At 55.3% G+C, this 57671-nt stretch carries 45 protein-coding genes and 1 other RNA gene (1 of these 46 running past the window's edge); 30 read left to right on the forward strand and 16 right to left on the reverse strand.

Features of this window, described 5'->3' with window-relative positions:
- The 4 genes from CMO10_RS09335 to CMO10_RS09350 form a co-directional block, all read right to left on the reverse strand.
- Positions 1-1485, reverse strand: a 1485-nt coding sequence (locus tag CMO10_RS09335) for a peptidoglycan D,D-transpeptidase FtsI family protein (RefSeq protein ID WP_297021090.1), incomplete at its 3' end; no start/stop codon positions are given.
- Positions 1482-1913, reverse strand: a complete 432-nt coding sequence (gene ftsL, locus CMO10_RS09340; protein ID WP_297021093.1) for a cell division protein FtsL — start codon at positions 1911-1913, stop codon at positions 1482-1484. The genes CMO10_RS09335 and ftsL, both read right to left, overlap by 4 nt.
- Complete coding sequence (gene rsmH / locus CMO10_RS09345) at positions 1910-2896, reverse strand: 16S rRNA (cytosine(1402)-N(4))-methyltransferase RsmH (RefSeq protein WP_297021096.1); 987 nt, start codon at positions 2894-2896, stop codon at positions 1910-1912. The genes ftsL and rsmH overlap by 4 nt, the downstream gene beginning before the upstream one ends.
- The gene (locus CMO10_RS09350; RefSeq protein WP_297021098.1) at positions 2893-3396 is read right to left on the reverse strand and encodes a division/cell wall cluster transcriptional repressor MraZ; all 504 of its coding nucleotides are present in this window, start codon (positions 3394-3396) and stop codon (positions 2893-2895) included. The genes rsmH and CMO10_RS09350 overlap by 4 nt, the downstream gene beginning before the upstream one ends.
- A gap of 550 nt (positions 3397-3946) precedes the next feature.
- Here CMO10_RS09350 and CMO10_RS09355 point away from each other — a divergent pair.
- The 3 genes from CMO10_RS09355 to CMO10_RS09365 all read left to right on the forward strand — a co-directional run bounded on the left by CMO10_RS09355 (position 3947) and on the right by CMO10_RS09365 (position 7206).
- Complete coding sequence (locus CMO10_RS09355) at positions 3947-4717, forward strand: EF-hand domain-containing protein (protein ID WP_297021101.1); 771 nt, start codon at positions 3947-3949, stop codon at positions 4715-4717.
- A 94-nt stretch (positions 4718-4811) separates the two neighbouring features.
- Positions 4812-5873 (forward strand): magnesium/cobalt transporter CorA, encoded by a 1062-nt coding sequence (gene corA / locus CMO10_RS09360; protein ID WP_297021103.1) that lies wholly within the window; start codon positions 4812-4814, stop codon positions 5871-5873.
- 94 nt (positions 5874-5967) lie between these two features.
- On the forward strand, positions 5968-7206 hold the full coding sequence (locus tag CMO10_RS09365) for an MSMEG_1061 family FMN-dependent PPOX-type flavoprotein (protein WP_297021105.1): 1239 nt from the start codon (positions 5968-5970) through the stop codon (positions 7204-7206).
- Between the two features lie 78 nt (positions 7207-7284).
- On the opposite strand, the gene rnpB is transcribed toward CMO10_RS09365, so the two are convergent.
- From rnpB to CMO10_RS09390, 5 genes are all read right to left on the reverse strand, one after another.
- Positions 7285-7680, reverse strand: an RNA gene (gene rnpB / locus CMO10_RS09370) — RNase P RNA component class A.
- Between the two features lie 52 nt (positions 7681-7732).
- On the reverse strand, positions 7733-8473 hold the full coding sequence (locus CMO10_RS09375) for an N-acetylmuramoyl-L-alanine amidase (RefSeq protein ID WP_297021106.1): 741 nt from the start codon (positions 8471-8473) through the stop codon (positions 7733-7735).
- Between the two features lie 17 nt (positions 8474-8490).
- Positions 8491-9363, reverse strand: a complete 873-nt coding sequence (locus CMO10_RS09380) for a DMT family transporter (RefSeq protein WP_297021110.1) — start codon at positions 9361-9363, stop codon at positions 8491-8493.
- A 187-nt stretch (positions 9364-9550) separates the two neighbouring features.
- Positions 9551-11374 carry an ATP-binding cassette domain-containing protein gene (locus tag CMO10_RS09385; protein WP_297021113.1) on the reverse strand — a complete coding sequence of 608 codons (1824 nt, stop codon included), beginning with the start codon at positions 11372-11374 and terminating at the stop codon, positions 9551-9553.
- Between the two features lie 137 nt (positions 11375-11511).
- A complete protein-coding gene (locus tag CMO10_RS09390; RefSeq protein ID WP_297021116.1) occupies positions 11512-12249 on the reverse strand; it encodes a TerB family tellurite resistance protein in 738 nt (245 codons plus the stop codon).
- Positions 12250-12497: 248 nt separating this feature from the next.
- Between CMO10_RS09390 and CMO10_RS09395 the strand changes: the two genes are divergently transcribed.
- From CMO10_RS09395 to CMO10_RS09430, 8 genes are all read left to right on the forward strand, one after another.
- Entirely contained in the window at positions 12498-14495 is a 1998-nt protein-coding gene (locus CMO10_RS09395; RefSeq protein WP_297021119.1) for a methyl-accepting chemotaxis protein, read from the forward strand.
- Between the two features lie 361 nt (positions 14496-14856).
- Positions 14857-16764 (forward strand): methyl-accepting chemotaxis protein, encoded by a 1908-nt coding sequence (locus CMO10_RS09400; RefSeq protein ID WP_297021122.1) that lies wholly within the window; start codon positions 14857-14859, stop codon positions 16762-16764.
- Positions 16765-16903: 139 nt separating this feature from the next.
- A complete protein-coding gene (locus tag CMO10_RS09405) occupies positions 16904-17413 on the forward strand; it encodes a winged helix DNA-binding protein (RefSeq protein ID WP_297021125.1) in 510 nt (169 codons plus the stop codon).
- Between the two features lie 284 nt (positions 17414-17697).
- Positions 17698-18672, forward strand: a complete 975-nt coding sequence (locus CMO10_RS09410; protein ID WP_297021127.1) for a TRAP transporter substrate-binding protein — start codon at positions 17698-17700, stop codon at positions 18670-18672.
- A 141-nt stretch (positions 18673-18813) separates the two neighbouring features.
- Positions 18814-19326 (forward strand): TRAP transporter small permease, encoded by a 513-nt coding sequence (locus tag CMO10_RS09415; RefSeq protein ID WP_297021131.1) that lies wholly within the window; start codon positions 18814-18816, stop codon positions 19324-19326.
- Between the two features lie 9 nt (positions 19327-19335).
- Complete coding sequence (locus CMO10_RS09420) at positions 19336-20637, forward strand: TRAP transporter large permease (RefSeq protein WP_297021133.1); 1302 nt, start codon at positions 19336-19338, stop codon at positions 20635-20637.
- 68 nt (positions 20638-20705) lie between these two features.
- A complete protein-coding gene (locus CMO10_RS09425; protein ID WP_297021135.1) occupies positions 20706-24347 on the forward strand; it encodes a hydantoinase B/oxoprolinase family protein in 3642 nt (1213 codons plus the stop codon).
- Positions 24348-24661: 314 nt separating this feature from the next.
- Positions 24662-26338: an FMN-binding glutamate synthase family protein gene (locus tag CMO10_RS09430; RefSeq protein ID WP_297021139.1), complete on the forward strand. Its 1677-nt coding sequence runs from the start codon at positions 24662-24664 to the stop codon at positions 26336-26338.
- A 63-nt stretch (positions 26339-26401) separates the two neighbouring features.
- Here CMO10_RS09430 and CMO10_RS09435 read toward each other — a convergent pair whose 3' ends face one another.
- On the reverse strand, positions 26402-26659 hold the full coding sequence (locus CMO10_RS09435) for a YjhX family toxin (protein WP_297021142.1): 258 nt from the start codon (positions 26657-26659) through the stop codon (positions 26402-26404).
- Between the two features lie 636 nt (positions 26660-27295).
- Here CMO10_RS09435 and CMO10_RS09440 point away from each other — a divergent pair.
- Positions 27296-27784, forward strand: a complete 489-nt coding sequence (locus CMO10_RS09440; protein ID WP_297021145.1) for a hypothetical protein — start codon at positions 27296-27298, stop codon at positions 27782-27784.
- Positions 27785-28025: 241 nt separating this feature from the next.
- On the opposite strand, the gene CMO10_RS09445 is transcribed toward CMO10_RS09440, so the two are convergent.
- Together CMO10_RS09445 and CMO10_RS09450 are read right to left on the reverse strand one after the other, a co-directional pair.
- Positions 28026-28502 carry a GNAT family N-acetyltransferase gene (locus CMO10_RS09445; RefSeq protein ID WP_297021147.1) on the reverse strand — a complete coding sequence of 159 codons (477 nt, stop codon included), beginning with the start codon at positions 28500-28502 and terminating at the stop codon, positions 28026-28028.
- 154 nt (positions 28503-28656) lie between these two features.
- A complete protein-coding gene (locus CMO10_RS09450) occupies positions 28657-29658 on the reverse strand; it encodes a sensor domain-containing diguanylate cyclase (RefSeq protein WP_297021150.1) in 1002 nt (333 codons plus the stop codon).
- 285 nt (positions 29659-29943) lie between these two features.
- Here CMO10_RS09450 and CMO10_RS09455 point away from each other — a divergent pair, with 285 nt between their 5' ends.
- The gene (locus CMO10_RS09455) at positions 29944-30651 is read left to right on the forward strand and encodes a TIGR00266 family protein (protein ID WP_297021153.1); all 708 of its coding nucleotides are present in this window, start codon (positions 29944-29946) and stop codon (positions 30649-30651) included.
- 252 nt (positions 30652-30903) lie between these two features.
- Complete coding sequence (locus CMO10_RS09460; protein WP_044828022.1) at positions 30904-32307, forward strand: FAD-binding oxidoreductase; 1404 nt, start codon at positions 30904-30906, stop codon at positions 32305-32307.
- Positions 32308-32373: 66 nt separating this feature from the next.
- On the opposite strand, the gene CMO10_RS09465 is transcribed toward CMO10_RS09460, so the two are convergent.
- Together CMO10_RS09465 and CMO10_RS09470 are read right to left on the reverse strand one after the other, a co-directional pair.
- Positions 32374-33462 (reverse strand): lipid A deacylase LpxR family protein, encoded by a 1089-nt coding sequence (locus tag CMO10_RS09465; protein ID WP_297021159.1) that lies wholly within the window; start codon positions 33460-33462, stop codon positions 32374-32376.
- Positions 33463-33734: 272 nt separating this feature from the next.
- Positions 33735-34571 (reverse strand): DUF2189 domain-containing protein, encoded by an 837-nt coding sequence (locus CMO10_RS09470; protein ID WP_297021162.1) that lies wholly within the window; start codon positions 34569-34571, stop codon positions 33735-33737.
- Between the two features lie 460 nt (positions 34572-35031).
- Between CMO10_RS09470 and CMO10_RS09475 the strand changes: the two genes are divergently transcribed.
- The 10 genes from CMO10_RS09475 to queG all read left to right on the forward strand — a co-directional run bounded on the left by CMO10_RS09475 (position 35032) and on the right by queG (position 49686).
- Positions 35032-38589 (forward strand): AsmA family protein, encoded by a 3558-nt coding sequence (locus tag CMO10_RS09475; RefSeq protein WP_297021165.1) that lies wholly within the window; start codon positions 35032-35034, stop codon positions 38587-38589.
- A gap of 171 nt (positions 38590-38760) precedes the next feature.
- Positions 38761-40287: an inorganic phosphate transporter gene (locus tag CMO10_RS09480; RefSeq protein ID WP_044828026.1), complete on the forward strand. Its 1527-nt coding sequence runs from the start codon at positions 38761-38763 to the stop codon at positions 40285-40287.
- 232 nt (positions 40288-40519) lie between these two features.
- Positions 40520-41065, forward strand: a complete 546-nt coding sequence (locus CMO10_RS09485; protein WP_297021168.1) for a VUT family protein — start codon at positions 40520-40522, stop codon at positions 41063-41065.
- A gap of 126 nt (positions 41066-41191) precedes the next feature.
- Positions 41192-42244, forward strand: a complete 1053-nt coding sequence (queA, locus tag CMO10_RS09490) for a tRNA preQ1(34) S-adenosylmethionine ribosyltransferase-isomerase QueA (RefSeq protein WP_297021171.1) — start codon at positions 41192-41194, stop codon at positions 42242-42244.
- Positions 42245-42250: 6 nt separating this feature from the next.
- Positions 42251-43393 carry a tRNA guanosine(34) transglycosylase Tgt gene (gene tgt, locus CMO10_RS09495; RefSeq protein WP_297021174.1) on the forward strand — a complete coding sequence of 381 codons (1143 nt, stop codon included), beginning with the start codon at positions 42251-42253 and terminating at the stop codon, positions 43391-43393.
- Between the two features lie 3 nt (positions 43394-43396).
- Positions 43397-43864 carry a preQ(1) synthase gene (gene queF / locus CMO10_RS09500; protein ID WP_044828030.1) on the forward strand — a complete coding sequence of 156 codons (468 nt, stop codon included), beginning with the start codon at positions 43397-43399 and terminating at the stop codon, positions 43862-43864.
- Positions 43865-44068: 204 nt separating this feature from the next.
- A complete protein-coding gene (locus CMO10_RS09505) occupies positions 44069-44593 on the forward strand; it encodes an RNA polymerase sigma factor (protein ID WP_297021178.1) in 525 nt (174 codons plus the stop codon).
- A 97-nt stretch (positions 44594-44690) separates the two neighbouring features.
- On the forward strand, positions 44691-45743 hold the full coding sequence (locus tag CMO10_RS09510) for a FecR family protein (protein WP_297021183.1): 1053 nt from the start codon (positions 44691-44693) through the stop codon (positions 45741-45743).
- Between the two features lie 176 nt (positions 45744-45919).
- Positions 45920-48412, forward strand: coding sequence for a TonB-dependent siderophore receptor (locus CMO10_RS09515; RefSeq protein ID WP_297021186.1), 2493 nt, complete (start codon positions 45920-45922; stop codon positions 48410-48412).
- Between the two features lie 119 nt (positions 48413-48531).
- Entirely contained in the window at positions 48532-49686 is a 1155-nt protein-coding gene (gene queG / locus CMO10_RS09520; protein WP_297021188.1) for a tRNA epoxyqueuosine(34) reductase QueG, read from the forward strand.
- On the opposite strand, the gene CMO10_RS09525 is transcribed toward queG, so the two are convergent.
- Positions 49687-50472, reverse strand: a complete 786-nt coding sequence (locus CMO10_RS09525; RefSeq protein WP_297021191.1) for a phosphodiesterase — start codon at positions 50470-50472, stop codon at positions 49687-49689.
- 74 nt (positions 50473-50546) lie between these two features.
- On the opposite strand from CMO10_RS09525, the gene CMO10_RS09530 reads away from it, so the two are divergent.
- Positions 50547-50819, forward strand: a complete 273-nt coding sequence (locus CMO10_RS09530) for a ribbon-helix-helix domain-containing protein (protein ID WP_297021194.1) — start codon at positions 50547-50549, stop codon at positions 50817-50819.
- A gap of 11 nt (positions 50820-50830) precedes the next feature.
- Complete coding sequence (gene asnB / locus CMO10_RS09535; protein ID WP_297021197.1) at positions 50831-52693, forward strand: asparagine synthase (glutamine-hydrolyzing); 1863 nt, start codon at positions 50831-50833, stop codon at positions 52691-52693.
- On the opposite strand, the gene CMO10_RS09540 is transcribed toward asnB, so the two are convergent.
- Positions 52661-53740, reverse strand: a complete 1080-nt coding sequence (locus CMO10_RS09540) for a response regulator (protein ID WP_297021199.1) — start codon at positions 53738-53740, stop codon at positions 52661-52663. The genes asnB and CMO10_RS09540 overlap by 33 nt on opposite strands.
- 278 nt (positions 53741-54018) lie before the next feature.
- Between CMO10_RS09540 and CMO10_RS09545 the strand changes: the two genes are divergently transcribed.
- From CMO10_RS09545 to CMO10_RS09560, 4 genes are all read left to right on the forward strand, one after another.
- Positions 54019-54894, forward strand: a complete 876-nt coding sequence (locus CMO10_RS09545) for a MurR/RpiR family transcriptional regulator (protein WP_297021202.1) — start codon at positions 54019-54021, stop codon at positions 54892-54894.
- Positions 54895-54916: 22 nt separating this feature from the next.
- Positions 54917-56305 carry an aspartate aminotransferase family protein gene (locus tag CMO10_RS09550; RefSeq protein ID WP_297021205.1) on the forward strand — a complete coding sequence of 463 codons (1389 nt, stop codon included), beginning with the start codon at positions 54917-54919 and terminating at the stop codon, positions 56303-56305.
- The gene (locus tag CMO10_RS09555) at positions 56305-57135 is read left to right on the forward strand and encodes a beta-keto acid cleavage family enzyme (protein WP_297021208.1); all 831 of its coding nucleotides are present in this window, start codon (positions 56305-56307) and stop codon (positions 57133-57135) included. The genes CMO10_RS09550 and CMO10_RS09555 overlap by 1 nt, the downstream gene beginning before the upstream one ends.
- Before the next feature lie 206 nt (positions 57136-57341).
- Positions 57342-57671, forward strand: the 5' end (the start) of a protein-coding gene (locus CMO10_RS09560) for a TAXI family TRAP transporter solute-binding subunit (protein ID WP_044828039.1). 648 nt of this gene lie beyond the right edge of the window; 330 of the gene's 978 nt are visible here — the first part of the coding sequence; the start codon lies at positions 57342-57344; its stop codon lies beyond the right edge, outside the window.

Below are 57671 nucleotides of genomic sequence, written 5' to 3' on the forward strand. Positions count from 1 at the left end.
GAAGGCGGCGACAAAGGTCGACATGCGGGCGTTCTTGACGTAGCGCCCGTTCACGAGTTTTTCCGAGGTGCCGGTCTTCCCGCCAAGGAAGTAACCCGCCACTTCGGCCTTCTTGCCAGAACCTTCGGTGACGACCAGTCGCATCAGGCGACGAAGTTGTTCCGAGGTTTTCTGGGAAAACACACGTTCGCCTGCCGGTGCACCATCCTGCTTAAGGATGGTCGCCGGGCGACGAATGCCACCGTTGACGATGGTGGAAATGCCACTGACAACCTGAAGCGGGGTGACAGCCAGACCATGACCGAAGGAAATCGTCATGGTGTTGATCTCGCGCCAAGGATTGGGCACAAGCGGTCCGCCGACTTCAGGGAGCTCGATCTGCGGTTTGTCGAGCATGCCAAGCTTTTTAAGGTATTTGCGCTGGTTCTCGCCGCCAAAGGCCATCGCCATGCGGGCCGACCCAATGTTCGAGCTGTGAACAAGGATCTCCGGCAGGGTCAGCCAGCGGTTTTCGGCGTGATAATCGCGAATGCGGAAACCGCCAATCGCCAGCGGTTCCGTCGCGTCATAGACCGAGTTCAGCGTGGAAGTGCCGGTTTCAAGGGCGATTGCGGTGTTAAACAGCTTGAACACCGAGCCCATTTCATAAACGCCAAGCGTGGACCGGTTAAAGCGCGCATCGGCCGGTGCCTGACCCGGACGGTGCGGATCAAAGTTCGGAAGCGACGTCATAGCGATGACTTCGCCGGTATAGACATCCATCACAAGGCCTGCAGCACCAACCGCGCTATAGGTTTCCATCGCGGTTTCGACTTCTTCCTCAAGCGCGTATTGCACCCGGGTATCAAGCGAAAGCTGCAACGGACCGTTATTGATGCGCAGCTCGTTATCAAACTCGCGCTCGGCCCCGGCGATGCCGTTATTGTCGATATCGGTAAAGCCCAGCGCGTGCGACAGCAACCGACCATGCGGGTAAACGCGACGTTCTTCACGCTGGAAGTTCAGGCCGGGAATGCCCAGCGAGTTGACTTCATATTGCTGTTCCGGCGTCAGGTTGCGGCGCAGCCAGACAAACGCCTTGCGCGAACTCAGATGACGGATCAGCGTATCGCGATCAAGGTCCGGAAGAACGGTCAGAAGAAGGTCGGCTGATTCAACCGGGTCCTTGACGACACGGGCATCGGCATAAAGCGAATTGGTCGGAAGATCGGTTGCCAGCAACATGCCGTTGCGATCAACGATATCGGCGCGTTCGGTCTTGAGCTCGCGGGTATCGGTACCAGACGCGACAGCCGGTTCGTTGCCCTGACGCAGGACCGATGCATCAACCAGACCATAGGTGATCCAGCAAAAACCGATGATGAACATCGCGCCGGTAATGAAGATGCGGTTGCGCGCGGTTTCAAGCGCCAGGCGCTCTCGCTGATCCGGGCCCAGTTCTGGACGATCGCCGCGCAGCCAGTATGAGAAACGGGTCAGGCTCATTGTGCGCCCCCCGTGTCTGCGGCAACGGACGGTGCATCAATGATCATGCTGTCGGCAGCTTCGTCATACATCAGATCACCCGGACGGGCACGCGGGACCGGCATGAAGGCAACCGCTTCGCCGAACTTGTCGATGCGATACTGATGCAGATCGGCGTCTTCGGGCAGATCGTTGATGCTTGCCATCTGCAGTACTTCAATCTGCGCAAGGCTCAGATACTGCTTGGACAGGCGCTCAATCCGCTCCGGATTGTTCAGGTAGCTCCATTCGGCCTGAAGCACATGGATGCTTTCCTGCTCGGCCAGAATGTCGGACTGGATGTCGGCGTAGCGCTTTTCAAGGCGTTCGACCTGATGGCTGACCCAGTAGGTGCCAGTGCCGATCAGGATGGTCATCAATAGGCCAATGATGGTTACCGCACGGGTCATTTGCGACCTCCCTGCGGTGTGGCGGGTTGCTCGTTACGGGCAACAGCGCGCAGCTTGGCCGAACGCGCACGCGGATTGGCGCGAATTTCGTCTTTCTGACCGGTCACGGCCTTGCGGGTGATGGTCGAAAACGTCGGAATGGCGACTTCCGGTTCGCCGGGCAGGCGGCGCGACATCTTGTTCGGATCGCCGGAGCGTTCCTTCATGAATGTTTTGACCTGGCGGTCTTCCAGCGAATGGAAGGTCACGACCACAAGACGGCCGCCCGGTTTCAGTAGGTTTTCGGCGGCATCCATGGCGCGGTCAAGTTCGCCAAGCTCGTCATTGACGTAAATGCGAAGTGCCTGGAATGTGCGGGTCGCCGGATCAATCCCGTCCTTGGATTTGCGCACGACAGAACGCACCGCACGGGCAAGCTGGGATGTCGTCGTGAAGGGTTCTTCAGAACGAAGTTCGACAATCTTGCGTGCGACCTTGCGCGATGCGCGTTCCTCGCCATAGCGGTAAACGACATTGGCAATGTCTTCTTCTTCGGCGGTGTTGACGAAATCGGCCGCGGTCGGGCCGGACATCGACATGCGCATATCAAGCGGGCCGTCTTCACGGAACGAGAACCCGCGATCCGCCTGATCAAGCTGCATGGATGAAACGCCGATATCAAGGACGATGCCGTCAACCTGCGACGCACCGGCTTCGGGGATCAGGCGGCCCATGTCACCAAAGCAACCCTCGACCATATGGAAACGACCGTCATATTCGCTCTCAAGCTTTTTGCCGGTGGCGACCGCAGTCGGATCGCGGTCGATGCCATAAAGTTCGCAATTGGCGGAATCAAGAATGGCGCGGGAGTAACCGCCTGCGCCAAAGGTGCCGTCAACCATGATCTCGCCGTCACGTGGTGCTAGGGCTTCCAGGACCTCGCGCAGCAGGACCGGCTTGTGTGGACGGTCTTCGGTGGCAAAGCTCAGATCATTGTTGCTCATGATGCGTCCTCCTCATTCGCGGTGCCGGGACGTGCACCTTTGGGGAGTTCGGTCATCGGTTTGAGCTTCAATGTCGCACCACGATTGAGCGTGCGGGTCCGGCTGGCTTCTTGCAGGGGCTTGAAGATGTCAGGGTTCCACAGGCGGAAGGTGCGACCACGGCCGACAAAGGCGACCTGATCTTCGATACGGGCAAATTCGATCAGTTCTGCGGGCAGAATGATGCGGCCTTCGCCGTCGTAAGGAAGCATATGCGAGGAGCCAAGGATGGTGTCTGCCAGATCGTCGGCCTCGTCAGAGAACATGTCGAGTTCATCAAGCGATGCGGCAATGCGCTCCATATGGCTGTGGCTACAGCCTTCAAGCGCGCTTTCCTTGTGGGATTGATACAGGTAGATGCCGGCGAATTCTTCGTTGTCAAGGGCCGCACGGAACCGCTTGGGGACGGATACGCGTCCCTTCCGGTCCAGCTTGTGAATGTGCGTCCCTGTGAACAGCACTTCGCCATTCCCCTGATCAAAAACCCGATCTCAGAACACAGGACCCGGTTGGGCTGTCTTGCGACGGTGATGTGTCTGAAATGGATATGCCCCGCATGGCACGGAATTTGTGCCTCTTTATGGGGTACCATGGGAAATGATGGGGGTCAATGGGATTTGATGGGCTGAATTATGACGTTTTGGCGCTTCCCGAGGGTTTCTGCGGTATATGCAAAAAGGCTGAATTCGGCCAAAAATCCCGGAAAACCGGTGCTGCTCCATCTTCTGCCCATGAAATCCCAAACCCGTTCCATGGGTACCCATGGGAAGACCATCGAAAAACCGGAATTTGGGTTTTGATGGACCTGTTGCGAAATCGGATTTGGATGGGGTGTCGAAGACAATTTGCGATTTGATGGCCAATCGGGTTTGATGCGCGGGCAAACTCCTGCAAAATGTCAAAACGATCCTGCATGGTTTTTTTGATCTACCACCAGGATTGAAATATGGCCCCGAACGGGGCGCGATCATCTGGCGCGGGGCAGCGTCAGTGAAACGAAGGAAGCGATTGTTGCGGATAAAAGCTGCCATTCTATTAATGGGTTGCGCATTCTCCTGTGCCGTTCTGGTTTCCGGGCTGACTCCGATCAGTGGCGGGGTGGCGTCTGCGCAGGGGCTTGGTCTTGACCCGGCCGGCGGCGGATCAAATTCGCCGGAAGTTTCATCGCCACAGATGCGTGAATTGCTGCCGCTCATCATGCAGCAGATGCAAAACAATCCAGAACTGATGTCGCAGTTCGGTCTGGGCGGGTTTTCGGGGTTAAACGGTCTTGATGGGGCCGGTTCGGGCACTGGAGTGCCTGGCATGACTGGCGATGGCGTTGGCAATATCCCCGGTCTGAGCGAAGCAATTGCCAAGGCGCTTGCCCAGCAAAATGGTGGAGCGGGTGTTGCACCGTCCGGCATTCCCGAACAGGTCAAGGTGTACCGGGAACAATATCATCCAATCGATATCGATCAGGATGGGCGGATCAGCGCGGACGAGGCCGCTGCCTATGCCAGCTGGATGTTCCGCCGGCGTGATATCAGCGGGGATAATGTTCTGGTCGCACGAGAATTCGCCGCGGTTGAAAAGCTGCCCGGTTCTGCAGAGGTCAATCGTCAACGGCTGCGGACGGAAAGCCGCCGCCTTGATCTGCTGTTCCCCGAATATGATGCGGATGGCGACAAGATGATCACCAAGGATGAGTTCATGGCAAAGGTTCGCGCGACATATAATGAAAAACGCGGATCGGACGCCGATATTGATCCGTTTTCCTTCCAGACGGTGCTGCCGTTTTAGCGGCGCGTTGATCCGAAACGCATTCATCACATGACAAGCAACAGATAAACTGGCATCGGTATTGATCGGTAAGCCGGAAGAGACGGAGAGGCTCATGGACACCAACGAATTCTTTGCCCCGGTGCGCGCAAGCGCCGATGACGGCAATACAGCAGGTCCGGCGACCTCCGAAGGTGCTGTGAGTGCTAACAGTGGTGAAACTGCTGCAACCAATGTGGTGAGCGAGCAATCAGTGGCCAAACCGACGGCACCCAAGGCCGAACGCCTTCCGGTCTGGGTGGATTTGCATGCGCCGACCTCTGAGGAAATTCACGAGATCGAAGAGCGCTTTGGTATCGAGATGCCAACCCGCGAAGAAATGCAGGAAATTGAGCTGTCCTCGCGTCTTTATGACGAAGACGGCGCGCTTTTCATGACGGTTTCGGTTCTGACCAAGGCAACCACCGATGCACCGCAAACGACGGCGGTGACCTTTATTCTTGTCAAAAAGACCCTGATCACGGTGCGTTATGCCGATCCGGTTCCGTTCAAGACCTTTATCCGGCGCGTCAAACGCAGCCCGTCACTTGCCAACAGTGCCGAGGCCGTTCTGTTTGGCCTGCTTGAACAGATTGTTGATCGACTTGCCGATTTGATGGAGCAAACCGCGACCGACCTTGAAAACTTGTCCAATCAGGTCTTTATCAGCCCCGAAGAACAGGGATCAGATCGCGATCATCGTGAAACCCTGCGTCAGATCGGGCGTACCGGCAACCTGTCGGGCAAGGCCAAGGACAGTCTTTTGAACCTGCATCGTTTGGGCTTGTTCCTTTCGACCCAGGCGCGACTTAAAAAGGACGCCAAGGCGCGGCTCAAGATCCTGTCGCGCGATATTGTCTCGATCACCGAGCACGCCAATTTCATCGCCAACAAGGTGACCTTCCTGCTTGATGCGACACTGGGCATGATCAGTCTTGAGCAGAACAACATCATCAAGATCTTCTCGGTCGCGGCCGCTGCCTTCCTGCCGCCGACCCTGATTGCCAGCATCTACGGCATGAACTTCGAATTCATGCCGGAACTTGAATGGCAGTTCGGATACCCGGTAGCGATTGCGCTGATGGTGCTGTCTGCTGTCCTGCCGCTTTTGTATTTCAAGCGTAAAGGCTGGCTTTAAGTCATCTGGCAATATTGGTGGGGCTTCTGTCCTTTCAGACATTCTTCGTGCTGCTAGATTGACGAGAGTATTTCCCTGACTTTGGAGCCCCGCAATGAGCCATCCCGCCCTGATCCTGATTGACTGGCAGCAAGGATTTGATGACCTGAATTATTGGGGTAATCGCAATAACCCCAATGCAGAAGCCAATGGGGAGAAGCTGTTGGCATATTGGCGGGCACGAGGGTGGCCGGTTTTCCATGCAAAGCATGATTCAAAGGAGCCGCAATCGCGGCTTCATCCTGATCACCCCGGTAATGCCTTCAAGCCGGGGTTTGAACCCCAGGGGGATGAGCCGGTCTATGGCAAGAACGTCAATTCGGCCCTGATCGGAACGGAACTTGAGGCGGATTTGCGCGCACAGAGCATTTCAAAGCTGGTTCTTTGCGGGATCACGACGGATCATTGCGTTAATACGACGACGCGCATGGCGGCCAATCTTGGCTTTGACGCGACCATTGCCGCAGATGCCTGCGCGACCTTTGATCGCAGCCTGCCGGATGGGCGTGTTTTCCCGGCGGATCTGGTGCATGACGTGGCCCTGGCCAGCCTGAATGGCGAGTTTGCGGTGGTCAAAACAGTGAACGAAATTATGGCTGGGGAATCAGCAATTGACTTGCGTTCGCAACTCAAGCAGTTTCTGCCTCCAATCCCCGCGAAAGGTGTGCCTGCCATGACGAAAATTGATACCCAGGAAAAACTCCGCGCCATCTATGGAGAGCCGCTTGGGCTTGCCGCAGCTAAATGCTTGCCAGCACTTGATCCGCACTGCAAACACTTCATCTCGCTTGCGCCGTTTGCCGTGATTTCGTCTGCAGATTCTGATGGCAATGCCGATGTCAGCCCACGCGGCGATGGCCCGGGCTTTATCAAGGTACTTGATGACAAGACGCTGGTCATGCCGGACCGTCCGGGCAACAACCGGGTCGATAGCCTGTCTAACATCATCGACAACCCGAAAGTCGGAATGCTGTTTTTCGTGCCGGGCGTGAATGAGACGCTGCGCATTAACGGTATTGCTGAAATCAGCACCGACCCGGAACTGCTTGGCCTGTTTGCCGATACGCCAAAGGCACCTATCACCGCGATCAAGATCACGGTCGATGAAGCCTTCCTGCACTGTGCCAAGGCCCTGATGCGCTCCAAACTTTGGGATCCGGAAACCCGCATTGAGCGCAAGACGCTGCCGACCCTGGCCAAAATGATCAAGGACCAGACATCGAGCGATTTCGCCGAAGGTACGCAGGAAGAAGCGGATAAATATTTCGCGCAGTCGATTGCCGAGCGCGGCTGATCCGGCCAACGCAATCCAGCGCATTCTATCCGGGCGATGACGGGAAACTGTCATCGCCTTTTTTGTGTCTGAAAAGATAAGGCCAGATGGCCTGTAAGCCGGGTTCTGTCCATGCGGCGAACCGCACTGGATGACTATTCATCTGGGACGTCCGTCGCCGAACGCCTCCTGCAACCAACCCGAATGGTGGTGCGAAAACCCACCTGCCGACAATGCCGAAGCACCCGGCCGACCATTCCTATTAGGTTTTGCTCCCGGTGGGGTTTACCATGCGTCCCGCATTGCTGAAGGACCGGTGCGCTCTTACCGCACCCTTTCACCCTTACCGGATGGCTTGCGCGATCCGGCGGTATCCTTTCTGTGGCACTTTCCCTAGGGTCGCCCCCGCCAGACGTTATCTGGCACCGTGTTTCCGTGGAGCCCGGACTTTCCTCCCCGATTGCAAGCAATCAGGGCAGCCATCCGGCCATCTGGTGACCGGGATTTAGGTCACATATCAGGTGGCGTCAAGAAAAAGCGATGTGCTCTAACTGGCAATCGCGCTGGCCAGCACCTTGGCAATGGCATGGCATTCGTTATCAACTTGGCCGGAAATGTCATTCTGGCGCCAGTGACGCTGGAAGGCGATGGTGCGTTTGGTTCCGTCTTCTTCGTTGGTTGCCGGGCCATAGCCGATGGCAGCCAGCAAAGCATGAAAGTCATCCGGGGTAGCCGGCGCGTCGATCACGTTCGAAGGGATGGCCGGAACGCCGTTGCATCCGGGCCAGAGCCCGATGCCGTTTTCAGCCAGCAGTTGCCAAGGGAAGAGTTCGCCCGGATCTTCCTTGCGATCCGGTGCCATATCGGAATGCGCGATGATGCGGTCTGCCGGGATAGCGTGACGGGTCAGGATATCTTGGGTCAGGTCGATAACCGACTGGATCTGAATGTCGGGGAAGGGGCGATAACCGAACTCATGACCCGGATTGACGATTTCAATGCCGATGGAGTGCGAATTGACGTCCCGGCTTTCCTGCCAGCACCCCACACCTGCATGCCAGGCGCGTTTGTCTTCGTCGACCAGTTGAAAGATACGGCCATCTTCCTCGATCAGGTAATGGCTAGAGACCGAACTTGCCGGATCACAGAGCCGATCAAGTGCGGCCGCGCCCGATTGCATGCCGGTATAATGCAGGATCAGGATATCAATGGGGCAACCATCCGGACGATTGCCAACATTCGGGGAAGGGTGGGAAATAATACGTTCCTGCAAGCGCTTACTGTGCACGTCGTCCCCCATGCCGATCAGTCCATCCCCTGTACTTTGCGCTGAACCGGCTTGCGCAACATGATCACAGCGACACCGCATAGTACAATGATGCTGCCGATGATCTTAAGCAGAGAGAACGTCTCGTCAAACACGATGAACGATCCGATCACACTGATCACGGGTGACAGCAACATCCATGGCACGACAACGTTCACATCCTGTGTTTTCAGCAGGTGATACCAGAAGCCATAAGCAACGATGGAAGACATCACCACGGTGAATGCCAGATTGGCCCAGGCCACCCAGCTTGCTGCGGCAATCGCCTGAAAGGCATGTGGTTCAAAAATCAGGGACAAGACAAACAATTGCGGGGCTGCCATCAACGCCATCCAGCCATTGAGCTGGAAGGTATCAATATCACCAAGCTTCTTGATCATGACATTGGCAACCGCCCACATGAAGGAGGCAAACACCACGAGTAACAGCGGCAACTGCAACTCGGTCATGGTCGGGTCCCAGAACATGACGGTAACGCCGATAAAGGCCAGTGCCATCCCCGAAAGGCGCTTCCAGCCCAGCCGATCATTAAAAAAATAGGTTGCAAGCATCGATGAGAACGGCACACCCAGAAGAATGATGATCGCCACCGGCCCGGCATCAATCATCGAGAGGGCATAAAACAGAACCCCGAAATGCAGGCCGCCAAACGTCACCGAAATCAGTGCTAGTTTGCCAAAGCGTCCACGCGGGGCTCTGGTAAACGGGATCAAAAGCACTGCTACCGCTGCAAAGCGCATCGCAGTCAGGATAAAAGGCGGGATTTCACCAACCGCCCCTTTGACGGTCAGCATGTTCACGCCCCAGATGACAGCGACGGAAAAGGCCATAAGCAAGGCTTTGATCGGCATGACGAGGCCTTTCGGTAAAAGGGCGGTATTTGCACCAATGATATCAGATGGATGATCAAGCCCGTCGATATTTTTAGACGGGTTATAAATCCTGACCTGCGCCCTTGATCCGATGTTTTGGCGCCAAGCACAAATGAGTTGTTCTCAACTCAGGGCTCAACTGTCGCGCGATGGCATGGGGAAGTGGTCAGGACTGACCCAGTTCCTCACGCAGCATTTCAAGTTCAAGCCAGCGTTCCTCGGAGGATTCAAGTTCTGCGCGCGCCGCATCCAGACGGTCGACCTTTTTCTGGAAGCCATCCGGGTCCTTGGTAAACAGGCTGCTGTCCGAGAGTGCATCTTCAAGGGTTGCGATTTCGCTTTCCAGCTTGGCCATGGCACCCGGCAGGTTGTCATATTCGCGCTGATCCTTATAGCTCAGCTTGCCGGATGGTTTTGACTTGGGTGCGGATGCCTGTGCTGTCTTTTTGACCTGTTTGGCGGCAGCCTTTTCTTCCTTGGCCGCTTCGGCGCGTGAAAGTTTGCGCTGGGCAATATAATCGGAATAGCCGCCGGCATATTCGATGGCGGTGCCATCACCTTCCATCACGATGGAGGATGTGACCACGCGATCAAGGAAATCACGATCGTGGCTGACCAGAAGAAGTGTGCCTTCATAGTCGCTCAGCATCTCCTGCAGCAGATCCAACGTATCCATATCCAGATCGTTGGTCGGCTCATCCATGATCAGAAGGTTGGTCGGCTTGGCGAGCTGCTTGGCCAGCAAAAGACGGTTGCGCTCGCCACCGGACAGCGCACCAACCGGGCTTCTGGCCTGTTTTTCATCAAACAGGAAATCACGCAGGTAACTTACGACATGGCGCGGATTGCCGCGCACCATGACCTGATCGCCGCCAACATCACACAGCGTATCCCAAAGGGTCTTGGTGTCATCAAGGGCCACGCGTTTCTGATCGAAGTAACTCGGGTTCAGGTTGGTTCCGATCTTGATCGTGCCGCTATCGGGTTCCAGCTTCCCGGTCAGCATTTTCAGAAGTGTGGTTTTACCAGCCCCGTTCGGGCCGATAATACCAACCTTGTCACCGCGCATGATACGGGTGGAAAAGTCCGAGATGATCGGACGGGCGCCAAATGATTTGGCGATGTCGGTGGCCTCAATAACGACCTTGCCCGATGTTTCACCGGCATCCGCCGAGAGCGAGACATTGCCAATGCGATCAACCTGTTTGGAACGCTGTTCGCGCATGTCGTAAAGTCTGCGCAGGCGGCCCTGGTTACGTTTGCGACGGGCGGAAATGCCCTGTACCGACCAGACGGTTTCCTGTGCGATCAGTTTATCAAGCTTGGCGCGTTCCTCGGCTTCCTTGCGATAGATTTCCTCGGACCATTCCTCGAACTGGGAAAAGTTGATCGCACCTTGGTGCATGACACCGCGATCCAGCCACAGCACGCCGTTTGATACGGCATTCAGGAAGGCACGGTCGTGCGAGATCACGACAACGGCACCCCGGAAATTCTTGATCTCGCCTTCAAGCCATTCAATGGTCGGCAGATCAAGGTGGTTGGTCGGCTCATCAAGCAACAATACTTGCGGGTCGGCAATCAGGGCGCGCGCAATTGCGGCCCGGCGGCCTTCACCACCGGAAAGCTGTTTGGGATCGGATTTCGGATCGATATCGACCGATGCCAGCAACATGTCGGCGCGATAGGCATATTCCTGTTCATGGTCATCAAGTGCGGCAAGAACGAAATCCTCGACCGTGTCATACCCGTCGAATTTCGGTTCCTGATTAAGATAGGCAACCTTGCAGCCCGGTTGAACAAACCGTTCGCCACCATCGGGCTCGATTTCACCGGCGATGATTTTCAAAAGCGTCGACTTGCCGCCACCATTGCGCCCGACAAGGCACAGACGGTCGCGATCGCCAATGGCAAATGACACATCGGAAAACAGATCATTCCCGCCAAAGGTCAGGTGAATGTCATTTATATTGATCAGCGGTGGCGCCATGGAAAAACCGATAAGCTTGAGAATGTAAATCCGGTCACGATGACCGGTCCCCTGCAAACAGCAAATCGGGCGCTGTTGCAAGGGAAATCATATCAGGGCGGGATGCCATAAGATGGCGGGTGATGCCGTTCAGTGGTTTACCGAATGCCGCGTTCCTTGCGGATTTGATCCCAGGCGGCATTGATCCGCGCCATCTTGTCATTGGCCTGCTCGATGAATTCGGGCGGCATCCCCTTGGCGATCAGGGTGTCGGGATGGTTTTCGCGCGACAATTTGCGGTGTGCTGATTTCAATTCATCATCACTGGCACCGCGTGTCAGTCCAAGCTGTTCGTAGGGATCAGGGCCATTTGATGCGGTAAAGGCATGATGCACCCGGTCAAAGTCGACATCGGCAAAACCAAAGATATGGGCGACCTTTTTCAGGTAATCCTGTTCAGCCGGGTGCAATTCGCCGTCGGCCATGGCGATCTGATAAAGGGCCTCTAGCACGCCTTCAAGGATGGCGCGCTCACCCCGGAACATTGTTGCCATCTGGCGGGCATAAATTTCAAACCCGTCAGAAGACGTTCGCGCCATGTCAAAGATGCGCCCGACATTCTTTTCTTCGCCGGGCGGAATGTGAAACACGCGCTTGAAGGTGTTGATCTCATCGCGCGAGACATGGCCATCCACCTTGGCCATCTTGGCAGCAAGGACGATCACGCCGGTGGCAAAGGCAATCTGACGGTGATCATGGCCGCCAATTTGTGGCCCGCGCATGCCGCCCTTGATCTTGTCGACCACATGGCCTGCGGCCGCACCCAGGATTGCACCCAATGGTCCGCCCAAGGCGAAACCTGCGGTCCCGCCAATAATTTTGCCCCAGATGCTCATGGGTGATCTTAATCCTGTTTGTTGTCGCGTGGCACGGGAAGAAAGTTTCGCCCGGTGCCCAAGGCACAAACATAGTGCGCAAGCCGCGAAAAGAAATGGGCAAATTCACGGGTGGTATTGCTAAAGGTAGTGCTAATTAACAATTAGTCTATACTTTAGTGTTTATATATCTACTGATGGTAGAATGTTTTATGATGTTGAAATAACGAACAAAAAGAACACGAACATCAGGAATGTGGGGTGGAAACATGTCTTTCTTGTCGCGTATGAAACTGGTTTACCAGATTTCGTTGCTTAGTATCGTCGCATTGGTGATTTTCGCCATTGTCGGAATTACCCAATTTGTTGCCGATCAACAGCGCCAGGCGGCGCAGGAGATCGCAAAGGCCGCAAGCGTGGATTCCCGGACTGTTGGTCTTGTCTCGCGGGCGTTTCTGGATGCCCGACGTCATGAGAAGGATTTTGTCCTTCGACGGAGAGAGGAATATGTCACCGCGCACGCGGAGTCAGCTGCAGAAATCCGGACCGGGCTGGAAAAACTGGCCGGGCGTGAAGAGCTTGGCGGTCTTCTTGAACAGGTCGGTCTGGCCCAAACAGCTGTCGACAATTATGTCGCCGAGTTTGCCACCGTTGTCGATCTTCAGCGCAAGGTCGGCCTTGATCCAAGTTCCGGATTGCTGGGTGAAATGCGAAATGCCGCATCGGAAGTCGAAACCGCTTTGGGGGAAGTGGCGAAGCTTGAGGCGATGCTGGGGCTAAGCGGTACCAAAGATCTTTCGATTGCCGTCTTACAGATGCGCCGCGACGAAAAGGATTTCCTTGCCCGTCTTGATCCGGCCTATGTCGAAAGTGTCGAGGCAACCGGCAAGCAGTTTGCGACGGCCCTTGCACAGGCGGGCAGCATTCAGGATGAAAAGAAACAGCAGCTTGGCAAGCTGATGGATTCCTATCTGGCGAACTTTAAAACGCTGGCGGACGCGGTTCTCGAACGTGAATCATCGCTTGAACGTCTGAGTGGCTATTACGCGGCGGTCGAGCCCGTTTTGGCAACACTGGATAATGAAGTTCGAACGGTCGCAGAAAACATGCAGCGCCGGGCAGAGGAAATCGCCCATACCGGTGTCCGTGTGACCTTTGGGATATTTATCGCCGGTGCGATCATTATGATCTTGATGTCGACGGTTCTGGCGCGCGCCATTGTTCGGGCGATCACAGGCCTTACCACCAAGATGGCGCGACTGGCGAAAAACGACTTTGACGTCAAGCTCGACGAGGCGGACCGCAAAGACGAGATCGGCGAAATGGGCCGGTCGGTGGTTGTCTTCCGCGAAAACGGGTTGGAGCGGCAAAAACTTGAAGCCCAGCAGCGCGAACTTGATGAAAAGCAGCGCCAGCGTATCGAGCAGCAGGAACAGCATATTCGCGAATTTGACGACGATGTCGTCGCGATGATGAGCGAAGTGGGCACGGCCGTGCAGCAGCTCCATTCCGTGTCCGAGCTATTGCGCAAAAGTGCCGATACAGCCAATCAGCAATCGACAACTGTTTCTGCCGGCAGTGAAGAGGCCTCTTCGAACGTGCAATTGGTTGCAACGGCTGCGACCGAACTTTCGGCCTCCATCCACGAGATCGCCGGTCAGATCAGCGATACCTCGAAAATGGCAGCGACGGCCAGTGACCGTGCCCAGACCACCAATGACGACATTCAGGGTCTGAATGCCGCAGCGGTGCGGATCGGCGAGGTCATCAACCTGATCAGCGATATCGCAGAACAGACCAACCTTCTGGCGCTGAACGCAACGATCGAGGCCGCGCGTGCCGGTGATGCCGGCAAGGGTTTTGCGGTTGTCGCAAGCGAGGTCAAGAACCTTGCCAATCAGACCGCCAAGGCGACCGAGGATATCTCAAGCCAGATCAACGATATCCAGCAGGCAACGCAATCGGCGGTCGATGCGATTGATGCCATCGTTCAAATGATCACCGATATCAGTGAACGGGCATCTTCGGTCGCGGCGGCGGTGGAACAACAGACCGTTGCGACCAGCGAGATTTCAGAAAATGTCGAACAGGCCGCATCGGCAACCAGCGAAATCTCAAACGCCATGCAGGGTGTCTCGTCTGCGGTTGCCGAAACCAGCGAGGCGGCCAATGATGTGCGTGGATCGGCCGACAATCTGGGCCGCCAAAGCGACGGACTCAGCGAGCGTATCGATACGTTCCTTGCGAAGATGCGCTCCATCTCATAGGGCGATTTAGCGAGACTTCATTTCAGGATTGAAATTGGAACAAGGGGAAAGAGTGATCTTTCCCCTTGTTTTGTTGTGTCTGAGTTCAAATGTGAATCACTTGAGTAAAAGCAGGCACCGGGCAGACATCATGAATGTCTTGCCATGGCTTTGAAGCCGAAATGTTTTCCCGGCAATTGGGGATGAGGTCCCCGAACTTGGGCTGGCGGGTGCGTGAGGTGTCTTCATTTCGTTGTTGAATAGAACCTGTGCATTTGCCGGAGGGCGAAAAGCCGTGGCAGATGCGACGTAACTGCTGGGGGCCAGTATGAACTTTCTTTCCAGAATGAAGCTTCTCTACCAAATATCGCTGATAGGTGGGGTGGCGCTGCTTATTTTCGTTGTTGTCGGCGTCGTGCAATTCGTTGCCGAGCAGCAAAGACAATCGGCCGAGGCGGTAGCCGAGACTGCGCTTGAGAACAAAATAATCGCCGATGGGATTTCAAAGGATTTCCTCAATGCCCGGCGGCGTGAAAAGGACTTCCTGCTGCGCATGGACGAAAAATACGTCGAACAGCATGCTGACGTTGTCGCAGATGTAAATACTGGCTTGGGGCGGCTTGAGGACGCGCCAACTCTGGAAGCTTATGACGCTGAACTTGCTGAAATCATCTCGTCCTTTGCCAATTATTCAGCGAAGTTCGCAACCGTTGTCGAACTTCAGCGCGAGATTGGCCTGAACGAGGAGGATGGCCTTCTGGGGCGGTTGCGCAGTTCGGTGCATAACGTCGAAGAGGCATTGGGTAAATACAATGCTGACAATCTGACTGTCATCATGTTGATGATGCGCCGTCACGAGAAGGACTTTCTGGCGCGTCTTGACCCGAAATATGTAGGTCGCATAGATGACCGCCTTGCCGAGTTTGGACCTGCTCTGGCAGCCTCAAGTATCCCTGCCAGTGAAAAGGCGGAGATCACCAATCTGATGAAGTCGTATGTATCGGACTTCAAGGCACTGTCGGAGAAGATCCTTCAGCGTGAGGCAGAATTGGGTTTCCTGTCTGACTTTTATGCCGAGGCAGAGCCACTTCTTGATCAGATCAGTGTTGCCATTGGTGCAGCCGCCCAAGCCGAGAAGGAGCGCGCAGATCAGATCGCAGCCACCAGTCTGACCGTCACGGTCATCATGTATGTCATCGGTGTTCTGGCATTGATGGGGCTGTCATTCCTGCTGTCGCGCGCGATTGCCCGTGCCATTGCCGGGCTGACGGGCAAGATGACCCGCTTGGCGGAAAACGACTTTGATGTTGATATCAATGAAGTTAATCGGGCAGACGAAATCGGTGAAATGGGACGTGCGGTTCTGGTGTTCCGTGAAAACGGTATCGAGCGCATCAAGCTTGAAGCCGCCCAGAAAGCCGAAGACGAAAAACGTCGCAAGCGCATGGAAACGCAGGAACGCTATATCAAGGAGTTTGATCAGGCCGTCGTGGCCGTCATGGCAGATGTCGGAACCGCGGTTGAGCAACTCCATCAGGTGTCCAAGGTACTACGCAGCAGTGCAGAAACGGCGACAAATCAGTCAATGGTCGTTTCATCCGGTGCCGAAGAGGCATCTTCGAATGTTCAACTGGTTGCAACGGCTGCGACCGAGCTGTCCGCGTCAATCAGCGAGATTTCCGGTCAGGTGACGGAAACATCGAGCATGGCTCAATCTGCCACTGAACGTGCCCGCCATACCAACGATAACATTCAAGGGCTAAATGAATCGGCGATCAAGATTGGCGAGGTCATCAGTCTGATCAGCGACATTGCCGAGCAAACCAACCTTCTGGCCCTGAACGCGACAATCGAGGCGGCCCGCGCCGGTGATGCAGGCAAGGGCTTTGCGGTGGTTGCAAGCGAGGTGAAAAACCTTGCCAATCAGACCGGCAAGGCGACAGAGGAAATCACTTCCCAGATCAATGATATTCAGCAGGCAACGGGCCTTGCGGTTGATGCGATTGATGAGATCGTCAAAATGATCTCGGATATCAGCGAAAGGGCCGCTGCGGTTGCCGCTGCAGTAGAACAGCAAACAGTTGCCACGGCGGAGATTTCGCAAAACGTCGAACAGGCCGCCGCCGGGACTGAGGAAATTTCGTCGGCGATGCAAGGGGTGTCGGAAGCTGTGAGTGACACCAATGCAGCAGCTGGCGATGTTAACGACTCTGCGGACAATCTCGGTCGGCAAAGTGGCGATCTGCGATCCCAGATTGACGGGTTCCTGGAACGAATGCGCACACTTTAATGACGAATTGTCGATAAGTATAAGGCGGCGAGGGGTTTACCTTGCCGCCTTTATCGCGATAAAATTCCGACAAATTTCCAACAACGCTGGTCATCTTTGCCGTGCATGACCAGAAGAACCGGATAACAGGAAACGTCGGATGGCTGATAAAACGCGCATTGTCTCTTCTTCTCATCTTGTCTCGGAACGCGCAGCCGAGCTCTCAGAACTTGAATTCGCCCTGATCCTGTCGGGCAACGCGTTTAACCGCTGGATGGTGCGTTGCATGCGTGCGGCCGGTATGCCTGATGTGTCGGTTCTTGATATTCTGGTTCTGCACAACGTCAATTCGCGTGAACGTGAAAAAAGCCTGTCCGAGGTTTGCTTTGTGCTCAATGTCGAAGACAGCCATCTTGTGAACTATTCCCTTAAAAAGCTCCGCAAGCTTGGTCTGGTTGACGGGGTCAAGCGCGGCAAGGAAGTGCATTACGCAACGACCGCCGCGGGCCGTGAGATGTGCGAGAAATATCGCCAGGTCCGCGAAGACTGCCTTGTCGAAACCTTCCAGCGTCTCGGCGTGAATGCTGAGGAAGTTGGCGATGTTGCCAAGACGCTCCGCGCAATTTCCGGCGTTTACGATCAAGCATCCCGCGCGGCGAGCTCGATCTAGGGGGCAGCCCGCAGCAATTTGTACATTTTTCTTGGTATCATCCTAAAAAATTTACGGGCGGCAGTTCAGATGGACTGTCGCCCGTTTTCTGTTGTGGGACAAGGGATTGGGGTTGGGCTGGAAATTCGCGGGGTACTTTCCGGGTTGCAGTTTTTGCATGGTAGTTATGAAACAACATTGACAATTTATCGGCAAAATGTGATCAATGTGTCGGGAGGCTACTTTGGAGTCTCGATACACCAAACCGTGTATCGGCTTGCATCACACACAGGGAGACTTGAAAAATGTTGAAAAAAGCACTTTCAACCGTCGCAGTTGCAGCGATCACCATGTCCGCCGGTTTCGCATCCGCTGAAGAAACCTGGGATATGGCGACACCGTATCCGGACGCGACGTTCCACACCCAGAACATCATCGAATTTGCCAAGGACGTGAATGAAGCATCCGGCGGCGAACTCAACATCACCGTTCATTCCGGTGGTTCGCTGTTCAAGCATGCTGACATCAAACGTTCCGTTCAGCGCGGCCTGATCCCGATCGGCGAAACCCTGATTTCGCTGCTGGCGAACGAAAACCCGATCTACACCGTTGACGCGATCCCGTTCCTGGCGACTTCCTATGAAGACGCAGAGAAACTTTGGGAAGTATCGCGCGCAGGCATCGAAGCAGCCCTTGCTGAAGACGGCCTTAAAGTTCTTTATGCTGTTCCGTGGCCGGCACAGGGCCTTTACACCGCAAACGAAGTCAACACCGTTGCTGACCTCGAAGGTGTCAAGTTCCGTGCTTATAACGCCACCACCTCTGAACTGGCGTCCCTGACCGGCATGGTTGCGACCCAGGTTGAAGTTCCGGAAATCCCGACCGCCTTTGCCACCGGCATTGTCGAAGCGATGATCACCTCGCCGTCGACCGGCGCGAACTCCAAGGCTTGGGACTTCGTTTCGAATTTCTATGACGTTCAGGCATGGCTTCCGAAAAACATGGTTGTCGTGAGTGCAGCCGCATTCGATGGCCTTTCTGCTGACGTTCAGGCTGCCGTTCTTGAAGCAGCTGCCAAAGCCGAGACCCGCGGTTGGGAAATGAGCATGGCAGAAGCCGAAGAGAAAAAGAAAATTCTCTCTGACAACGGCATGAACGTTGCTGCACCGAGTGCAGAACTCAAAGACGGTCTGGCAGAAGCTGGCGACAAGATGGTTGCTGGTTGGCTGGAAAAAACCGGCGATGAAGGCAAAGCCATCATCGACGCGTTCAAGAACTAATAGCTGGTTCTTGCCAATTGCCGGGGCCGGGCGGTTGTCGTCCTCCGTTCGGTCCCGGACAATCCGCACATTTTAATGTTACTGTCCGTTCATTACGATAAGTCGCTTTGGGGATAATCGTTGGCGGAAAGGGGGACTGCTGTGCGCAGACTGCTAGATTATTTATTCAAATTCAGTGCCGTTCTGGCGGCCGCATTCCTGGTAATCATCGCGCTGCTGATCCTGACTCAGTCCTTGGGGCGCCTTGTCGGGATCGCCGTTCACGATGCCAACGAATTGGCCGGGTTCTCGCTTGCTGCTGGTACGTTCCTTGCCCTTGGTCCTGCACTTCGTGCCGGCACCCATATCCGGGTAATGATCGTTCTTTCCCACCTTAAAGGCGGTGTCCGCCGTTTGGTCGAAGCGATCACCCTTTTGGCTGCGATCTATCTTGCCGGTTACTTCGCCTGGTGGATGGCGGTTCTGGCCCAGGAAAGCTTTTCGTATGGCGATACGTCGCCGGGCGTTCTTGCCTTCCCGCTGTGGATCCCGCAAACCGCCATGGCGTTTGGACTTGTTGTCTTTACCATCGCACTGCTCGAAGCATTTGTTGATCTTCTGGCTGGCCGCGAACCCGCTTTCGTCAGCGGCGAAGCAAACGAACTGAACGAGTAGGGGGCGGTCATGGACGTACTTCAAATCGGTCTTATCCTGATGGGCCTGCTGTTCCTGTTTCTGGGCGCTGGTCTGTGGGTTGCACTTGCACTTTTTGCCATTGGCGTTTTTGCCATTGATGTTTTCACAAGCGGCCAAACCGGTCCGATCATCGCGACCACAGCATGGTCAAGCCTTGCGACTTGGTCCCTGGCACCGCTGCCGCTGTTTATCTGGATGGGTGAAATCCTGTTCCGGTCTCGCCTTTCAGAAGACATGTTCACCGGGCTTGCCCCGTGGCTGAACAAGCTTCCGGGCCGGTTGTTGCATGTGAACATTCTGGGGTGTGGTATCTTTGCGGCTGTGTCTGGTTCGTCCGCGGCGACTGCTGCGACCATCGGACGCATGTCGATCCCCGAACTTCGTAAACAGGGCTATGCCGATAGCCTGATCCTTGGCACGCTTGCCGGGTCCGGTACGCTGGGTCTTCTGATCCCACCATCGATCATCCTGATTGTTTATGGTGTCTCGGCCGAACTTTCCATCGCCCGTCTTTTCATTGCCGGCGTCATTCCCGGTGCCATGCTGATCGTCATGTTCATGAGCTTCGTTGGCATCTGGGCCACGATCAACAAGGACAAGATGCCAGCAGCTGAACCGAGCATCCCGTTTGCAGAGAAAATCCGTGCATCGGGTCGTCTGATCCCGGTCATCCTTTTGATCTCTGCTGTGATCGGTTCTATCTATGGCGGGGTTGCGACCCCGACCGAGGCCGCGGCATTCGGTGTGGTTGGTGCATTGATCCTCTCAGGCCTTAGCGGTTCGCTTTCCAAGGAAAGCCTGCTGGATGGCATCATGGGCGCAACCCGCACATCCTGCATGATCTGCTTTATCCTTGCAGGGGCGGCGGTGCTGACGGTTGCCATGGGCTTTACCGGTGTGCCGCGCGAACTGGCCGCATGGATCGCCCATATGGAATTGTCGCCTTATGCGCTGCTTGGCGCATTGACCATTTTCTTCATCGTCCTTGGCTGTTTCCTTGACGGGATTTCGGTGGTGGTTCTGACCACTTCGGTGATCCTGCCGATGGTACAGGCCGCGGGCATCGACCTTCTGTGGTTTGGCATCTATGTGGTGCTGGTGGTCGAAATGTCACAGATCACGCCACCGGTCGGCTTTAACCTTTTCGTGCTGCAAGGCCTGACAGGCAAGAACCTGTTCAAGATTGCAGTTGCTGCCTTGCCATTCTTCTTCCTGCTGTTGTTTGCCGCCCTTCTGATCACAGTCTTCCCGGGGATCGTGACCTGGCTGCCAACGCAGATGAGTGGCTAACGGCGATCGACTGAACTGACTTAAATATTCGAATTTTCTGACTACAGATGCCTTAAGGAGTGCGCATCATGGCACCGCTCGACCAAAATTCGCCCACCTCGCAGACGACCGGACAGCCGAAATGGCAGTTCTGGATTGATCGCGGCGGCACCTTTACCGATATCGTTGCCCGCAAGCCCAATGGCACGCTTGTCACCCACAAGCTGCTTTCGGAAAACCCCGAACGCTACAAGGACGCCGCCATTCAGGGCATCCGCGAGTTGCTTGAGGTTGCCGAGGGTGAAAAAATCCCGGCAGAAAAGATCGAAGCCGTCAAGATGGGCACCACGGTTGCGACCAACGCCCTGCTGGAGCGTAAGGGTGACCGCACCGTTCTGGTCACCACCAAGGGCTTCCGCGACGCGCTGCGTCTGGCCTATCAGAACCGCCCGCGTCTGTTTGATCGCAACATCATTCTGCCCGAAACGCTTTATGAAACCGTGATCGAGACTGCGGGCCGCTTTAACGCGCAGGGTCACGAGCTTGAAGGCATGGACCTTGATGCGCTGCGTGCTGATCTGCAGAAAGTTTATGACAGCGGCATTCGTGCCTGTGCCATCGTCTTCATGCATGGTTATCGCTATACCGCCCATGAACTGGCGGCCGAAAAGGTTGCCCGTGACATCGGCTTTACCCAGGTTTCGACCAGTCACCAGGTCAGCCCGCTGATGAAGCTGGTATCGCGCGGCGATACCACCGTGGTTGATGCCTACCTGTCGCCGATCCTGCGTCGTTATGTCGAACAGGTCGCCGGTGAGTTGGGTGGCGTAAAGCTGATGTTCATGCAGTCCAACGGTGGTCTGACCGATGCGGCCAAGTTCCAGGGCAAGGACGCAATCCTGTCCGGTCCGGCTGGTGGCGTGGTCGGCATGGTCCGTACTGCAGAAATGGATGGCTATAAGCAGGTCATCGGTTTCGACATGGGCGGTACTTCGACCGACGTTTCGCATTATGACGGCGAATACGAACGCGATTTCGAAACCCAGGTTGCCGGTGTGCGCATGCGTGCGCCGATGATGAAAATCCACACGGTCGCCGCCGGTGGCGGGTCGATCCTGCACTTTGACGGCGCGCGTTTCCGCGTTGGCCCGGACAGTGCCGGCGCAAACCCAGGCCCGGCGGCCTATCGCCGTGGTGGTCCGCTTGCCGTTACCGACATCAACGTCATGCTGGGCAAGGTCCAGCCGGACTTCTTCCCGAATGTCTTTGGCCCCGAAGGTGACGAGCCGCTTAATGCCGAAGCCGTCCGCAAGGGCTTCGAGGAAATGGCGGCCGATATCGAAAAGAACACCGGCCAGATCCGCACCCCCGAAGAAGTCGCAGAAGGCTTCCTGCGTATTGCTGTTGAAAACATGGCAAACGCGATCAAACAGATCTCGGTGCAGCGCGGCTATGACGTCAGCGACTATATCCTGCAGTGCTTCGGTGGTGCCGGTGGTCAGCATGCCTGTCAGGTGGCTGATACCCTTGGCATGACCAAGGTCTTTGTTCATCCGTTCGCGGGCGTTCTGTCGGCCTATGGTATGGGCCTTGCCGATATCCGCGCCATGCGTGAACAGGCCGTCGAAGGTCAACTGGCAGCCGAAGGACTTGCCGATCTTGATAAGCAGCTTGATGCGTTGGCAGTTGATGCCCTGGCTGAGCTGAAAGAGCAGGGCATTTCTGATGACAAGATCAGCCTGCTGAAACGCCTGCATCTGCGGTATGACGGTACCGACACCCCGCTGATCGTTGATTTCGGCGATGTCGATGCCATCAAGGCCCAGTTCGAAGAGCAGCACAAACAGCGCTACGGCTTTGTCATGAGCGAGAAGCCGCTGGTCGTCGAGGCCGTCGCGGTCGAAGCCATTGGCGAAACCCAGAGCCTGCCGTCAGCGATGGCAGAACTGGGTGGCGCGGAAGTCATGCTCAAGCCGCTGGCGACCCGTCCGGTCGTGTTCGATGGCAAAACCGAGCAAACCCCGTTCTACAAACGTGAAAACCTCAAACCGGGTGCGACCGTCCGTGGTCCGGCCGTTATCGTGGAACCTGTCGGCACCACCGTGATCGATCCGGGTTGGGAAGCCAAGGTCAACGGCCTTGATCATCTGATCCTGAACCGTGTTGTGCCGATGAAACGGACCGAGGCCATCGGGACCCAGGCCGATCCGGTGATGCTTGAAGTGTTCAACAACCTGTTCATGAACATTGCCGAGCAGATGGGTGTCACCCTTGCCAACACGTCCTACTCGGTCAACATCAAGGAACGTCTGGACTTCTCCTGTGCGGTGTTTGATCAGGAAGGTCTTCTGATCGCCAACGCCCCGCATATGCCTGTCCACCTTGGTTCGATGGGTGAGTCTGTTCAGGCCGTGATCAATAATAACGCCGGGAAAATGAAACCGGGCGATGTTTATATGCTCAATGACCCGTATAACGGCGGCACCCACCTGCCCGACATCACCCTGATCACGCCGGTATTTGGCGATGATGGCAAGGAAGTGCTGTTCTATGTCGCATCGCGTGGTCACCATGCTGATGTTGGCGGCATCACCCCGGGCTCCATGGCGCCAAACTCGCGCGTTCTTGAAGAAGAAGGCGTTCTGATCAACAACTTCAAACTGGTTGATCAGGGGGCGTTTGATGAAAAAGGTCTGACCGATCTTCTGGAAGGGGCAAAATACCCGGCACGTAACCCTTATCAGAACATCGCCGATCTGCGCGCACAGATCGCGGCCAATGAAAAGGGTGTGCAGGAACTGCGCAAGATGGTCGATCACTTTGGCCTTGATGTGGTGCATGCCTATATGCAGCACGTTCAGGACAACGCCGAAGAAAGCGTGCGTCGTGTCATCGACGTGCTGAAAGACGGTGAATACGCCTACGAGATGGACAATGGTGCGGTCGTCCGCGTCAAGGTCACCATCGACAAGGCAACCCGTTCGGCAACGGTCGATTTCACCGGCACGTCCGATCAGCTTGATAACAACTTCAACGCGCCTTCTGCGGTGACCCGTGCGGCTGTACTGTATGTCTTCAGAACGCTTGTTGATGATGACATTCCGCTTAATGCCGGGTGCCTGAAGCCGGTCAACCTGATCGTGCCCGAAGGATCGATGCTTAACCCGCGTTATCCGGCCGCCGTTGTTGCCGGTAACGTCGAAACCAGCATGCATGTCACCGATACGCTTTATGCCGCCCTTGGTGTGCTTTCGGGTGGTCAGGGCACGATGAACAACTTCACCTGGGGCAATGATACGCACCAGTATTACGAAACCATCTGTGGCGGTACCGGTGCCGGTCCCGACTTTGATGGTACGGCAGCTGTTCATTCGCATATGACCAACTCGCGCCTGACCGATCCGGAAGTTCTTGAATGGCGCTTCCCGGTCCTGCTTGAAAGCTTCGAAATCCGCAAGGGTTCCGGTGGTGCGGGCAAGCACAAGGGCGGCGATGGTGCGATCCGTCGTGTCCGCTTCCTTGAAGACATGACCGCATCGATCCTGTCCAACCACCGTCGCGTGCCGGTTCAGGCATGCCAGGGTGGGGAACCCGGGCAGCTTGGTCGCAATGCCATCGAACGGATCGACGGCACGGTGATCGAGCTCAAGGGCACCGACGGTGCGGAAATGCATCCGGGCGATGTCTTTGTCATCGAAACCCCGGGCGGTGGCGGTTACGGCAAGGCCTGACCGCCCACCCAACCAGATGTCCCGGGCCGGGAATGTGTTCCCCCCCCCCTTAAACACCTGATGTTTCCGGTCCCCAAAGCCGCCTTGCTCCCTGTTGCAAGGCGGCTTTTTCTTGATGTTCGAAAGATCGTCCCTACATGCAATTCACGTGGGGATTCATTAAAAATCAACGACATTGCCATTGAGGCCCGTGGTCAAATCAACGATGATCATGGATGTTGCTGCTATCTTGGATGCGAAATACCAGATGCCTGCCCGCACAGGCGGTATTTCGGGGGATCAGATCGGCCTGAACAGGACAGGAAGAGAGCACCGTGAAATTCTTCATATTGAACCAGCGCTATTTCGTGATCGCGAGTGTTGTGGTTTTGGCTTTGGCCTCAGGGGTCCTTGCGCTGGCGATGGATAGCTGGTTCTGGGTGCCGGCCGCCATTTTCGGTGTGCTGGTGCTGGTTGGGTTGCATGACCTTTATCAAAACAAGCACTCGATCCTACGCAACTATCCGATCAGTGCGCATATCCGCTTCATCCTCGAAAGCTTCCGTCCGGAAATACGCCAATACCTGCTTGAAAGCGATCAGGACGAAATTCCGTTTAGCCGTCAGGCACGCGGTCTTGTCTATCAGCGCGCCAAGGGTGTCGAAGACAAACGCCCGTTCGGCACGATCGAGGAAGTTTATAAATCGGGCTATTCTTGGATCACCCATTCCGTCGCGCCCAAGCACATTACGGATACCGATTTCCGGGTGCGTGTTGGCGGCCCGCATTGCAAGCAGCCCTATGATTGTAGCCTCTATAACATCTCGGCCATGAGCTTCGGCGCGCTTTCGGGCAACGCCATCCTGGCGCTCAACAAGGGTGCGAAGAAGGGTGGCTTTGCGCACGATACCGGCGAAGGCAGCATTTCACGCTATCACCGCGAAGGTGGCGGGGATCTGATTTATCAGGTGGCGTCGGGCTATTTCGGTGCGCGCAACGAAGATGGCAGTTTTTCCGAGGAAAAATTTGCCGTAACTGCGGCCGACCCGCAGGTCAAAATGATCGAGGTGAAGCTGAGCCAAGGCGCAAAACCGGGCCATGGCGGCATGTTGCCATCGGCCAAGATTACCCCGGAAATCGCCGAGGCGCGTGGCATCCCGATGGGGCAGGATTGTGTGTCGCCTGCAGCGCACAGCGTCTTTAATACGCCAATTGGCCTGATGGAATTCATCGGTCGCTTGCGCGATCTTTCCGGTGGCAAACCGGTCGGGTTCAAGCTGTGTATTGGCCACCGTCGCGAATTCATGTCGATCATCAAGGCGATGCTCAAAACCGGCATCACCCCGGACTTCATCGTGGTCGATGGCAAGGAAGGTGGCACTGGTGCGGCCCCGGTCGAATTTGCCAACCGCGTCGGCATGCCGATGCAGGAAGGCCTGACCTTTGTCCACAACGCGCTGCGTGGTGCTGGCATCCGCGATCAGATCAAGATTGGTGCAGCGGGCAAGATCGTGTCGGCCTTTGATATCGCGCGTACGCTGGCGCTTGGGGCTGATTGGTGTAATGCCGCGCGTGGCTTCATGTTTGCGCTGGGCTGCATTCAAGCCCAAAGCTGTCATACCAACTGCTGCCCGGTCGGCATCGCGACACAGGACAAAATCCGCCAGCGCGCCCTTGATCCGGGCGACAAGAGCGAACGTGTCGCGCGCTTCCACAAAAACACCATGCATGCATTGGCGGAAATCACCGGGGCGGCCGGTTTGACCGACCCGCGCAATTTCATGCCCTATCACTTCATGGTGCGTCAGAAAGACAACGAATTTGTCGATGGCAACGAAGCCTATCCGTATCTGCCCGAAGGCTTCCTGTTGCAAGATACCGAACTTCCGGAACTCCACGAATGGCATTCCCGCTGGGGCCGCGCCTCTGCCGAAACCTTCGATCCCAAGGAAATTCCTACTGGACCCTATAAACGGGCACAGGCGATTGCGGGTGAGAAGGCTGCGCAATAGTACCAGACGCGAATTCGGTTAAAACGGACAAAGCCCGGCTGCCAAAGCAGCCGGGCTTTGCTGTTAGCGTTGACATAGTTCTGCGCGAACTGCCAGGAGCCCGTCACGGGTGATGCGATAGGGGGCACCCCCTTGTGAGCGGATCAGGCGGCGTTTGCGCAATTTCTTGAAGACATCAAGCGTACATGAGGTCAGAAACCATCCGTCGCGTGTAATGCAATCTGCTTCGAGAACATGGTTTTTGTCGTCCTTGATCACTTTGATCAGGCCGCCTTGAGCGAGTGCATGAAGCACGCGCTGTTCATTTTTTGAAATATTCATCGGTCAAAGTCCGAAAACCAGTTGGTAAAACGGTTTCCGATCGGGACGGGCACAACAGTACCGGTCACGCGCACCCGGTTTTAAGGTCGGGCAGGCGGTCCGATCTGCTGATCAGCGGTCTTGCGTTGAAAGGCTCAAGGCTGTCAAACCGCGATCAGCGGCTGTGCCGGGACTCTGACATAAAATCTCCGATTAAGGTTCGGACGCAAAGTTGTCCGATTGCGCGCATTTGTCAAGCTGCGCGCCAATTTTGTTGTCCGTGATCTATTCCGCAAACATGTCGGTACCCTTGAGCACAAATAACCAAACGCCGACTTTGTTGTTTTGTTGCAACAGCTTCACTAGTTGCGCGTCGAATTTCGTCATTCTGTTGCGAAGTTTTTTGTACCCACGACAAATATCGCGGGATAACGGAAGATCCTGAACATAAAAAAACTAGGCGCCGCGAGACTGCTCAACCTCATCTGCCAAGTTTTTTAATCGTGCCAATTAGTCACGTCAGCTCGATACTCACAAAAATGAAAAACTAAACCTCTGTGATATTGATCACAGTAACACGCTGTGTTTGTACTCATTGTTTCGGGTGATTAGCCTCATTGCGCAATTTGTCCATTGATCACAGAAAGTTAAGACAAAATGGTTAGAAATAATTTCCATGACACTTCATTTTTGTTGTTGGTAACGGCTGTTTTAGTGCCCCTTGTGCTGTCTGGATGTGCAACCCATGCTCCTCGCCTTGATGAGACTAAGGGGCCAATTGCCAAAGTAGTTTCAACGCCCGTCACAGTGTTTTGGCAGGGGTCGGAGACTCGCCCTCATTCACTGGCAGCATTGTCATTCGATTTTGAGTGCTATGATAGCGTGGAAAACCTAACTTTGACGCAGCAAGAGAGAGCAGACTCATCCACTGACTATGCCGATGTTATAAAATACAAAGCGGTGAGGTTCTGGATAAACCAATATGAGAAGAATCGCTGGAAGAAACAAATCAACATGAAGAGTGTCGATGAGTATGGTTGTCGCGCTCGGAGTGTAAATTTTGTTCCCCTGACCGAAGAGCAATCCGTAGTGGGGGCTTTTCTTGTTCAGAATCCGGAAACATTTATTGAGGCTAAAAGCTGGTAATTCAAACCTGACACTGTGAAAAAGTAGAACGCAGAAGCCGTGAGTTTATATACGGATACGTTTGGTTAAGGCGTTTATTCTTCCGGTACTTTTCTCAGTCCATGACTGAAATCATTTCTGAGATGGTTTCATCAAGTGTTTGGAAAACGACTGAGCCCTCGAAATTGATTTTCGGGGGCTTTCGTAATTGGGACTTAACGGCTGAGAGCTCGATCTTGTCATGAACGGCTGCGCTTGTTTGTCAAGCTGCGCGCTGCATTTCGACCATGGGAACCTTGTGGTCATTGACCGGGCCGGTCACCATAAAGCCGAATTTGCGATAGAACGCCTTGGCACGTTCATTGGTCACCGGAACGGTCAGGCGGACATTGCTGCGCACGCCGATTTCGGCCAGGACATCAAGGGCGGCAATCATCAATGCCTTGCCCGCACCGCTGCCTTGTGCCGTTGGATCAACAACGATCCAGCGGATTTCAGGTGCATCGTGAATGGCAACGACATAGCCCAGAAGAACGTCGTCGCGTGCGGCGACATACACAGAATGATTGTCAGATTCTATGCCCGCAACAAATGCGTCAATGGCTGCTTCCGTTAGGCTATGAACGAAGGTGCTGGTTGCTTCGTCGAGTTCCTCGACAAGACAGCAGGCCTCTGTTGCGCGCTCAGAAATCGCACGCACGTTTGGCAAATCGTTTGCAGTTCCTTTGCGTATCTGCATGTTTTGCACTCTAAGTCATTGTTCTTTTGGGCGGACCCTTTGGGATCAGTTTTACCCAAAAAGAATACCGGGAGGTTAATGCCACAGTGCTCGCCACAGCGGGGATGACATTTCGGTTATGACTTGAAACGGTTTGGGATTAGCCGGCGCGGGGTTACTTGCGGCGGCTTTTCTTGTCGCGATACATCTCAAGATCGGCAATCGCCATCATGTCCTCAAGGCTCTTATCAAGCGGATCGAAGAAGACCGACGCACCGGAACTGATTTTTGGCGTCTCGCGGATCGGCGACTTTGAGGTCGGGACCGTCAGTTTGGCGTGATCAAGGGCGTTGCGTACCCGGGTAATGATCGTCGTCAGATCACCGCGATTGCGCACATAGCCCAGAACCGCAAATTCATCGCCGCCAATACGGCCGCAAATATCAACCTCGCGGATGCTGTCGGTGATGGCCTTGGCGACGGCACGAAGGGCTGCGTCACCAGCGGCATGGCCGTAATCATCGTTCCAGTGTTTCATGTCATCAAGATCGATAAAGATGATCCCGATATTGTGGTGATAGCGTTTGGCGATGCGGATCTTTTGCTGGGCAAGCAGTTCAAACCCTGCGCGGTTGCTCATGCCGGTCAGCGGATCGGTCATCGACAGGTTGCGCATGATTTCATACTGCTCATACAGGCGCAGATCGGCTTCGATCAGGTCGCGAAAAACCTCCATCAATTCCTGAAGGGTGTTTTCATATGCCGTTGCTTTGGTATCGAAAACGCAAAGCGTTCCGAAAACAACGCCGTTCGGCCACATAAGCGGCACCCCGAAATAGGAAATATAGCCTTCTTCGACCACTTCGGGGTTATCGGCCCATTCGGGCTTGTTGCTGGCATCGGGTTCGTAAAAGGCGGATTTGGCCCCAACGACGCGACGGCAATAAAGATTGGCATCAAGCGATTGCGGCTTGCCCGAAACCTTGGGAGACGGGTTTTCCGGATTCTTGCTTGTCAGGGCTGCGAGAAAACCCAGCTTTTCGTTGTATTCAACAACGTAACCGGCCGTCGCACCAAGAAGCTTCGTCATCAGGTCGACAACGCGTTGCCACTTGTCCAGTGAAGCCATCATGACTTCTTCCTGGGTGATCCAGTCGACCTTTTTAAGCAAGACCATCGTGCGCGCCTTTACCCCATGCCGATCAATCTGCCTGATCAGCTCAAATTACATTATAGCACAGTACTATAAGGAAGTATAAGAAACCTCTTAACAAAATGCTTTCGCTTCAACATCTTGAGGGTGGTTTTTTGATCCCTTGTATAGATCCGGGAAATGGAAAGTCGATGAGCTGATCTTTGGCGGAGCTGTCGTGTTTTTGCCCCTTTTTCTTGCGATTGAAACCCACAGGTTCCAAACTTGTGCGCAAGACGAAATCCAAACAGATAAACAGGAGACGCCCACATGGCAGACGTGATCGACTATACGATCCATGGCGAAGAGATGCAGCTGGTTGAAATCGAACTCGATCCCGGCGAAGGGGTTCGGGCCGAGGCCGGGGCCATGATGTATATGGGCGATGGCATTGCCATGCAGACCGGCACGGGTGGTGGCCTGTTTTCCGGCTTCAAGCGTATGCTGACTGGCGAGGGCTTCTTTATCACAAGCTTTGTCCATGAAGGATCGGGCAAGGGACATGTCGCCTTTGCCGCACCCTATCCGGGCAAGGTGGTGCCGCTTAATCTGGCGGAACATGGTGGCGAGATTATCTGTCAGAAGGACGCGTTTTTGTGTGCGGCAGCTGGCATTGATATCGACATCGCCTTTTCCAAGAAACTCGGTGCGGGCCTGTTTGGCGGTGAAGGTTTCATTCTGCAGCGCCTGAGTGGTGATGGCATGGCCTTCATGCATGCTGGCGGCACGATCATCCGCAAGGATTTGCAGGCGGGCGAAACGCTTCGGGTTGATACCGGGGCATTGGTGGCCATGACCCCGTCGATTGATTATTCCATCAAGTTTGTCGGCGGCTTTACCAACGCGCTGTTTGGTGGCGAGGGGCTTTTTGTCACGACCCTTGAAGGGCCGGGGACGGTATGGTTGCAAAGCTTGCCATTCTCGCGTCTGGCGGATCGCATTGCCGCCGCCCTGCCGCAGGACCGTAACAAGGGCTAGGCGCTGCGTTGCATTGAGGCGACCGTAAATGGCGGGGATAGTGTGGTTTCGCAAAGCATGCGCTATCCCCATATCCCTTGCAGAGCTGCGTCGTGATAATTTTTTGCCGGTTTTGGGTAAAAGGTAATCCCAATTTCGGGCATCACGGCGTAGGGTGTCTGCCAAATTTCAGTCCGCTGCTGTCTTCCCCACGGTATCAAGGCAACCCGGACAAACGCCATCAGGACCACACAGGCCGAAAGAGTAAACATCATGTCAGTTCGTGAGTATGAACGTATCGAAACCCCGGAAAGTCTGATCAGCGCGCTTCGCGAGATGCTTGGCGATCGTCTTTCGACTTCCGCATCCGTGCTTGAACAGCATGGCAAGGATGAAAGCTGGCATGAAGCATCCCCGCCCGATGCGGTTGTGTTTGCAAACTCGACCGAGGAAGTGGCAGAGGTGGTCAAGCTTTGCGCCGCCCACGATGTGCCGATCGTGCCGTTTGGTACGGGTTCCTCGCTTGAAGGTCACGTTGCGGCACTTCGCGGCGGTATCTGCATCGATGTGTCGCAGATGAACCAGATCCTTGAGGTCAATAACGAGGATCTTGATTGCCGTGTTCAGGCCGGTGTGACCCGCGAACAGCTGAATGATCATCTGCGTGATACCGGCTTGTTCTTCCCGATTGATCCGGGTGCCAATGCCTCGATCGGGGGCATGACCGCGACCCGGGCATCGGGCACCAACGCGGTGCGGTATGGCACCATGCGTGAAAACGTCCTGAGCCTGACGGTTGTCACCCCGGATGGCAAAATCATCAAGACCGCCAACCGCGCGCGCAAATCATCGGCGGGCTATGACCTGACCCGGTTGTTTGTCGGCTCCGAAGGGACGCTGGGTGTTATTACCGAAATCGGCCTCAAACTTTATGGTATCCCCGAAGCAATGTCGGCGGCTGTCTGTGCCTTCCCGACGGTTGAAGATGCGGTTAATACCGTCATCCTGACCATTCAGGCCGGCATTCCGGTCGCACGTATCGAGTTCTTGGATCCGCTGCAGGTCCGTGCGGTGAATAACTATTCCAAGCTCGACCACAAAGAAGCACCGACCCTGTTCTTTGAGTTCCATGGCACCGAAGCCGGGGTCAAGGAACAGGCAGAATTCGTGCAATCGGTTGCCGAGGAATTTGGCGCCGAGGAATTCCAGTGGGCCACCCGTCAGGAAGATCGCAACAAGCTTTGGGCAGCACGCCACAAGGCCTATTACGCCTCGCTTCAGCTTGAACCGGGCAAGGCCGGTATGCCGACCGATGTCTGTGTGCCGATTTCAAAACTGGCCGAGGCGATTTCGGAAACCCGTGCTGATTGCGATGCCAGCCCGCTGACCTGCACGATCATTGGTCATGTTGGCGATGGCAACTTCCACACCCTGATCCTGCTGGATCCCGAAGACCCGGCCCAGATGGAAGAAGCCAACCGTTTGCATCGTCGCATGGTCGAACGCGCACTCAAGCTTGGGGGTACCTGCACAGGCGAACATGGCATTGGTTATGGCAAGCTTGATTTCATGGTGACCGAGCATGGCGAAGACACCATCGCTGTCATGCGCGCGATCAAAACTGCCCTTGATCCCAAAGGTCTGATGAATCCCGGCAAGCTGATCCCGGGACTTTGATATCATCAGACCAATAGGTCTATCACATTGAAAACGGGGCCATTTGGCCCCGTTTTTGTTTTTCACTCAGAAGCGGAAGGAAAGCGATAGCGACCCGAACTGATCGGCCCCGCTTTGGGCGGTGAATTCCGGGGTGCGATAGACATGGGTGTAGGTCAGGCGTGCCTGACCAATAATCACCGCCAGACCGATCTGCAGATCACCAACCAATGGCTCCTTGTCGACCGAGTTGCTGTCGGCAAAGGTATTGCCATCAAGGGTGATGTCGCGCGCAACGTAGCGCCCGGCAAATCCGGCAAAGATATAGCCGCTCAGCGGGAAGCCTTCGGTATCGGGGACGAAGAAATCCGATCCCGGCAGGCTGGGGCGGATACGCGGTGGGCCGTAATCGGCCGGCAGGTCAAAGCCCATACGGAACATCGTGCCGAGCTCCGCATTGGTAAAGGCATTACCAAGTGTCACTGCGCCGTGCGGCGTGGCATCGAACTCGACCCCCAGAAGATCGGCTTCAAACCAGCCACGATATTTCCTTTCATAGGTCAGGCCAATGATCGGTTCGTTTTTGATCTGATTGTCCCAGCCTTCGGGATGCGGGCTGTTGATCTGCTTATGAACAAAGGACTGCGTTTCATCGGCAAGCGATGCCGGACCGACCACGCCAAGGGTCAGCTCCAGCGTATCAATGCGCGAATAGTTGCTGTCCGATCCCTTTTTCTGAAGACCGGTATCGGACAAAAGTCCCGCTGTACCATACAGCATCCCGGCCCACGGGCGGTCATCGGGCTGATTTTCCGCAATCGTGATGTCATCGGGGGTGAACATGGTCTGGCCCAGCGAGTAGCTGGTGCGAATGCGGCCTTCGGAGGCAAAGAACGGAACCTGTTTGGCAACGTTCAGAAAGCTTGCCGGGGCTGAATCTTCGGGCGAAATGAAGGCAAGGCGCACACCGTTGGTGTAGTGCTGATCGCTGTTGGTGGGCGTGAACAGATCGTTTTCAACCGACAGCGACACTCCCCACTTGTCATCCGGGGTGCGGGTCGATTGCGGTCCATCGGCCGTGTTGGTTTGCGCCATGGCCCCTTGCGTGCCCGCAAACAGGGCAAACAGGGAGGCTGAGACAGCGATAACACGACGAGACGCGCGGACGTTGAGCATGATCAAATGAACTCGTGAAAGCAGTTGGTTACCAGATAGCGATCTGTTGCCGACTGATCTTGGACAATTTATGGCAAGCATGCCAGTGAAGTTTGCGGGGTCGTGAACGATGTCTCACCGCATCTACACGGATTGATCGCCACAAAGCTTAAACCGCCAAGGGCGGGTTTTGTTCCCGCGCGCTGAATCATTCTTTTTAATTTGTTAGGCCAACGAAAAACGCCGCCCCTGAATCAAGGGCGGCGTTTGTAAAATAGATTGCTGGGAAAGGCTCAGGGAACCTGACGGCGCAGGCGGGCAACGTCGGCCTGACTTTCATCAATAATCCCGCGATAGGCATGCCAGCTTGAAAAGCCCAGAAGCGGCATCGTAATCGCCAGTCCGAACATGAAGACAACCATGCCGCAGGCTGACAGGATGGCAATAACGGCACCCCAGCCAACCAGAACCTTCCAGTTTTTGCGAAACGCCGAAACACTGATGATGATCGCAGTAATGAGGTCGACATCGCGATCCACCAGAAGCGGGATCGAGACGACCGAAACCGCAAATGCAATAACGGCCAGAACACCACCAAGAAGGCCGCCGGTGATCAGGAAGGTGATCGCATCGCGCGAGAAAAATGTCTGCCAAATCAGCACATCAAGAGATGGCATGGTGCCGTTATAAAACAGGGCAAAAAGCAGCATCGCAATGCGGGTCCAAGCCAGGAAGAACAGCATCAGCAGAACGCCAATCGCACCGATCTGACCGGGATTGCGACGGAAGCCATTCAGACTGTGCCAAAGGGTAACGTTTTCCCCCATCTCAAGGCGGCGACTGGTTTCATAAAGACCAACCGCAACCAACGGGGCCAGCAACATAAAACCAGCAGCAAGCGGCAATGTCAGATAGAGCTGTCCGGATTGAAAAATACTAAGCACAATCAGCCAGCCGGCAATGGTACATAGGGCGCCATAGGTCAGGCCGATGGCGGGGGTACGTTTGAAATCGCGCCAACCGGCTTGCAGCCAAGCACCCGATTGATCGGTGGTGATGGTCCGAATGGCGATTCCATGCTGACCGGGTTCGACCGCTTTTTCTGGCGTTTCGATTGTTGTATCGGTCATTTTAATCCTCCCTGTCGCGATTGCGTACAACGATCATCCGGTTGGAATGAAAGTCAGGATTGAATTTTTTGTTTTATAAAATGTATCATTTTGAAAGCCGATTTCCACCATCCAATTGATTTTAAACTACGTATTTCGCCGATTGGTAAATTCGCAAATGGCGTTAAAGGTTTTCTTTCCGTGGATTCCGGTTTTGTTTTTAATCCTTCAAAATAACGTAATATCAAGGTGATGCTTGATCAGGGGGCTGTGCTGACACACATGAAGATGGTGCCTTCGGAACAAAGGGGCGCCGTTCGGGTTACACAGTGATTAAGCTTGCCCGAAATTAGCTATAATCTTTGGCCATTTTCTGTTGCGAGAGTCATCACGAGCCTTATGCTTTCGGACATGAAATCAAACCTTTGTGGGCTTCTGCCATATTCGGCGGATGACCTTGCGATCTAGCGGAGCCTGACTGTTGAAAAAAATCCTAGCCGCAATTGGCGCACTTCTCGTGGTTCTTGTTGCCGCGTTACTTATCATTCCGTCGCTGATCGACTGGAATGGCTACAAGGCACAGATCAGTCAGGCTGTGCGTGATGCCACCGGCCGCGAACTGAACCTTGCCGGTGATCTGTCGATGTCGCTGATCCCGTCGCCGTCACTGACTGCGACCGATGTCAGTCTGGGCAATGTGGCTGGCGCGCAGGACGCCAACATGGTCGAGATCGGCGAAGTCCGGGTATCGGTGGCCCTGATGCCGCTTCTGACCGGCAATGTGCAGGTGACCGAAGTCAGCCTGATCAATCCGGTGATTGCCATTGAAACCTTTGAAGATGGCAGCAATAACCTGGTGTTTGATCCCAACCAGGCAACGCGATCCGGCCCGGATGCCGGTATGATCACAACGCCGGGTGCGGGTAGCGAAACCGCGTCTACCCCGACCGAAGGTGGGGATGCTGCCGCTGAGAGTGGTGAAGAGGCCGGCAGTGATTTTGCCAGCACCATTCAGGTCGACCGTCTGGAAATCGAAAATGCGACCATCATCTATCGTGCGCCGGGCTCCGAAGAACGCATCGAGGGCCTGACCCTTGGTGTTTCCGCACAGACCCTGAATGGCCCGATCGAGGGTGAAGGTTATGTCTTCTATCGCGGTATTCCGCTGACCTTCGCGCTTAATGTTGGCGAGATCAGCCAGACGGCTCCGTTCCCGGTCAGCCTGAAGCTTGGCATTGATGAGGTTGATGGTGGTGTCACCGTCGCCGGTCGTGTCGACCTTTCATCCGAAAATCCCGGTTTTGATGGCGAAATTGATAGCGATTTTGACGACCTGCGCGAAGCCGCCCTTCGGATTGCCGGTGATCATGCCGATATCCCCGATATCGCGGCCAAGCCGCTTGATCTCGGCGGGCATATCACCGCCAATGCCAAATCTGTAACGCTGAATGACCTTTCGATCCGCTTTGGTGAAACCCGCGGGTCGGGCGCGATTGCCATTGATCAGGAACCGAGCCTCAGTGCTGATGTCGCGCTTCGCTTCAACCAGCTTGATCTGGATAGCATTCTGGTGCTGGCCGATATGGGCGATGCGGCGTCCTCACCTGCTGCAAGTGGTGCCGAGAGTGCATCTACTGCATCAAGCGATGCCGCAGGTGGTGCGCAATCCATTCCATCGCAAAGTTCGGTCAAGAAGAGCGGTGCGGCCAATGCACCGGCCATTCCGGCCGATCTAACCGCCTCGATCGATTTTGAAGTCGAAACCCTGATCTATAATCAAACACCGGTCCACAATGCGCGGATCAATGCGGCAATCGCCAACAGCAAGATGACGCTAAACGAAGTCTCTGCCGGTTTGCCGGGCGGGACGGACGTTGCCGTGTTCGGCAGCATTTCCGGTGAAACACCAACACCGAGTGCCGCACTGAGCTACGAAGTGGCTTCGGAAAACATTCGTGCGGTTATTCGCTGGCTGGGTGCGGATGTCGATGGCATTCGTGCGGATCGTCTGCGTCGTTTCTCGCTGACCGGCGGGATCAAGGGTACGAGTGAACAGCTTAATATTTCCGATCTTGATCTTCGGGTTGATGACACCGCCATCCGTGGTGCGGTTGTTGCCAATTTGAGTGGTTCGGGCCTGCCGGCCTTGGGTATTGGCCTCAAGCTTGATCGGATCAACCTTGATCAATATATCGCCGCCAGCCCGGATGCAGAGGTTTCTGTCTCCACGACCTCGGATGCAGGTTCTGCGTCTTCTGGTGATGGCGGAACGGCATCTTCGGGTAGTGGCACGGCGTCTGCCGCGAAGCCCGATATGGTCAAGGTCATCAAGGATGCGTTGGCCCCGCTTGAAGGGTTGGCGGCCAATTACCGACTGGCGGCTGATGAAATCATTTCATCGGGTGTCTCGGTACGTGGCATTTCAATTGATGGCAGTATCAGCGGCCCTGACATTACCCTGACCAACTTTGCCGTTGCCGATGCCGCTGGTCTTTCGGCCAGTGCAAAGGGTGTGTTTAACGGTTCGGCCAATGTTCCGGCATTCGATAACTTGTCGGTGCGTGTCACCGCCAAAACGCTTGAGCCGCTGGCGAAGCTTACCGGCATTACCCTGCCGGCCCCGGCCAGCAGCTATAAAAGTGTTCAGGCCAATCTTGGCCTGAATGGTCCGGTGACGGGGCCGACGGTTGCGGTTGATGTTTCCAACCCGCTTCTGCAGGTGGCGCTTGATGGTGTTGTCTCGGAAATGCTGGGCAGCAATCCGGGGATTAACGGCAAACTTGCCGTTCAGGCATCAAGCCTCAACCGTGCGCTGGAACTTCTGGCGCCGACTTATACGCCATCGGGCAACCTTGGCCGTCTGGCGGTGTCGGGCAATGTTCAGGGCAATGCGCAGAATGTCGCACTGGATGGCTTGAAGCTTATCCTTGGCGCGTTTGAAACGGCTGGTAACGTTCGTTTCGATGGTTCGCAGGCACAGCCCAAACTTTCTGTAGCCCTTTCGGGTGGCAAGCTTGTGGTTGATCCGTTCCTGCCGGCCGCAGAACGTGCAAGCCTTATGCCCGGTATCGGCAGTGGTCCGCGCAAGGCGGCATTCAATCTGCCGAAAACCACAAACGTTACCCGTGTTGATGCGCGCGACGGCACGCCGTGGGATGACAATGTGATTGATGTATCGGCGCTGCGTTCGATTGATGCCGATATCGCGATTGCATTGGATCAGCTGGACTTTGATACCTACAGCCTGATCAATCCGGACCTGAAAGCCAATCTGGTCAATGGTCTTCTGACCATTCCGTCCTTTACCGGGCTTTTGGGGCAGGGCGACCTTGCCATTAACGGCACCTTTGATGCCCGCAGTGCCGATGTTCCCAAACTGGCGCTTGCCGGGAAACTCGATGGTTCACGAATTGAAAGCCTGGCACCGATCCGGGTTGCAAACGATACCATCCTTGGCGGTGTTGGGCTTACCTTTGATGCCAATGCGCAGGGCAATACATCCCGCCGTCTGGTATCCGCACTTAACGGGACGGCCAATCTGGTTCTGAACAATGTGCGTTTTAGCAATGCCGATAAACGTTCGGCTGATCCGCGCTTGAATATCGAAGCCCTGCTGCGTCAGGGACCGCAAGCGATGGTGGTCGAAGGTGTCGGCAACAATGATCTGTTGCAGACGCTCGAAGCAGACATGACCATTACCAACGGTATTGCCAAAACCACGCGGGTTGAGGCGATCTCGCGGGTCGGGACGGCGGATGCGGATGCGACCCTTGATCTGCCGCGCTGGGTCATGGATACGCAGGCTGATTTCGATTTCTCCGAAAAGATCGAAGAACTGCCACCGTTTAGCGTCTATGCCAAAGGCAAGATCGACGATCCGGCCATTACCGGTCGCATGGACAAGGTTGCTGTGAAGGTTCTTGATAACCTGATCGACAAGGCGCTTGGCGGTGACGGATCTTCCGGATCTGGCGGTGGTTCTGCCGAGGATGCGGCAAAGGGGCTTCTGAAAGGACTGCTCAATCAGTTCGGTCGCTAAGGCGTCAAACCATTGCAAACTTGATAAAACGGCCCTGCTTCGCGGGGCCGTTTTTGTTTCAGTTCAATAAGTTGATGTTGGATTGTCATAAATAAGCAAAAAAACCTTAACAAAGAGGTCCGGCTTCGACATGATCCGCCCGTCGATTCCCTTTGATGGTAACGGTTGATTATGTCGGTAAAGAAAACTGCTCTGGATAAGGATCTCAAGTGGCAAAAACGCATGGATGCGGGGCTGGGTGAAACCGCTTCGATCAGTGCAAAGCTTGGTCTGGCACTTGTCTTCCTGCTTGCCTGTAGTGCGTTTGTCGCCTTTCACATGGGCGGACTGCCGCAAAGTGGCTTTCTGATCGCGGCCGCTGTTATTGGCGGCTATATGGCGCTCAATATCGGCGCAAACGACGTTGCCAACAATGTTGGCCCGGCGGTGGGCTCCAAGGCGCTGACCATGGTTGGCGCCCTTTTGATTGCCGCGATATTCGAAGCGGCCGGTGCGATCATTGCCGGTGGCGATGTTGTCGGCACGATCAAGAACGGCATTATCGACCCGACCCAGATGCCCGATGCCAAGACCTTTGTCTGGGCTATGATGGCAGCTCTTCTGGCGGCAGCGCTTTGGCTGAACCTTGCAACCTGGCTTGGCGCACCTGTTTCCACCACGCACTCCATCGTCGGGGGTGTCATGGGCGCTGGTATGGCGGCCGTTGGTATTGGGGCGGTTAACTGGCCGACCATGGGCAAGATCGCCGCAAGCTGGGTGATTTCACCGGTGCTTGGCGGGTTGATCGCCGCAGGCTTTCTGGCCTTCATCAAATTCCGCATTCTTTACACCGAAGACCGTGTGACGGCTGCGCGCAAATGGGTCCCGATCCTGGTGGGCGTGATGGTTTCCGCGTTTTCGATGTACCTGATGATGAAGGGTGTAAAAAAAATCTGGAAGGCCGATACCCCGGTCGTGATCGCTATTGGTATTGCTGCCTTCTTCCTGACCGTGATCCCGGTGCGCAAGGCCGTCTTCCGAGCATCGGCAAGCATGACGGGACGTCGCAAGGAAATCGCATCGCTGTTTCGTATTCCGCTGGTGGTATCGGCAGCCCTGCTTTCCTTTGCGCATGGCTCCAACGACGTTGCCAATGCAATTGGTCCGCTCGCTGCCATTGTTTCGGGTGTTGATAGCGGTCAGATCGTGACCTCTGCCCCGATCCCGATCTGGGTTATGGTGATTGGCGCGGTCGGTATCTCTGCCGGTCTGATCTTGTTTGGTCCGAAGCTGATCAAGACGGTTGGTTCGAAAATCACCAAGCTTGATCCGATCCGTGCCTATACCGTGGCATTGTCAGCCGCCCTTACGGTGATTGTAGCATCTGCACTGGGCCTTCCGGTCAGTTCGACCCACATTGCTGTTGGTGCGGTCTTCGGGGTTGGCTTCCTGCGTGAAAGCCTGTCACATCGTCGTCGCCAGATCGCACCGCCGATGCTGGTGGATCGTAGCGAGAACGAGCAGGCGGACGAGCATATCGAAGCACTCCGTCAGATTGATCCGAGTGAAGCCGAAAAGGCAGAGAAGAAATTCCGCAAGCGCCTTCTGGTGCGTCGTCGCTATGCGGTGACGATTGCAACCGCGTGGGTGGTGACGGTGCCGGCCGGGGCCTTCCTTGGGGCGCTTCTGTTCTTCACCATTCGCGGCATCATGCTGTAATCGCAAAAGAATATAGTTTCGCGGCGCGGAGCCCCATTTTCCCCGGGGCGACTTGCAGCGATCTGCAGCGGCGATCAGGTTCTTCCTGATCGCCGTTTTTCCTTGACCGGGCTTTGGTCTGCGCGTAAACAGCCGCACCAAAGTTACACAGAATCCGTCCGAGATCGTCGCCCAGTTTGGTGGGCCGCGAGATTTGTTATGCGTGGGTTCATTTGATTAGAAAGGCTAACAGATGAAAGCGATCATTTTCGGTGTTCTCGCCATGGCGGTGACCGTTGTCGCATCGAACATTCTGGTCGAATACCCGCTGCCGGGCCTTCTGGCCGACTGGCTGACCTATGGTGCCTTCACCTATCCGGTCGCCTTCCTTGTTACCGATCTGACCAACCGCGCACGCGGTGCGGCGGCGGCACGTGTTGTCGTGCTGGCCGGTTTTGCGCTGGCGGTTGTTTTGTCGCTGATCTTTGCCGATACGCGCATTGCCATCGCATCGGGTTCGGCATTCCTGATTGCTCAGATGCTGGATGTCACCGTGTTTGACAAGCTGCGCCGCGCAAGCTGGTGGAAGGCCCCGCTGGTGTCGTCGGGTATCGGTTCGGCGGTTGATACCGCGCTTTTCTTCTCGATCGCGTTTGCGGGTACGGGTCTTCCTTGGGATACGTGGGCGATGGGCGACTTTGCCGCCAAGATGATTATGGCGCTGACCTGCCTTGCACCGTTCCGCCTGTTGATGAGCGTGGTCACCCCGCGCGTCAATGCGGAACCGGCCCGGGGCTAAGGCCCAAACTGATGCAGGACCAGGACGGATCAGATATGCCGTTCATGGCCTTGTGATTTATTCCGAAGGGGCGCATAAGACGCCCCTTCATTTGCTTTCTCAATTGACCCGGAATTGCCCTGATCCATGAAAGTCGATCTGTTCGATTTTGAATTGCCGCGCGAACGCATTGCAGAACATCCGGCCAATCCGCGCGATGCTGCCCGTATGCTTGATCTTTCCGGTACGGGAACTGTGGACCGTATCGTGCGCGAACTGCCCGATATTCTGCGTCCCGGTGATTTGCTGATTTCCAACGATACGCGTGTTATTCCAGCGCGCCTTTTTGGTAAACGCGGCGATGCCAAGGTTGAAGTCACCCTGCATAAGCAGGAAGGCCTTGGCACCTGGGTGGCGTTCGCCAAGCCGGCCAAGAAGCTGCGCATCGGGGAAACCTTCAAGGTCAATGAAGAATTCGAAGCCGAGGTTCTGGATAAGAAGGACGGTGGTGAAGTTACGCTGCGCTTTAACAAGTCGGGTGCAGATCTGATTGCAGCCCTTGAAAAGTACGGCGTCATGCCGCTGCCGCCCTATATCCGCCGTGAGGTCGGAGGTGATGATCAGGACAAGTCCGATTATCAGACCATCTTTGCCCAGAAGGACGGCGCGGTGGCTGCCCCGACGGCAGGTCTGCATTTTACCCCGGAACTTCTGGCCAATCTGGATGCGCGCGGGATCAAGCGCCGCACGATTACGCTTCATGTCGGGGCGGGAACGTTCCTGCCGGTCAAGGTCGATGATACCGATGATCACAAGATGCATGCCGAATGGGGATCAATCAGTAAGGAAATCGCCGATCTGATCAACGAGACGCACGCCAAGGGTGGGCGCGTGATTGCGGTCGGGACCACGTCGCTGCGCCTTCTTGAAAGTGCAGCGCGCGAGGACGGTGTGGTTGAACCGTTCGAGGCAGAGACAGACATCTTTATCACGCCGGGTTATAAGTTCCGCGCGGTGGATATGCTTCTGACCAACTTCCACTTGCCGCGCTCGACGCTGTTTATGCTGGTTTCGGCCTTTGCCGGGTTTGACCGGATGAAGGCAGCCTATAGCCACGCCATCGAAAACGAATACCGCTTCTATTCCTATGGCGATTGCAGCCTGCTTGAATGCGCCAACAAAATTGATGCACGGACATAAGAACCGATGACCGAATTTCGCTATGAATTGCTTGCCCAGGATGGCAAGGCCCGTCTGGGGCGCATTCACACAGCCCATGGCGTAATTGATACGCCGACCTTCATGCCGGTTGGCACAGCTGCCACCGTCAAGGGCATGCTGCCTGAAAACGTTGCCGATACCGGGGCGCAGATCCTTCTGGGCAATACGTACCATTTGATGCTGCGTCCGGGCGCTGAACGTATCGCGCGTCTGGGTGGCCTGCATAAATTCATGAACTGGGACAAACCGATCCTGACCGACAGTGGCGGGTATCAGGTCATGTCACTGGCGAAACTGCGCAAGATCACCGAAGACGGTGTGACGTTTAAAAGCCATATCGACGGGCGCAAGTTCAACCTGACGCCGGAACGTTCGATGGAAATCCAGCATCTGTTGGGCTCGACCATTACCATGGCATTTGATGAATGCACCCCGTTCCCGGCGACCGAACAGCAGGCGCGCGAAAGCATGCAAATGTCGATGCGTTGGGCAAAGCGGTCCAAGGATGCGTTTGTTAACCGCGAAGGATACGCGCTTTATGGCATTCAGCAGGGCAGCGTTTTTGAAAACCTGCGTCGCGAAAGCTCTGAAAAACTTGCAGAACTTGATCTTCCGGGCCATTCGGTGGGTGGTCTTGCGGTTGGCGAGGGTCAGCAGATCATGTTTGATACGCTTGATTTCTGCGTTGATATGCTGCCTGCCAACAAGCCGCGCTATTTGATGGGGGTTGGCAAACCGTCCGATCTTGTCGGTGCGGTGATGCGCGGGATTGATCAGTTTGACTGTGTGTTGCCGACCCGATCCGGGCGCAACGCACAGGCCTTTACCCATCGCGGGACGCTGAACCTTAAGAACGGCCGTCATCGCGATGACGATCGTCCGCTTGATGATCAGTGCGGTTGTCCGGCCTGCACGAAATATTCGCGTGCCTATTTGCATCACCTGATCAAGGCGGGGGAAATCCTCGGTGCGGTTCTGCTGACCTGGCATAACCTTGCCTATTATCAGGACCTGATGCTCGGCATGCGTGAAGCCATTGCCGAGGGACGCATGGACGCCTTTGCGCGCGATTTCCATGCCGGACAGGAAGGCGGGGATATCGATCCCGTGCCGATTATCGAGGACTAAGCCATGGCCGATCAAACGATTTACGACAACCTGACCATGCTGGGCGGCGATACCAAGCAGCCGGCATCGCCCGATGAAGCAGTTCTGGAACGCGTTTCAAACCCGCAGGCCGGAACCGATTACTGCGTGCGGTTTGTTGCACCGGAATTCACGTCCCTGTGCCCGATCACCGGCCAGCCTGATTTTGCCCATCTGGTGATTGACTATGTGCCGGGCGACTGGCTGGTGGAAAGCAAGTCGCTAAAGCTTTTCCTGACCTCGTTCCGCAACCATGGATCTTTCCATGAAGATTGCACGATCAAGGTCGGCAAACGCATTGTTGAAACCCTCGATCCGAAATGGCTGCGCATCGGCGGGTACTGGTATCCGCGCGGCGGTATTCCGATCGATGTGTTCTATCAGACCGGCCCGGCCCCGGACGGTGTCTGGATCCCCGAGCAGGGCGTCGCCCCGTATCGTGGGCGCGGCTAAGCGCCAAGACAGACGCAACGCACTCCTAACGTGTCTGAAAAGACCGTCCGGTATTTCCGGGCGGTCTTTTTGTTTGTCGGGGCTCCGAAGTTCATGCTTGATCTAATATTTGCGAATTATTCTCATTGTCATAAATGGGGATTGCTGTTATTCGATGGCCATCAGGTATCTGCCTGTCTTTGGGTAACGAATGGTTCGACATCAATGGCGCGCAGCAGCGCATCAATCTTGATTGCAAGTTTTCAGGAAAACTATGAACAGCTTCTGCGGTTTCTGACCCGGAAGCTGAATGGTGATTCCGAACGCGCAGCCGATGTGGTGCAGGATACCTATGTCCGGCTTGCCGGAACGTCCGAGCCAGATGAAACCATTGATAATCCGCGTGCCTATATCTATCGCGTGGCGGGGAACCTTGCGATTGATCGTGTTCGTCGCGAACGGCGGATGTCGGCACATATTGAAACGGATCCTGCGCAATCAGACATTCATGATCCCAAGCCCGGGCCGGAAAAGATTTTCCTGTCACGTGAACAGATCGCGATTCTTGATCATGCGCTTTCCGAGTTACCAGAAAAGCCGCGCCAGGCGCTTTTGCTGTTTCGTGTTGATGGGCTGTCACATAGCGAAATCGCCGGTCGGCTGGGCGTATCGAACAGCATGGTTGCCAAGTATATCGCGCGTGCATTGAAACACTGCCGCGATGCCCTTTTGGCGGAGGGCAAAAAATAATGATAAATTTTGGTGCGGATTTGAGGGCGGTAATTCGTCTAATGAACAGGGGTTGCGTGTCAGGCGCGGTCGGAATGGATATTCGGGGATACAGGTTTTGGCGTCCGGTATAAGCACAGACCAAACCACAGTGCTGCAGGACTACAACGATGACATGATTGCGCTGAGCGATCAGGCCATTGACCGTCTGGTGCGTCTGCATTCCGGGGATGCCAAGTCTGCAGAGTTTCATGAATTCGATATCTGGCGAGCCCAAAGTGCGGAGCATGAACGCGCCGCCCGCGATGCAGAAGGACTGCTTGGGGCGCTTGGCGAAACCGAAACTGCCAGGAACTCTGACTGGCGCGAAACAGTTGATCCTCAACGCATACCGATTGCCTCAGATGTTGCTAAAAAGCCATCGGTGCCTGCACGGTCACGCGGCTTTATCCGCCGTCGACCGGTTGTATCTACGCTCGCAGGTCTCGCGGCGATGCTGATGCTCATGATTGCTGGTCTTGAAGCCGGGGGCATATGGGCGCGCTACCATGCGGATTATGTTACCGAAACGGGGCAGTATCAGACCATCGACTTGCCTGATGGGTCGGTGGCGCACATGAATACGGCATCTGCCTTCTCGATTGATTTTTCCGGTGATGTACGGCGTGTCAGTCTGGCGTCCGGTGAAGTCATCTTTGAAGTTGCAAAGGATGCCGATCACCCGTTTGTCGTCGCAGCCCTTGATGGCGAAGCCATGGCCGTTGGCACGGTATATGGCGTTCGCATCAATGATGATTGCGCCAAGGTCACCGTGCAGGAAGGTGTTGTCGAGGTCCGCAATGGTGCGGGTCCGGCTCTTCGCCTGTCTGCGGGGGAACAAGGGGCCTATCAAAGTGGACAGGCGCCGGAACTCAACGCGGATGCGGATATTGCTACCTATGGCAGTTGGCAGCGCGGCAAGCTGATCTTTAACAGTCAGCCGCTGGGGGCAGTGATTGCCGAAGCGCAGCGCCACACATCCGGGCGGATCGTCGTCGCCCGCGATGATCTGCGCGATATGAAAGTCACCGGGGTGTTTGAGACTGCCCGACTGGATGATTTGCTGCAATCGATCGAGCAAACCACCGGTGCACACGTTCTGAAATTGCCACTCCTGACCGTAATTTACTAGGCGCAAAAGCCCGGTTTCCGGTCGGTTTGCAAAAAATCTCAAAAAAATTGAAAAATCTGGTGCAAGTCTCGTTGGGTGAGATCGTCTTAAGGTCAAAAGCGAATGATTGTGGTTCTGAATATCATTCGCAATGGGGAATCCAATTAGAAGGCCTTATGATGAATTCAGTAAATGCGATGACGAAAACGACCGCCGATGCGTCGGTCAATCTTCGTCATGGGGGAACGCGCAGCCTTTGGATGCGCAGGCTTGTTGCAACCACACTCATTTCCGGCTCGGCCATCCTGAGCCCGTGGCAGGCAGCAGCCAACAGTATTGCACCGGATGCCAAGGCCGGTGTTGAAGTTGCTCAGTCAAGCATGGTCACGGTTGATATCCCGGCCCAAAGCCTTGATCGCGCGCTAACCAGCCTCGCAGATCAGGCTAACCTGAAACTGTTCTTCCCGTCCGAGGGGCTTGGCGGCCTTGAAGCGCCGGCCCTTCAGGGGGAAATGTCCATTGATGCAGCGCTTACCACATTGTTGCGCGGCTCTGGCTACACCTGGCGTTACACCGATGGCGGTACCATCACCATTGAACAGCTCAGTTCCGGCAGTGAAGACGTACTCGATACCGTCCGGGTCGAGGCGACTGTCACGGAAGAGGCTGATGGTCCGGTTGATGGCTATATCGCCACGAAATCACTGGCAGCGACAAAGACCGGAACGCCAATCCTTGAAACTTCCCAGAGCATCACGGTCGTTACCAAGGATCAGATGGAAGATCAGGGATCGCAAACCATTATGAAGGCCATGCGCTATACGCCAGGTGCCTTTACCGGCCAGGTGGGTGCATCGAACCGCTATGACTATGTGATCTTGCGTGGTTTGGTCGACCGGTCGATTGACAACATCTATCTTGATGGTCTCAAGACCATGAATGATGACTCGACCTATAGCTCCATGCAGGTTGATCCGTATTTTGTCGAACGTGCTGACGTGGTCAAAGGGCCGGCGTCGGTGTTGTACGGTCGAAGCTCCCCGGGCGGTATTGTCGCGCTTTCAAGCAAGAAGCCACAGTTTGAACAACAGGGCGAAGTCGAGGTTTCCTACGGCAACCGTAACCAGCGCGGTGTCGGTTTCGATCTGACCGGTCCACTCGACGATGCCGGCAAGCTTGCATATCGCGTTGTCGGCAAGGCGGATGCGGCCGACACCCAGTTTGAAGGTACGGAAGAAGAGCGCTATGCAATTTCACCTTCGCTAACCGCGAACTTCACGGATGATACGCGCGTTACCCTGATGGCGTATCTTCAAAAGGACCCGGAGGGCGGAACCCATAACGGTCTGCCATCAGAGGGCACATTGTTCCCGCGGAACGGCAAATACATCTCGACCGGATTTTTTGATGGTGACCCGTCGCTTGAAGCGTTCGAAAGAAATCAGAACATGGTCGGATATCAGTTTGAACATGATTTCGACGATTCTCTTACCGCCCGACAGAACTTCCGTTTCCTTGATGCTTCGGTTCACATCGACCAGATTTATCAAACGGGTTGGGATGGATCGTCGGATAACCTGAACCGGCGTTATGGTGGCGGCGATGAGAGCATGCGTGCTTATGCGGTCGACAACCAGCTACAGGCTGAGTTTGCGACAGCAGACGTTGATCATACTTTGTTGGGTGGGTTTGATTACCAGCATCGGCGTACCGAAAATACCTGGCAGTTTCCGACCGCTTCGGACATCAATGCTTTCAATCCTGTATATGGAAGCCCGGGCGTAACCCTTGGTGCGCCAACCACCAGCAGTGTGCAAACGCTTGAACAAGCTGGACTGTATCTTGAAGACCAGATCGAATACGACAACTGGCGGTTTTCGCTGGGCTTGCGTCAGGATTGGGTCGAAACAACAAAGCTTAATCGCCTGACAGAGAAAAAGACTGGCGAAGATCGCCAGAAGCTGACGAAGCGCGCCGGTGGGCTCTATCTGTTTGATAATGGCATCGCACCCTATGTCAGCTATTCAGAATCCTTCAACCCAAGTCTGTATGCGGACGTTGCGGGCAACCCGATCGAACCATCCGAGGGAACGCAGTACGAGGCGGGTGTGAAATACCAGCCGGAGAACGGCAACCTTCTTTTGAGTGCGGCAGCGTTTTACCTCGAACAGGATAATGTCGCGATTTATGACTCATCGACTTTTGCCTACGATCCCGTTGGCAAGATCGAAAGTCAGGGTCTTGAACTGGAAGCACGCGCGAACCTGAACGAGAACCTGAGTGTCATTGCATCCTACACATACACTGACGCAGCCTATGATGCGCCGGGCGACACCAAAGACGGCAAGCAACCGATGCAGGTGCCAGAGCATATGGCATCGCTTTGGGGGAATTATTCCTTCTATTCAGGTGCGTTAAATGGCCTGTCTGTTGGTGCAGGTGCTCGGTTTGTTGGTGAAATGGCGGCCAATGAAACCAACACCATCACGGTGCCCGATTACACCATTTTTGACCTGTCCCTGAATTATGACATGTCCAATGTCGGATTGGAGAACACTGATCTTCGGGTGAATGTGAACAACCTGCTGGATGAAGAATATGTCGCATCCTGCTTGATCACATCGTCGTCGGATAACTGTTACTATGGTGAAGAACGCTCAATCCTTGCGACTGTTCGCTATCGTTTCTGATCAGACCCGATTTCAGATCACAGGCCGCAGCTTCATGCTGCGGCCTTTTGCGTTTTGGGCGGATGATTATATAAGGCAGCAGACAGAGGCCGTGAAACAAGACAAGCCCGCACCACGCCATGACGAAGAAAACGCGCCAAAACATCACGTTTGAGATGCTTCAGGCCAAAGCCCGTGAAATCGGCTTTGATGTCTGTGGTGTGGCGCGGCCAAAGATTGATGCGCGTAATCAGCAACGTCTTGATGAATTTGTCGCCGGTGGTGAATACGGCTCCATGGGCTGGATGAATGATCCGGAACGGTTGCCGCGTCGGCGCGATCCGGAAATGCTTTGGCCCGATGTCAAATCGGTCATTGTTCTGGGCAGCAATTATGGACCGGCAGAAAATCCGATGGCGTTACTCGACCATCCCGACCGGGCGATGATTTCGGTCTATGCCAAGAACAAGGACTATCACGACCTGATCAAAAAACGCCTGAAGCAGCTGGCGCGCTGGGTCGTTGAGCAGTCCGGCGGGACGGAACAGGTCAAGGTGTTTGTCGATACCGCCCCGGTTCTGGAAAAGCCGCTTGGGCAGGCATCTGGGATTGGCTGGCAAGGAAAGCACACCAATCTTGTGTCGCGCGAATTTGGCAGTTGGTTGTTCCTTGGTGAGATTTTCACGACCCTTGAACTGCCGGAAGTCGAACCGGAAATCGATCATTGCGGTTCCTGCTCAAAATGCCTGTCAGCCTGTCCGACGGATGCCTTTCCTGCCCCCTACAAGCTTGATGCGCGCAAGTGCATCAGTTACCTCACAATCGAACATGAAGGGCCGATCCCGGTCGAGTTCCGCAAACCCATGGGCAATCGTATCTATGGCTGTGATGATTGTCTGGCGGCCTGCCCGTGGAACAAGTTTGCCATCCGAACGGAAGAGTTGGCCTTTATCCCGCGTGTCGAATTGACCGCGCCGCGACTGGCGGATTTCCTTGATCTTGATGATGCAGGTTTTCGCGCGTTCTTCACCGGATCGCCAATCAAACGGATCGGTCGGGCAAAGTTCCTGCGCAATGTTTTGATCGCTGCGGGCAATAGCGAGGCACCGCATCTGATTCCGCGTATTGAAAACCTGCTGACGGATGAAAGTGCCTTGATCCGGGCCAGCGCAGTTTGGGCTTTGTCACAATTGATCGAGCCTGCGGCGTTTGCCCAAGCCCGGAAAGCACATTTTGCAAACGAAGCGGACGCCACCGTTCGCGATGAATGGGATCGGGCCACACAAGCCGCCTGATCAAGCTTCCATATCAAACTTCACGAAATTGAAGTGATAGCGAAGCCCGCCCGCGCTATCGGCAAAGGCAATGCCATAGCCCGGTCCAAGCGGGTTGGGGTCCTGAAGCTCTTCTTCCTTCTCATGGCGGAAATCAAGCGGTTCACCCGACTGGGTGCTGACGCCGAGAACAAACGGAACGCCAAGCCAGGTGCCAGTTGCCGGACGATGCAGATGACCAAAGAAAAGGTGTTTGATCTGCGGGTTGGCGGTGACGATTTCACCAAGTTCTGCTTCGGCATCGAGACGGATCGAATCAATAAAGGGCAGGCCCATTTCCATCGGTGGGTGATGCATGAACAGGAAGGTCGTCGTGTCACGATGTGCCGTCAGTTCATCGCGCAACCAGTCCAAACGTTGTGCACACAGCGTGCCGTGATGGTGGCCGGGAACGATGCTGTCCATCAGGACAAAGCGTACGCCATTGAAGGTCTGGCCGAAGTTGACAAAGCCATGGGTGTCGGTTTCGGTTGTCGGAAAGGCATCGCGAAACGCTTCACGGATGTCATGATTACCCGGAATAATCAGATATGGGATGGCAAGGTCCGAGAGGATCTCGACCGCATTTTCATACTGTTCCGGTGTGCCGCGATGGGTGATGTCACCGGTGATGATGCAGATTTCCGCATCCGCGTGATAGGTGTTGACCTCTGCTATGACCTTGCGGAGGGTCGCTGCCGCATCGGGCAGGCGCGATACGTCATTTCGGGCCAGAATGTGAAGGTCGGAAAGATGTATGAATTTCATGTCGATGCCCTATCATGGCGGAAAGCTTTTGAAATCATGGTCGTTTTTGTGCCGGAGTTAAAGACTAAACACCGATGGATGATGCCGTTCGTAAAAGATCAGTGACAATTGCCGGCCACCGGACGAGCTTTTCGCTCGAAGATGCGTTCTGGGAAGAACTGGTTGGCATTGCAGAGCGTCGCGACCTGACGCTGGCCGAACTGGTTGTCGAAATCGATACCGACCGTGAAGGCAATCTTTCGAGTGCCCTGCGCCTGTATGTTCTGCGCGATCTGCAAGGCCGGTTGGCCGGTGACGATGATGATGCCGAGCTGGCCGGTCCTGAAAGCGGCAGCGACCGGATTTAGGCAGGGCATCCATGTGTGGCGTCGCAGGCTTAACCCAAACGGACGATCCGAATGCCATCAATGCCATGCTCCAGCGGCTTGCCCATCGGGGGCCGGATGGTTCTGGCGTCTGGGCAGATCCAGGCAGCAAGATCGTGCTTGGATGTGCGCGCCTTGCCACTACTGATTTGAGCGATCAGGCCAACCAGCCATTCGTTACGTCAGATGGGCGGTTTGTTCTGGTCTTTAATGGCTATATCGTCGGTCATCGGCGCCTGATGCAGGCGGCGAAAGCCGACAACGGGCTAGTTTTCGAAACGGGAAGTGATGCGGAACTTGTCCTGCAATTACTGGCCCGGGCGGTCCGGCGCGGAGATGATCCTGCCAGCGTGCTTGAAACCTTGTCCGGGCAGTATGCGCTTGCCTTGTGGGATAGGACGCAATGCTGTCTGTGGCTGGCGCGCGATCCGCTGGGGATCAAGCCGCTTTATGTTTTGAAGCGCCCGAACGGGCAGATTGCCTTTGCCTCAGAGATATCGGCGTTTTCGGCAATCGCTCCGCTTAAGCGTGATGAGACGATCAAGCGGCAATATCTCGCCCATCTGTTTGTGCCCGCACCGGAAACGGGGGTAGCGGGCGTAACCCTTCTTCTGCCCGGGACTGTTTTGCGGTGGCAGGCGGGCGAGGTGGATGAGCGGCGTATTGCGCACCCGGCTCAGAAGGCTGGCGGAGCAGGGAATGTCGCGACACCTGAGACATTGCTTTCTGCTGTTCGACAATCGGTTGCTGGTGCAATGGATGCCGATTGCCCGGTCGGGTGTCTGGTTTCGGGCGGGCTGGATAGCGCCGGGGTTGCGGCATTGGCGTGTGATATTGCCCGCGAAACTGGAGAACCATTGCCGCCAGCGTTTGTCATGGGGTTCGATGATCCGGCTATCGATGAAACGGCTGCGGCGCAAAACCTGTGTCGTCATCTGGGACAGGACCTGCATGTCGTTGCTGCTCCAAACACGCCAGAGGAAATCCATCAGGAGCTTATTGCAGGATTGCAGAGCGTCGGCGGACCTTTCGCCAATCCGTCCATTGTTCTGATGCGCTGCCTTGCAAAGGCTGTCAGCGCGGATGTCAAAGTGTGCCTGTCTGGTGATGGCGGTGATGAGTTGTTTGGCGGCTATCCGCGATATCGGGCGGCACAGCTTTACGACGACTATTGGCGGTATGTGCCCAAACCCGCGCGACGCTTGATGGCTAGCCTGTCCGGGTTTGGCAATCACAGGGAAATGCAGCGCTTTCTGTCGGGCACATCGGGTGGGCCCGATCATGCTTTTGACGTCTGGAACAACCGTTGTGCCATTCCCGAATGTGATGCCCGGATTGCTTGGCGACCGGATCTGGACTGTGGCTTGGTGGGCGCGATGATGAATTTTGATCGTGATGTCACACTGCCGGGTAATCAGTTGCTGATGTCAGATCGGTGCGGGATGGCGCATGGGTTGGAATATCGCCTGCCGCTTTTGGGGAATGACGTTGTGCGTATTGCCGCCTCAGTCCCGGCGAAGCAACATCTTAAAACCGGTCCAAAGACCCTCTGGCGTCAGGCCATCTCGCCTTGTCTGCCAGCCGGGCATGTCCGGAACCGTAAGATCGGGTTTAATCCGCCGGTGGCAAAATGGCTTGGCGATGTTGCCCGATATCTGTGGGGAGATGAGAACCGTATTCTTGAGACGGTGTTTGCGGATGTCGCGATTTCACGTGATGTCAAAGCCGCCTACTGGAAGCGCGCGGTGTCCGGCCATGATCTTGATATGGCGCTTAGCATCTGGGCGCTGATGGTCTGGCAAATATGGTGTGGGCTGGATGGATCAAACGTGCGGAGCACTGCTGATATTGCGTGATCGACGATAAAGATTGAGTGCGGTCAGGGCCGTGGGGGCGAGCTGCACAACCTGGCGCGAAAGCGACAGCAGTCGGTTTTCATCGGGATCGTTATCTTCGAATTCGGACTGGGTTGTCTCGCACAGCTCAGACAGCTGGCGAAGGCCAAAGGTGCCTGACGTGCTTTTAAGGGCATGGACCTCGTTGCGCACGGTGGTCATGTCGTCCTCAGAAAGCGCCTTGTCGATTTTGACCAGACGGGATTCCGTTTCGTTGATGAAGATCTCGATCCCGCATCCGGCCCCTTCATCGCCAGCATCGGTATAAAGCTGCTCAAGAATGCGGACATCAAGAACCGGGCTGGTCAGGGATTCCGGGCGCGGCGGGCGTCCGATCCGTGCACCCTTGCTGCGTTTCTGGGCGGCATTCGGATCAACGGTGGTGCCACTGCGCCGGGTGATCAATTCCTGCATGGTGTCGATCAGTTTTTGCCGCTGGATGGGTTTGTTGATGAAATCATCAACGCCAGACTGCCGGGCAATGACGTTCCAGTCACGCGACTGATGGGCGGAAAGCGCAATGATCGGGGTACGCGCCACCGGGCCGCTCATATGGCGGATGCGTCGCGTCGTATGCAGGCCATCCATGTCGGGCATTTCGACATCCATCAGGATCAGGTCGGCATTCACCCCGCGTTTGAGCATGTTCAGAACAGTCTGACCATTGCTGGCCTCAACAATGCCATATCCCTCGGCCTGAAGAATGCGCCGTGCGACCATGCGGTTGCTTTCACTGTCATCGGCGATAATGATGGTGCCGATCTTGGCGTCATTGGCAGAACTCGCCAGATCAAGCCGCTCGGACTGCGGAACCTGTGGTTTGACAAAGCAGACCGAGATCATGCCGCCATCGGCAAGTTCGGTTTCATTGAAGATCAGGTCTTCCTCGGCAACGCCCGAAATCAATTGTTCCCACGCCGGATTGGCAAAGACAATCCGTTCTTCTGCATCAAACAGGGCAATGCCTGCTTGTGCCTGATTAAGGGACTCAATGATCTTTGTTTCCATTGGTCATCCACCGATTCGGTGTTGCGACTTCCACCATTGGGCGCTTTTGCGTTTGCGATATGAAACGCAAGAGTTTCACCTTTGAACCCCGGTATTTTTACAGTTTTTTCTAATAAGTCCATGTTTTTTAGACTTCACGCAAATTCCAACTGCCCTTGCGATGAAACATAAAGCTGAAACAAGTGTTTCAAAATTTGAGCTTGTGAAACATGTGTTGTGTCGATGCGTCACCTGTGGCGTAATCATGGTTTCCTTGGTTCGGCGCGGGTATCTTGGTGATGGGTGTGCAGACTGATTTGCGTGAAAAACTGATATCGGACTACGCCAAACTTAGTCCGCAAATGCAAAAGGCTGCGCGCTATATCCTTGATCATCCAAGTGATGTCGCCCTGCGCTCGATGCGGGCACTGGCCCGTGCCGCAGACGTCCCGCCCAGCACGATCACCCGGTTGATGAGCGCGATTGGCGTCGAAACCTGGCAAGAATTTCGCGATCATTATCAGAATCGGTTGCTTGATCAGCCGGCGAGCTATGCCCAGCGCGCCCGCGAAACCCAGCGGACCGAGAATGATGCCAACCGCGATGAGCATCTTCTTGAAAGCATCTGCCGCACAGAGATTGATAATATCAGTGCTGCCTTTTCGCCCGAACTTGTGTCGCGCATGATCGAAGCCTGTGAGGCGATCGAAGATGCCCGGCAGGTGTTCATCGTCGGGCGTGGTGCGGCCTATCCGGCGGCATGTCAGTTTGCCTATGCCTATCGGCTGTTTTGCGACAATGGCGTTCTGGTCGACGGCCATTCGGGCACGTTTGGTGATGAGCTGCGCGGCATCGGGCGACGGGACCTTTTGATTGCGGTCGGTGCCAAACCCTATATTCGCGATACGGTGCGCGCGGTCGAGTTTGCCCGCTCCCAGCATTGCCCGGTGATTGCACTTACAGATTCCGACGTGTCGCCAATTGCCATGGATGCGCTGTGCAAGCTTGTCGTGCGCGATACGTCACAATCCTTTTTCCAAAGTTTTACCGCCGCCCTTTCGGTCATGCAGGCGCTTGTTGCCCTGCTGGTCGCACGCGGTGGCCCGAAGGCCCTGCAACGGATTGCCGCTGCAGAAGAACAACTCGCTGTCTTTGATACATATCTCGAAGACTAGGCACTTTACGGAACGTCCGATCATGACCAACGCGTCAAACTCTGCCCAATCCAATGCCCCGGTTCCGAATGCAGGCACCCGTGTTCTGCACCGCACGAGCACATCCACGCCCCCGCGCGCTGTCCGGGGTGAGGGGATCTACATCTTTGATCAGAACGGAAAGAGTTATCTCGATGCTTGCGGTGGTGCCGCGGTGTCTTGCCTTGGCCATTCCGACCCGGATGTTCGGGCTGCCATGCATGCCCAGATTGATCAGATTGCTTACGCCCATTCCGGGTTCTTTTCATCTGATGCGATGGAAGAACTGGCCGATGAACTGGTCGCATCCGCACCCGAAGGCATTGATAAGGTCTATTTCGTTTCTGGCGGGTCGGAGGCCACCGAAGCCGCCCTTAAGATGGCGCGTCAGTACTTTCTGGAAATCGGGGAACCGAACCGCAAATACGTGATTGCGCGCCGCCAATCCTATCACGGCAATACCCTTGGTGCTCTGTCGGTTGGCGGCAATATGTGGCGGCGCAAGCAGTTTGAACCGCTTCTGATCACGGCAAGCCATATCGCACCCGTTTATCAGTATCGCGATCAGCGCGACGATGAAACGCCAGAGGCCTATGGCCTCCGCGTTGCCAATGAACTTGAAGCGGCGATCCTTGAACTCGGATCTGAAAACGTCGCGGCGTTCGTTGCCGAACCGGTTGTCGGGGCAACCGCCGGGGCGTTGGCACCGGTGCCGGGCTATTTCAAACGCGTGCGCGAGATTTGCGATCAATATGGTGTGTTGCTGATCCTCGATGAGGTCATGTGCGGCATGGGACGTACTGGCACCCTGCACGCGATTGAGCAGGAAGGCATTTCTGGCGATCTGCAAACCATCGCCAAGGGGCTTGGTGCAGGATATCAGCCGATTGGTGCGGTTCTTGTATCCAAGAAAATCAACGAAGCCATCGCCAATGGATCGGGCTTCTTCCAGCATGGCCATACCTATCAGGGCCATGCAACCGCCTGTGCCGCAGCCCTTGCGACCCAGCGTGCGATCAAGGAACGCAACCTTCTGGCCAATGTTGTCAAGCAGGGTGAAAACCTTGTCAGCGCCCTTGAGGCAAAACTGGGGCAGCATCCGTTTGTCGGCGATATCCGTGGCCGTGGTCTGTTCCGCGGCGTGGAGCTTGTCGCCAATCGTGAAACCAAGGACCCGTTTGACCCAGCTTTGAAGATTAATGCCAAGATCAAGAAGGCCGCTTTTGCGCGTGGTCTGATGGCTTATCCCATGGGCGGCACGATTGATGGTGTTCGCGGTGACCATGTGTTGTTTGCCCCGGCTTTCATCATTGATGAAAGTGATGTCGCCAAGATCGTCGATCTGTTTGCAGGTGCGCTTGATGACGTCTTCAAGGCAGAGGGACTGGCGTAATGGAATATGGTGACAAGCCGTTTCTGATTGCATCTGCCCCAAATGGTGCGCGCAAAACACAAGTCGACTTGCCAAACATTCCGATCACGCCGGCCGAAGTTGCCAAAACGGCCCTTGAGTGCAAGGCGGCGGGGGCGTCGATGATGCATCTGCATGTTCGTGATGATGAGCAGAAACACAGTCTTGATGTTGGCCGCTATCGCGAAATGCTCGCCGAGGTCAGATCATCGGTCGGTGACGATATGCTGTTGCAGGTCACAACCGAGGCGGTGGGCATCTACACAGCCCAGCAGCAGATGGAAATGATCAGAAGCCTCGTGCCAGAGGCTGTGTCGATTGCCGTGCGCGAAATTGCGCCAGATGATGCGGACCTTAATGCGCTGAAATCGTTTTTCGAATTCATGCGCGAAGCCAAAATCGCACCGCAACTGATCCTGTATGGGCCAGAAGATGTCGCGCGGTTTAATCAGCTGGTTGAAATCGGCGTTCTGCCCGGCGACAGGTTCCCGGTTTTGTTCGTGCTGGGCCGTTACACCGCAGGGCAGGTATCGCAGCCATCTGACCTTTTGCCATTTATCGGGTCCAGTCCGTATGTCTCGGAATGGATGCTATGTGCCTTTGGGGCTTATGAAAATGCCTGCATTCTGACGGGGGCGGGGCTTGGTGGGCATGCGCGTATCGGGTTTGAAAATAATCACCTTAAGGTTGACGGATCGCCCGCTTCGAACAATGCTGATCTTATTGCTCAGGCACATGACGGTTCAATCTTGATGGGGCGGCCAATCGCAACAGGCGAACAGGCACGCCAGATTATGCAACCCATGTGGTAGGAGGGGCAAAACGAAACAGGCTATACGCGAAAATGCGTAAATTCGTCAGGAGGTTTCGGGGTTATAGGGTTTTATTCCGATAAGGCGGACACTATAATCCCCATCGTCGAAACATCTGATTTTTCTGATGTTTCCGTTTAATTCAGCTGTTCAATGTCGAACACTGGAAAGCCTTATAACAGGGTGTAAAAAGGGAGCGAATCCTTATGAAAAAACTTATTGCTGTAGCGGGTGCAGTCGCTGCAATTGCTGGCGCCTCGCTGTTTGCCGGTCAGGCCTCGGCACAGGAAAACCGTTTCATCACCATCGGTACCGGTGGTGTGACCGGTGTGTACTATCCGACGGGTGGCGCTATCTGCCGTCTGGTCAACAAGGATCGCAAAGAGCACGGAATTCGTTGCTCGGTCGAATCCACTGGTGGTTCGGTCTACAACATCAACACCATTCGTACCGGCGAGCTGGACATGGGTGTTGCCCAGTCTGACTGGCAGTACCATGCCTATAACGGTACTTCGAAATTCGAAGACCAGGGTCCG

It is taken from the genome of Thalassospira sp., from assembly GCF_002709775.1.
In the GTDB taxonomy this organism is placed as follows: Bacteria; Pseudomonadota; Alphaproteobacteria; order Rhodospirillales; family Thalassospiraceae; genus Thalassospira.

Bases quoted from the DNA above. Each gene is read 5' to 3' on its own strand.
- CMO10_RS09420 (WP_297021133.1), top strand. From the start codon at position 19,336: ATGGACGTACTTCAAATCGGTCTTATCCTGATGGGCCTGCTGTTCCTG.
- CMO10_RS09515 (WP_297021186.1), top strand. From the start codon at position 45,920: ATGACGAAAACGACCGCCGATGCGTCGGTCAATCTTCGTCATGGGGGA.
- CMO10_RS09545 (WP_297021202.1), top strand. From the start codon at position 54,019: ATGGGTGTGCAGACTGATTTGCGTGAAAAACTGATATCGGACTACGCC.
- CMO10_RS09525 (WP_297021191.1), bottom strand. From the start codon at position 50,472: ATGAAATTCATACATCTTTCCGACCTTCACATTCTGGCCCGAAATGAC.
- CMO10_RS09555 (WP_297021208.1), top strand. From the start codon at position 56,305: ATGGAATATGGTGACAAGCCGTTTCTGATTGCATCTGCCCCAAATGGT.
- CMO10_RS09480 (WP_044828026.1), top strand. From the start codon at position 38,761: ATGTCGGTAAAGAAAACTGCTCTGGATAAGGATCTCAAGTGGCAAAAA.
- CMO10_RS09395 (WP_297021119.1), top strand. From the start codon at position 12,498: ATGTCTTTCTTGTCGCGTATGAAACTGGTTTACCAGATTTCGTTGCTT.
- asnB (WP_297021197.1), top strand. From the start codon at position 50,831: ATGTGTGGCGTCGCAGGCTTAACCCAAACGGACGATCCGAATGCCATC.
- queA (WP_297021171.1), top strand. From the start codon at position 41,192: ATGAAAGTCGATCTGTTCGATTTTGAATTGCCGCGCGAACGCATTGCA.
- queF (WP_044828030.1), top strand. From the start codon at position 43,397: ATGGCCGATCAAACGATTTACGACAACCTGACCATGCTGGGCGGCGAT.
- CMO10_RS09465 (WP_297021159.1), bottom strand. From the start codon at position 33,462: ATGCTCAACGTCCGCGCGTCTCGTCGTGTTATCGCTGTCTCAGCCTCC.
- CMO10_RS09380 (WP_297021110.1), bottom strand. From the start codon at position 9,363: ATGCCGATCAAAGCCTTGCTTATGGCCTTTTCCGTCGCTGTCATCTGG.
- CMO10_RS09550 (WP_297021205.1), top strand. From the start codon at position 54,917: ATGACCAACGCGTCAAACTCTGCCCAATCCAATGCCCCGGTTCCGAAT.
- ftsL (WP_297021093.1), bottom strand. From the start codon at position 1,913: ATGACCCGTGCGGTAACCATCATTGGCCTATTGATGACCATCCTGATC.
- queG (WP_297021188.1), top strand. From the start codon at position 48,532: ATGACGAAGAAAACGCGCCAAAACATCACGTTTGAGATGCTTCAGGCC.
- CMO10_RS09445 (WP_297021147.1), bottom strand. From the start codon at position 28,502: ATGCAGATACGCAAAGGAACTGCAAACGATTTGCCAAACGTGCGTGCG.
- CMO10_RS09425 (WP_297021135.1), top strand. From the start codon at position 20,706: ATGGCACCGCTCGACCAAAATTCGCCCACCTCGCAGACGACCGGACAG.
- CMO10_RS09455 (WP_297021153.1), top strand. From the start codon at position 29,944: ATGGCAGACGTGATCGACTATACGATCCATGGCGAAGAGATGCAGCTG.
- CMO10_RS09390 (WP_297021116.1), bottom strand. From the start codon at position 12,249: ATGAGCATCTGGGGCAAAATTATTGGCGGGACCGCAGGTTTCGCCTTG.
- CMO10_RS09540 (WP_297021199.1), bottom strand. From the start codon at position 53,740: ATGGAAACAAAGATCATTGAGTCCCTTAATCAGGCACAAGCAGGCATT.
- CMO10_RS09440 (WP_297021145.1), top strand. From the start codon at position 27,296: ATGGTTAGAAATAATTTCCATGACACTTCATTTTTGTTGTTGGTAACG.
- CMO10_RS09365 (WP_297021105.1), top strand. From the start codon at position 5,968: ATGAGCCATCCCGCCCTGATCCTGATTGACTGGCAGCAAGGATTTGAT.
- CMO10_RS09470 (WP_297021162.1), bottom strand. From the start codon at position 34,571: ATGACCGATACAACAATCGAAACGCCAGAAAAAGCGGTCGAACCCGGT.
- CMO10_RS09530 (WP_297021194.1), top strand. From the start codon at position 50,547: ATGGATGATGCCGTTCGTAAAAGATCAGTGACAATTGCCGGCCACCGG.
- CMO10_RS09485 (WP_297021168.1), top strand. From the start codon at position 40,520: ATGAAAGCGATCATTTTCGGTGTTCTCGCCATGGCGGTGACCGTTGTC.
- tgt (WP_297021174.1), top strand. From the start codon at position 42,251: ATGACCGAATTTCGCTATGAATTGCTTGCCCAGGATGGCAAGGCCCGT.
- CMO10_RS09410 (WP_297021127.1), top strand. From the start codon at position 17,698: ATGTTGAAAAAAGCACTTTCAACCGTCGCAGTTGCAGCGATCACCATG.
- corA (WP_297021103.1), top strand. From the start codon at position 4,812: ATGGACACCAACGAATTCTTTGCCCCGGTGCGCGCAAGCGCCGATGAC.
- CMO10_RS09505 (WP_297021178.1), top strand. From the start codon at position 44,069: ATGGCGCGCAGCAGCGCATCAATCTTGATTGCAAGTTTTCAGGAAAAC.
- CMO10_RS09435 (WP_297021142.1), bottom strand. From the start codon at position 26,659: ATGAATATTTCAAAAAATGAACAGCGCGTGCTTCATGCACTCGCTCAA.
- CMO10_RS09405 (WP_297021125.1), top strand. From the start codon at position 16,904: ATGGCTGATAAAACGCGCATTGTCTCTTCTTCTCATCTTGTCTCGGAA.
- CMO10_RS09450 (WP_297021150.1), bottom strand. From the start codon at position 29,658: ATGGTCTTGCTTAAAAAGGTCGACTGGATCACCCAGGAAGAAGTCATG.
- rsmH (WP_297021096.1), bottom strand. From the start codon at position 2,896: ATGAGCAACAATGATCTGAGCTTTGCCACCGAAGACCGTCCACACAAG.
- CMO10_RS09385 (WP_297021113.1), bottom strand. From the start codon at position 11,374: ATGGCGCCACCGCTGATCAATATAAATGACATTCACCTGACCTTTGGC.
- CMO10_RS09460 (WP_044828022.1), top strand. From the start codon at position 30,904: ATGTCAGTTCGTGAGTATGAACGTATCGAAACCCCGGAAAGTCTGATC.